The sequence below is a fragment of the Cytobacillus sp. IB215316 genome, assembly GCF_033963865.1.
GTDB lineage: Bacteria > Bacillota > Bacilli > Bacillales > SM2101 > Nanhaiella > Nanhaiella sioensis.
On sequence record NZ_JAXBMC010000002.1, the window covers coordinates 1 to 57,671 of the forward strand.

49 protein-coding genes (1 of these 49 running past the window's edge) are annotated in these 57,671 nt (G+C 32.8%); 15 read left to right on the plus strand and 34 right to left on the minus strand.

All coding sequences use genetic code 11. The features are described from left to right. The 3 genes from SLH48_RS04385 to SLH48_RS04395 all read left to right on the plus strand — a co-directional run. Positions 1–154: CAP domain-containing protein (locus tag SLH48_RS04385; protein WP_320257570.1), on the plus strand; the 154-nt coding region annotated here is incomplete at its 5' end. A 393-nt stretch (positions 155–547) separates the two neighbouring features. After that, on the plus strand, positions 548–1,621 hold the full coding sequence (locus tag SLH48_RS04390; RefSeq protein WP_320257571.1) for a nitric oxide synthase oxygenase: 1,074 nt from the start codon (positions 548–550) through the stop codon (positions 1,619–1,621). Between the two features lie 465 nt (positions 1,622–2,086). Then, positions 2,087–2,809, plus strand: a complete 723-nt coding sequence (locus SLH48_RS04395; protein WP_320257162.1) for a CAP domain-containing protein — start codon at positions 2,087–2,089, stop codon at positions 2,807–2,809. 650 nt (positions 2,810–3,459) lie between these two features. Here the strand turns inward: SLH48_RS04395 and SLH48_RS04400 are convergent. Further along, entirely contained in the window at positions 3,460–4,527 is a 1,068-nt protein-coding gene (locus SLH48_RS04400) for a GerAB/ArcD/ProY family transporter (RefSeq protein ID WP_320257163.1), read from the minus strand. A gap of 349 nt (positions 4,528–4,876) precedes the next feature. On the opposite strand from SLH48_RS04400, the gene SLH48_RS04405 reads away from it, so the two are divergent. After that, on the plus strand, positions 4,877–5,251 hold the full coding sequence (locus SLH48_RS04405) for a hypothetical protein (protein WP_320257164.1): 375 nt from the start codon (positions 4,877–4,879) through the stop codon (positions 5,249–5,251). Between the two features lie 425 nt (positions 5,252–5,676). On the opposite strand, the gene SLH48_RS04410 is transcribed toward SLH48_RS04405, so the two are convergent. Further along, entirely contained in the window at positions 5,677–6,108 is a 432-nt protein-coding gene (locus tag SLH48_RS04410; protein WP_320257165.1) for a GNAT family N-acetyltransferase, read from the minus strand. 312 nt (positions 6,109–6,420) lie between these two features. Here SLH48_RS04410 and SLH48_RS04415 point away from each other — a divergent pair, with 312 nt between their 5' ends. Next, positions 6,421–6,840, plus strand: coding sequence for a hypothetical protein (locus SLH48_RS04415; protein WP_214481798.1), 420 nt, complete (start codon positions 6,421–6,423; stop codon positions 6,838–6,840). A gap of 566 nt (positions 6,841–7,406) precedes the next feature. On the opposite strand, the gene SLH48_RS04420 is transcribed toward SLH48_RS04415, so the two are convergent. The 5 genes from SLH48_RS04420 to SLH48_RS04440 form a co-directional block, all read right to left on the minus strand. Continuing rightward, on the minus strand, positions 7,407–8,327 hold the full coding sequence (locus SLH48_RS04420) for an NAD-dependent epimerase/dehydratase family protein (protein ID WP_320257166.1): 921 nt from the start codon (positions 8,325–8,327) through the stop codon (positions 7,407–7,409). 249 nt (positions 8,328–8,576) lie between these two features. Continuing rightward, positions 8,577–9,350: a tyrosine-protein phosphatase gene (locus SLH48_RS04425; protein ID WP_320257167.1), complete on the minus strand. Its 774-nt coding sequence runs from the start codon at positions 9,348–9,350 to the stop codon at positions 8,577–8,579. Positions 9,351–10,001: 651 nt separating this feature from the next. Then, positions 10,002–10,778 carry an ABC transporter permease gene (locus SLH48_RS04430; RefSeq protein ID WP_214481801.1) on the minus strand — a complete coding sequence of 259 codons (777 nt, stop codon included), beginning with the start codon at positions 10,776–10,778 and terminating at the stop codon, positions 10,002–10,004. A 90-nt stretch (positions 10,779–10,868) separates the two neighbouring features. Continuing rightward, positions 10,869–11,501, minus strand: a complete 633-nt coding sequence (locus SLH48_RS04435) for an ATP-binding cassette domain-containing protein (RefSeq protein ID WP_320257572.1) — start codon at positions 11,499–11,501, stop codon at positions 10,869–10,871. Positions 11,502–11,594: 93 nt separating this feature from the next. Continuing rightward, complete coding sequence (locus tag SLH48_RS04440; protein WP_320257168.1) at positions 11,595–12,782, minus strand: D-alanyl-D-alanine carboxypeptidase family protein; 1,188 nt, start codon at positions 12,780–12,782, stop codon at positions 11,595–11,597. Positions 12,783–13,373: 591 nt separating this feature from the next. Between SLH48_RS04440 and SLH48_RS04445 the strand changes: the two genes are divergently transcribed. After that, positions 13,374–13,499, plus strand: coding sequence for a YjcZ family sporulation protein (locus tag SLH48_RS04445; RefSeq protein WP_320257169.1), 126 nt, complete (start codon positions 13,374–13,376; stop codon positions 13,497–13,499). Between the two features lie 183 nt (positions 13,500–13,682). Here SLH48_RS04445 and SLH48_RS04450 read toward each other — a convergent pair whose 3' ends face one another. Beyond that, complete coding sequence (locus SLH48_RS04450) at positions 13,683–14,246, minus strand: DNA-3-methyladenine glycosylase I (protein ID WP_214481803.1); 564 nt, start codon at positions 14,244–14,246, stop codon at positions 13,683–13,685. 516 nt (positions 14,247–14,762) lie between these two features. On the opposite strand from SLH48_RS04450, the gene yjcZ reads away from it, so the two are divergent. Next, positions 14,763–14,867 carry a sporulation protein YjcZ gene (gene yjcZ / locus SLH48_RS04455; RefSeq protein WP_214481804.1) on the plus strand — a complete coding sequence of 35 codons (105 nt, stop codon included), beginning with the start codon at positions 14,763–14,765 and terminating at the stop codon, positions 14,865–14,867. A gap of 207 nt (positions 14,868–15,074) precedes the next feature. Here the strand turns inward: yjcZ and SLH48_RS04460 are convergent, their stop codons facing one another. Together SLH48_RS04460 and cspD are read right to left on the minus strand one after the other, a co-directional pair. Beyond that, the gene (locus SLH48_RS04460; RefSeq protein WP_214481805.1) at positions 15,075–15,383 is read right to left on the minus strand and encodes a hypothetical protein; all 309 of its coding nucleotides are present in this window, start codon (positions 15,381–15,383) and stop codon (positions 15,075–15,077) included. Between the two features lie 430 nt (positions 15,384–15,813). Further along, positions 15,814–16,014, minus strand: a complete 201-nt coding sequence (gene cspD / locus SLH48_RS04465; RefSeq protein WP_214481806.1) for a cold-shock protein CspD — start codon at positions 16,012–16,014, stop codon at positions 15,814–15,816. Positions 16,015–16,499: 485 nt separating this feature from the next. On the opposite strand from cspD, the gene SLH48_RS04470 reads away from it, so the two are divergent. The 3 genes from SLH48_RS04470 (at position 16,500) to SLH48_RS04480 (ending at position 19,882) form a co-directional block, all read left to right on the plus strand. Then, positions 16,500–16,700 carry a hypothetical protein gene (locus tag SLH48_RS04470; RefSeq protein WP_214481807.1) on the plus strand — a complete coding sequence of 67 codons (201 nt, stop codon included), beginning with the start codon at positions 16,500–16,502 and terminating at the stop codon, positions 16,698–16,700. A 743-nt stretch (positions 16,701–17,443) separates the two neighbouring features. Then, on the plus strand, positions 17,444–18,541 hold the full coding sequence (gene proB / locus SLH48_RS04475) for a glutamate 5-kinase (RefSeq protein ID WP_320257170.1): 1,098 nt from the start codon (positions 17,444–17,446) through the stop codon (positions 18,539–18,541). A 93-nt stretch (positions 18,542–18,634) separates the two neighbouring features. Further along, positions 18,635–19,882 (plus strand): glutamate-5-semialdehyde dehydrogenase, encoded by a 1,248-nt coding sequence (locus tag SLH48_RS04480; RefSeq protein WP_320257171.1) that lies wholly within the window; start codon positions 18,635–18,637, stop codon positions 19,880–19,882. Between the two features lie 137 nt (positions 19,883–20,019). Here the strand turns inward: SLH48_RS04480 and SLH48_RS04485 are convergent, their stop codons facing one another. The 5 genes from SLH48_RS04485 to SLH48_RS04505 all read right to left on the minus strand — a co-directional run bounded on the left by SLH48_RS04485 (position 20,020) and on the right by SLH48_RS04505 (position 29,381). Continuing rightward, positions 20,020–21,228 (minus strand): hypothetical protein, encoded by a 1,209-nt coding sequence (locus SLH48_RS04485; RefSeq protein ID WP_320257172.1) that lies wholly within the window; start codon positions 21,226–21,228, stop codon positions 20,020–20,022. A gap of 377 nt (positions 21,229–21,605) precedes the next feature. Beyond that, complete coding sequence (locus SLH48_RS04490; RefSeq protein WP_413785391.1) at positions 21,606–22,994, minus strand: lyase family protein; 1,389 nt, start codon at positions 22,992–22,994, stop codon at positions 21,606–21,608. A gap of 201 nt (positions 22,995–23,195) precedes the next feature. Then, complete coding sequence (locus SLH48_RS04495; protein WP_320257173.1) at positions 23,196–25,217, minus strand: sigma-54 interaction domain-containing protein; 2,022 nt, start codon at positions 25,215–25,217, stop codon at positions 23,196–23,198. A 590-nt stretch (positions 25,218–25,807) separates the two neighbouring features. Further along, positions 25,808–28,927: an MMPL family transporter gene (locus SLH48_RS04500; RefSeq protein ID WP_320257174.1), complete on the minus strand. Its 3,120-nt coding sequence runs from the start codon at positions 28,925–28,927 to the stop codon at positions 25,808–25,810. Between the two features lie 16 nt (positions 28,928–28,943). Then, a complete protein-coding gene (locus SLH48_RS04505; RefSeq protein ID WP_320257175.1) occupies positions 28,944–29,381 on the minus strand; it encodes a MarR family transcriptional regulator in 438 nt (145 codons plus the stop codon). A 1,063-nt stretch (positions 29,382–30,444) separates the two neighbouring features. Here SLH48_RS04505 and SLH48_RS04510 point away from each other — a divergent pair. Next, positions 30,445–31,248, plus strand: coding sequence for a S16 family serine protease (locus tag SLH48_RS04510; RefSeq protein ID WP_320257176.1), 804 nt, complete (start codon positions 30,445–30,447; stop codon positions 31,246–31,248). An 805-nt stretch (positions 31,249–32,053) separates the two neighbouring features. Here SLH48_RS04510 and SLH48_RS04515 read toward each other — a convergent pair. From SLH48_RS04515 to SLH48_RS04540, 6 genes are all read right to left on the minus strand, one after another. After that, the gene (locus SLH48_RS04515; protein ID WP_320257177.1) at positions 32,054–33,700 is read right to left on the minus strand and encodes a glycosyl hydrolase family 18 protein; all 1,647 of its coding nucleotides are present in this window, start codon (positions 33,698–33,700) and stop codon (positions 32,054–32,056) included. Between the two features lie 178 nt (positions 33,701–33,878). Next, complete coding sequence (locus tag SLH48_RS04520) at positions 33,879–34,271, minus strand: VOC family protein (protein ID WP_320257178.1); 393 nt, start codon at positions 34,269–34,271, stop codon at positions 33,879–33,881. Positions 34,272–34,365: 94 nt separating this feature from the next. Next, positions 34,366–34,773 carry a VOC family protein gene (locus SLH48_RS04525; protein WP_214481819.1) on the minus strand — a complete coding sequence of 136 codons (408 nt, stop codon included), beginning with the start codon at positions 34,771–34,773 and terminating at the stop codon, positions 34,366–34,368. Positions 34,774–35,483: 710 nt separating this feature from the next. Then, a complete protein-coding gene (locus tag SLH48_RS04530; RefSeq protein ID WP_320257179.1) occupies positions 35,484–36,995 on the minus strand; it encodes a nitrous oxide reductase family maturation protein NosD in 1,512 nt (503 codons plus the stop codon). Between the two features lie 854 nt (positions 36,996–37,849). Next, entirely contained in the window at positions 37,850–38,242 is a 393-nt protein-coding gene (locus tag SLH48_RS04535; RefSeq protein WP_320257180.1) for a RidA family protein, read from the minus strand. Between the two features lie 58 nt (positions 38,243–38,300). Next, a complete protein-coding gene (locus tag SLH48_RS04540) occupies positions 38,301–38,846 on the minus strand; it encodes a GNAT family N-acetyltransferase (protein WP_320257181.1) in 546 nt (181 codons plus the stop codon). Between the two features lie 648 nt (positions 38,847–39,494). Between SLH48_RS04540 and SLH48_RS04545 the strand changes: the two genes are divergently transcribed. Continuing rightward, a complete protein-coding gene (locus SLH48_RS04545) occupies positions 39,495–39,800 on the plus strand; it encodes a hypothetical protein (RefSeq protein WP_320257182.1) in 306 nt (101 codons plus the stop codon). A gap of 313 nt (positions 39,801–40,113) precedes the next feature. Here the strand turns inward: SLH48_RS04545 and SLH48_RS04550 are convergent, their stop codons facing one another. From SLH48_RS04550 to SLH48_RS04570, 5 genes are all read right to left on the minus strand, one after another. Continuing rightward, a complete protein-coding gene (locus SLH48_RS04550; protein WP_320257183.1) occupies positions 40,114–43,137 on the minus strand; it encodes an efflux RND transporter permease subunit in 3,024 nt (1,007 codons plus the stop codon). A gap of 287 nt (positions 43,138–43,424) precedes the next feature. Continuing rightward, positions 43,425–43,997, minus strand: a complete 573-nt coding sequence (locus SLH48_RS04555) for a TetR/AcrR family transcriptional regulator (RefSeq protein WP_320257184.1) — start codon at positions 43,995–43,997, stop codon at positions 43,425–43,427. Positions 43,998–44,665: 668 nt separating this feature from the next. After that, the gene (locus SLH48_RS04560; protein WP_320257185.1) at positions 44,666–44,896 is read right to left on the minus strand and encodes an excisionase family DNA-binding protein; all 231 of its coding nucleotides are present in this window, start codon (positions 44,894–44,896) and stop codon (positions 44,666–44,668) included. 254 nt (positions 44,897–45,150) lie between these two features. Then, entirely contained in the window at positions 45,151–47,073 is a 1,923-nt protein-coding gene (locus SLH48_RS04565) for a cobaltochelatase CobT-related protein (protein WP_320257186.1), read from the minus strand. 10 nt (positions 47,074–47,083) lie between these two features. Then, positions 47,084–47,974, minus strand: coding sequence for a MoxR family ATPase (locus SLH48_RS04570; protein ID WP_320257187.1), 891 nt, complete (start codon positions 47,972–47,974; stop codon positions 47,084–47,086). A gap of 359 nt (positions 47,975–48,333) precedes the next feature. On the opposite strand from SLH48_RS04570, the gene SLH48_RS04575 reads away from it, so the two are divergent. Both SLH48_RS04575 and SLH48_RS04580 read left to right on the plus strand, forming a co-directional pair. Continuing rightward, positions 48,334–48,525, plus strand: a complete 192-nt coding sequence (locus tag SLH48_RS04575; protein WP_320257188.1) for a hypothetical protein — start codon at positions 48,334–48,336, stop codon at positions 48,523–48,525. A gap of 27 nt (positions 48,526–48,552) precedes the next feature. Continuing rightward, positions 48,553–48,852, plus strand: coding sequence for a hypothetical protein (locus tag SLH48_RS04580; protein ID WP_320257189.1), 300 nt, complete (start codon positions 48,553–48,555; stop codon positions 48,850–48,852). Between the two features lie 355 nt (positions 48,853–49,207). Here the strand turns inward: SLH48_RS04580 and SLH48_RS04585 are convergent, their stop codons facing one another. Next, positions 49,208–50,017, minus strand: a complete 810-nt coding sequence (locus SLH48_RS04585; protein WP_214481832.1) for an ABC transporter permease subunit — start codon at positions 50,015–50,017, stop codon at positions 49,208–49,210. Next, complete coding sequence (locus tag SLH48_RS04590) at positions 50,014–50,901, minus strand: ABC transporter ATP-binding protein (protein ID WP_214481833.1); 888 nt, start codon at positions 50,899–50,901, stop codon at positions 50,014–50,016. The genes SLH48_RS04585 and SLH48_RS04590 overlap by 4 nt, the downstream gene beginning before the upstream one ends. Positions 50,902–51,049: 148 nt before the next feature. Here SLH48_RS04590 and SLH48_RS04595 point away from each other — a divergent pair, with 148 nt between their 5' ends. Then, entirely contained in the window at positions 51,050–51,646 is a 597-nt protein-coding gene (locus SLH48_RS04595) for a TetR/AcrR family transcriptional regulator (protein ID WP_320257190.1), read from the plus strand. 37 nt (positions 51,647–51,683) lie between these two features. Here SLH48_RS04595 and SLH48_RS04600 read toward each other — a convergent pair whose 3' ends face one another. The 6 genes from SLH48_RS04600 to SLH48_RS04625 form a co-directional block, all read right to left on the minus strand. Then, positions 51,684–52,034, minus strand: a complete 351-nt coding sequence (locus SLH48_RS04600) for a hypothetical protein (protein WP_214481835.1) — start codon at positions 52,032–52,034, stop codon at positions 51,684–51,686. 539 nt (positions 52,035–52,573) lie between these two features. Then, positions 52,574–53,728, minus strand: coding sequence for a homogentisate 1,2-dioxygenase (locus tag SLH48_RS04605; protein WP_320257191.1), 1,155 nt, complete (start codon positions 53,726–53,728; stop codon positions 52,574–52,576). 12 nt (positions 53,729–53,740) lie between these two features. Continuing rightward, the gene (locus SLH48_RS04610) at positions 53,741–54,649 is read right to left on the minus strand and encodes a fumarylacetoacetate hydrolase family protein (protein ID WP_413785392.1); all 909 of its coding nucleotides are present in this window, start codon (positions 54,647–54,649) and stop codon (positions 53,741–53,743) included. 79 nt (positions 54,650–54,728) lie between these two features. Further along, a complete protein-coding gene (locus tag SLH48_RS04615) occupies positions 54,729–55,355 on the minus strand; it encodes a flavin reductase family protein (protein ID WP_320257192.1) in 627 nt (208 codons plus the stop codon). A gap of 196 nt (positions 55,356–55,551) precedes the next feature. Continuing rightward, positions 55,552–56,667: a 4-hydroxyphenylpyruvate dioxygenase gene (gene hppD, locus SLH48_RS04620; RefSeq protein WP_320257193.1), complete on the minus strand. Its 1,116-nt coding sequence runs from the start codon at positions 56,665–56,667 to the stop codon at positions 55,552–55,554. 210 nt (positions 56,668–56,877) lie between these two features. Further along, positions 56,878–57,671: the 3' portion of an SDR family NAD(P)-dependent oxidoreductase gene (locus SLH48_RS04625; protein WP_320257194.1), read on the minus strand. 19 nt of this gene lie beyond the right edge of the window; 794 of the gene's 813 nt are visible here — the last part of the coding sequence; its start codon lies off the right edge, out of view — the gene reads right to left on this strand; its stop codon occupies positions 56,878–56,880.

The window sequence follows — 57,671 nt, forward strand, 5'->3', positions numbered from 1 at the left end:
TGCTTACGGTCAAAAAACACCTCAAGAAGTTGTGAATGCTTGGATGAATAGTGAAGGTCATCGTAAAAACATTTTAAACTCTAGCTTCACTCATATTGGTGTTGGTTACGTTGAACAAGGTAACTATTGGACTCAAATGTTTATTAGTAAATAACTAGAATTATAACTTTAAAGTCACCAATCAAATGAACAGTTTGAAGATTGGTGGCTTTTTTATTCTTATGATACACTTTGTTGCTATTTATTTATTTTAGATGGCAAACAAGGTATTTATAATTGTTAAAGTTATAAGGTACAAGATGTTACAAGTTTTAATACAATCCGTAATTAAATTTTGGAAAGAATAACAATAATCAATGCGGAAATTAACTTTAAGTAAACCCCTACAATCGCATTCTTCAAACTTTCACCTTAACCAGAAAATACTCTTAACATTCTCATCCCCAACTCATTATCAGCTAATATGCATGTATAGCTTGAAGTTTAACTTAATTTCTATTACACTTTCGGTGAAGTAGAAAAACTGGAGGACTATTCATTGAACAACTTGTTACTTCAAGAAGCACAGAAATTTATTAAAGAATGTTACACGGAATTAAAAAAAACAGAACGAGAAGTGAATGATCGAATAACGTGCATAAAAGAAGAAATTACTGAACATGGCACTTACTCGCACACGTTTGATGAGTTAGAATATGGGGCTAAGGTAGCCTGGCGCAATAGTAATCGATGTATTGGCAGACTCTTTTGGGACAGCCTAAAAGTTTTTGATTTTCGTCACCTCACAACTGAAGAAGATATAAGTGATGCATTGTTTAAACATATTGATTATGCTTCAAACAACGGCAATATTAGATCCACCATAACCATTTTTAACCCAATGAAGAAAGACGAGCAAATAAGGATCTGGAACCATCAATTAATTCGTTACGCTGGCTATGAAACGGACAATGGTGTAATCGGAGACCCAAGCTCCATCCCCTTCACTAAACAATGCCAACAGCTTGGGTGGAAAGGTGAAGGTACACACTTTGATTTATTACCGATTGTCATACAAATAAATAATAACATACCTAAGTTTTTTCATATCCCTAAAGAAAAAGTCATTGAAGTACATTTAGAACATCCAGAATATCCTTGGTTTAAAGATTTAAATATTAAATGGTATGCTGTTCCAATTATCGCTGATATGAAATTAGAAATTGGAGGTATACAATACACAGCTGCTCCATTTAACGGGTGGTACATGGGAACAGAAATTGGAGCAAGAAACCTCGCAGATGAACTCAGATATAATTTACTTCCCAAGTTAGCATCTTTAATGGAACTTGATACGACAAAGCAAGCTAATCTTTGGAAGGACAGAGCACTTATTGAATTAAATACAGCTGTGTTACACTCTTATAAACGTGATGGCGTTAGTATTGTTGATCATCATACTGCAAGTCAACAATTTAAGATGTTTGAACAAAAAGAACGAGCTTGCGGGAGACAAGTTACTGGGGATTGGACATGGCTAATCCCACCTGTATCCCCTGCAACAACTCACATTTTTCACAAAGAATATAATAATGCACTTATAACGCCTAACTTCTTTAAACAGGAAAATCTTAATTTATAATTAGTATTTAAATCGTAACTCATTAACAGTACATCGAACATGTATATAGAGTTACGATTTTCTAATGTTCAACAAGAAGTTCAGCACCCCCTCACCTAACCTCTTTGTTAAATTTTACCTTAATCCTATTTATAATATTACAAACATATAACAGTGCTTGTTAACAATTTGTAATGAAATTGTCTTAAAAGTTAGTAATAGAAAATATGTCAACCGTCAATTAAATGTAATATTTATCTTTGATGGATTTTAATAGCAAGATAAATCTTGATGGATTTATTTGGAAATGTCTTATATTCACTTAAGTAATCATCGTTTTCATCGAATTAAAACGATTAGAACTTCCTTATATATGTCACTGGCATGTTCTCCCTTAATTATTACAAAAATTGCATGATATAGTTGATGTAAGAGAGAAATAAAACTAGATACAATTTTCTTAAACACCGAGGAGGAATAAACACTATGAAAAAAGGAATATTACTATCTACCGCAACTGCTATTACTCTATTATTTGCTTCACCAGGGATGAGTTCAGCAGAAAGTAATCAAACCACAATAAAACCAATTATAAAGTATGAAGTACATTCACAGATCCCACAAGAAACAATAAATGAAATGATTCAACAATTATTACAACAATTGAGCGAACAGTACAATATTAAGCTTGACATCCCAACTCAACCATCTACTGAAGAACAATCGAATAATACACCTATAGAAGAAGCTCCTGTTGTTCAACCACCGACAAGTGCACCAACACAGCCTGAAAAGCCACAGGAAGAACAACCACAACAGGAATCTTCAGCATTAAGTCAATTTGAGCTTCAAGTAGTTGAATTAACAAATGCAGAACGTGCTAAAAGCGGACTTACTGCATTAAAAATAGACGAGAGTCTAAGTAAAGTTGCTCGTACTAAGTCTGCTGATATGCAGTCTAACAAATATTTTGATCATAATAGTCCAACATATGGTTCTCCGTTTGATATGATGAAGAAATTCGGTATAACTTATAAGTCAGCTGGAGAAAACATTGCATACGGTCAAAAAACACCACAGGAAGTTGTAAATGCTTGGATGAACAGTGAAGGTCATCGTAAAAACATCCTTAACTCAAGTTTTACTCACATTGGTGTAGGATATGTTGAGCAAGGAAATTACTGGACTCAAATGTTTATCGGTAAATAAATAGCCATTCAATTTAATTATTACGTAGTGTAATTACGGTTAGTATTTCTATAGCTAGAATTTATAGAAATACTAACTTTTTTTATCTGCAACATTGTAAATAATGTTTATCATATTTCCTACTCACTTAATTAAACGAATTAGATTGAAAAAAGTTTTAAAAATATCGTACTTATATAAATAAAATAAATGGATAACATGTTAATTTATAGGATATTTATTCGTCAGTAAAATGTCACAAAATTGTCACACTTTCAGCACACTGCTGACATATTTATAGTTCATAATACTTACTAAGTGGTGAAACAATTTTTCTCTTTTTCATTTTAGTCCTTTCTCTCACAGGGTGAAGAGGACTATTTTTTTGGACTTAAATTATGATCATTGAATATTAGTCACTCTTTTTTAAAAATCAAGACACATCCATTACACTTTTTACTAAACAGCTCTACATGAGAGCTGTTTTTTCTTGGTAATAACCCATTGTAAACTATGTTGTAATTTTTATTAACAATGGATTTTTGATGATTTTTACAAAAGCTAAAGAGAAGAAGAAAAGATGCAACTGATGTTAGTTGTACGTGCTTATATCATTCATGAAAAGCAATAATTATTACGAAAACAACTAATAAATACTCGTACTCCTACATTCACTTGTTTCTATATAAATGGTGTACTCCTAGAAGAATTAACAAAAAAATGGGTAACAGCATTGCTATTAATAGTTCACCTGATCGGAGCCAGTATATCCATAGCTCTAATTCACTCCTTGTATTTATAAACGCTGTGATTAAAGAAGAAATGAATAATAAACATAGTATTGATAAGCGTGGTGAAATTTTTGGTAAAGCTTGCTGTAAAAATTGGTCTGCTCCCCAAAAAAATAAGACAATGGTAACTAGGACTTCAAACATGAATAAGTTAACAACAAAACCTTCAACTCTTTCGACAATTGGAAATTCAACATATTCAAGCAGTGTTATAACAGGGTATACATCATTTACTAATTGCTCAAAACTAAAAAATCCAAACGATATAAAACAAGTAGCTAGATAAATAAATGTGAGTAAGAGATGAGCAAATAATATAGGTCTCACAGCAGTACTCAGTTTCGAAATATAAGGTATAAAAAGTAAAGCAATCTCAACACCTAGAAAGTGTAAGCCTACTTGGTTCCCTTTCATTAATACTTCCTTTTCCCCTTCAAACAAAAATGGAGTTAATCTTGTGAACGAAAATTCTGGTATATGAAACCCTAATAGGAGCGCGATTAATATCGTTGAAAAAAATACAACTGTTGCTTTAGCGATATGATAAATTCCTCTACGAACAAGCCAATATGTTAATATAGCCATTAAGACAACAAATAAAATAGACATGTTCGGGTAATAAAGCATACTGAGTATTAATTGGAAATTTTTGGCGATCAATATTCCAAGGGCACCATAAAGCAATGCAACACAAATATAAAGTGGACATAAAAGGAACTTCGGTAGTACATCCATAATATTAAAAATTGTACGTCCCTTTCCAAAACTAAAGACTAAGCCGATAAGAAGTATATGTACAACAAAAAATACGGACACTAATCCAATTCCAAGCCACCCATTTGTTCCAAATGCTTCAGCTGTTATGCGGGGTAAACTAAATATACCTACACTGATTTGACACATATAAATAAGAGCAAATATTTGATGAGGTTGTAGTTTTTCTTGCATATGCTTCTCCTATTAGTAAGGTAATCCAATAATAGTAATATTAATATTTTTTACTAATTCCAGTATTTTATTATTATAAAAATACAATGACTTTTACGTAATAGAAGAATATTATTAATATGCTTTACACACAAACTTTCCTTCTTCCCATATTAAATGGTATACATTACATTGTCCCAAACCACTCCGTTCAACAATTGATTATAAAATGGAGCTTTTAGTAACCTCAATAATCATCATTAGCCTAATAATAAAATTTCGATCCCTAGACAATTATCAGTTTCACATCTAAGTAATCACTCATTAACTAGTTAGCAGATATTTTTTTAATTCAGAAAGGAGTGATGTAATGACAAATAGTCATTGCCAAGGGAAAGACAACAAAATATTCTGTAAGTGTGAAAATACTCCTTTCACATTGTTAGAGACTGGAACTCCCTTTATGCCTATCGTTTTAACTACAGATATGGTTCATGTCACAGATATAGATATGATTGCAAAAGTGGACACAATGGTAGACATACAAGCTTCTGTCGGGAGTGGTGAAGTAGTTAATGTAAATTATGTTGTAGAGCGAATTACAGGTCATACTACTACAACTTTATGTAGTTACAATCTTGTAGACGAAAGAGATCAACAATTATACACATTAACTCCAAACAATACAGTCTGTGATCAACCACCTCTCGGTTGTCACATGTATCGTCTGATCTATCTAAGATAATGGAGAAGGAGTCACTCGTCACTCTTAACTATAATTGCAGATGCATTAACGTATTACTTTTCATACAAGTAAATAATCACATAAATCGCCCTACTCTATTCAAGCGATAGGCCTATTTTCATAACATCATGTCATTGTAATATATTTTATTCTCTCTTCTCTTGATTTTTTATTACATATAATCGTGTATACACAAAAATATAGCCACTACTCAAGCTATTCTCTTAATGGTGTTCTAAATAAACCTCTTGTTAAAATTCTATGATTCTCCCTCTGCCCATTTCAGCTTGTGTTCTCCAGCTTGTTTAATTGAATGAAAACGATAGTAATATTTAGAAATGAGATTAATTACAGAACCTCCATTAGTATACTCCTCTTATGCAATATCTCTTACTTATTTTCATAAACGTATTGACCTTATTCAGTTATAATCTAAACAACAACACATTTTTATCGTATTCCTGTAAGCACCAGTTATATTTAGCAATAATCGTTTCATGAATTTCATCTTCTTGAAGATCAACTTTTTTAAATCCATATTTTTTATAAAAGTTTCCAAGATTTTCAAAGGGTATACAATAAACATTAGGAGCATCTGCTTTTCTTGCTTGTTGAACTAAAAAAGATACTAGCTTTTGTGCTAATTTATGCCCTCTGTAAGCTGGAAGAATATAAATACCTCCCATTTCCAGGTTATCCTTATCAATTTGAACTAAGCGTCCTACACCTGCTTTTTTTCCATTGTAAGTTACAATTGCAACTATTTCGTTTTTCAAATCACTTGGAACAAATCCTGCTAACTTATACTGGTTATTAATCCATTCTACATCCTTTTCTGTTGCTAATATAATTCCCATTTTCGTTCACACCTTTTAGATTTAATTATGTTTATTGTAAACGATATGGTTTTATTTGTAATTCAATGTTCACATATACAATCAAAATTTGGTAACACATTGGCATGTAAGATTACCTAATTTAAACGTGTCTTAGGATATTTAGTAGATTTAAATATGTGTTGGTATGATATGGGGAAGCAATGATTGATTGGTCTAACCAATGGGTTTAAAGGTAAGGGGTCAGTTAAAATAGAATTTTTTTAAAATTTAACAGGAACTTTTCTTTGTTTGTTGAATTGTACATTCAATGATAATGTAGGAGGTATGTATATGGATTACAAAGTTTATCAAATCTCTGGTCAATTAGAACGGGAAAACCTTGTTGAATTAGAGTCAATTTTATATGAAGAGGAGCAAGCTGGTTATAAGTTACACTCCATTATTCCCCAAACGAATGAGGGATATTGTGATAGTAATATTGTAGTATTAGAAAATGATGATAATGATCATATCGAAATACAAATTGTCGATATCGATTCAGGAGATCTAATTATCAGCTATTTAAGAAGGGATACTGCTGGTTTTCTTACATTATTAAAAAACAATCAAGATATTGAAATCAGAAGAAATGATACGTTGTTAAAAGGTACATTTAAATACTCTACATTCCAAATAATAGATGAAAATGAAGAACTAATTGAAGTATTAAAAATCTACATAAAATTATTAACCCCAGTTAACGCTAATTAAAACGCCACCTACATATTATAACTTCCAAAGTATACATTCTGTTATGATCATCATTCTTTCCCTGTATGCAAATTTGTTTTGTAACTCAAAGTGAATAATGATATATAAGTGCTACTAACTCTCTACAAATAAAAAGGATGTTTTCATAATCTATATTGTTAATTTTAATGATAAATCAGATTTAAATCAATGCAACAGTTTTACTAGGCTGTTTTATCATTGATTGTTGCTATACGTTCCAAGATAGTACTTTTCTATTTTTACAGTTATTAAGTTTATAGAACTCTTCATTTTGTCCATTTTTAAATAAAATACCATTAAGCCTACGAAAAGAGTGTTTTACTGTGATAAAATGCATAAGCATAGTCAGAAAAACAATAAATTTGAAGATCGATTATATAAAACGCGGTTTAAAAGACAAAAAACGAAGAGTTTACTTATCTAACAATTAATATTTATAACAATGTTAGTACCAAATAAAGTAACTTCAAATCACTAATCTGGATACGTATCCATTTGGTGTTATCTTTTTGACTTTCCATTTGTTTATCTATTTTACAAATCTATTATTCTCCTACCTTATTCAGGTATTTTAAAGTATTATTAATTCCTTGTTCCAGTTGGAAATTTGGGTACCAATTTAACATTTTTTGTGCTTTACTATTACTTAAATAGCTCTTATTAATATCACCTTCTCTTGCTGTCACATACACAGGTTTAATTACTCTATTCGTAGCCTTTGACAACAAATCTATTAGTTCGTTAATTGACGTTTGGCTCCCTGTACTAATATTCATTATTTGATTATCACCACCGCTTAGTGCAAGATAACTTGCGTTTGCGACATCTTTAACATGAATAAAGTCTCTCGTTTGATCACCATTACCAAAAACTTCAATCGACTCATTTTCAAGGACTTTGTTTAAGAAGATAGAAATAACGCCAGCTTCACCTTTCATTCCTTGCCTTGGCCCATAGACATTAGCATATCTTAAAATACAATATTTGAGGCCATACATACTTTCGTATAACTGAATGTACATTTCTGCAGATAACTTCGACACACCATAAAACGATTTTGGACTGAGCACGTGACTTTCATCCACAGGAATCGTATGAGGTTTACCATATACCGCAGCTGTTGACGCAAAAATGATTTTTTTTACATTAAATTTGATACAGCATTGCAGTAAATTAATTGTACCTTTTATGTTCATTTTGCTGTCGTCCAACGGATTTTCCATAGAATAAGGGACAGATGCTTGTGCCGCTTGATGAATAACGAATGTCGGTTTCTCTTCTGAAAATACATCTTCAAGATCAGAGCTTGTAATATCAACTTGATGAAGACATACATGTCCAAGAATATTCTCCCTTGCCCCATTTGACATATTATCTACTACAGTAACTTCATAATTCTCTCGCACAAGTCTTTCTACAATATGTGAACCAATAAATCCTGCTCCCCCGGTGACTAAAACTTTCAAAATCCTACCCCCTTTCATATAAATAGCTTGAATTGCTCTCCTTTAAATAACCTTTTTCATACTAAAAATAAAAATCCAGACGAAAACATCCTTTTTTAACCAATAATTTGATGAGTGTAAAAACTCAATTTTTGTAAAACATGCTACGAGCTCAATTTTTTACATATATATCTTTATTCGAATTCACAATGAATGCAAAAAGAGTCTTTAAACAACAATCCTATTTGTGTACGTTATGAGAAGCTGAATTTACCGTATTAAATTAAATAATAATTTCTTTCTTTTTTGTAATTTGACAGCCGTTATAATAGGTGTTCCTTTAATAATATGAAGAGCATTTTCCTTGAAGTAGTTCGAATAATGTATTGATAATTTTTTGTCAAGAAACGTGTATGCACATACTAAATCAAAAGATCGAGTATTTGTATTGTGTGCATCTGATGCTATGAAATGAACAAGGTTTTGCTTAATTAATGATAATGTTACTTTCTGTAATCTATGTCCCAATAAGCCAATTACACTAGCAGCTGTAACTTGCGCTAATGCACCTTGGTTAATTAAATGCAATAGTTTAGTTGGGTGTCTTCGAATTTCAGCATTCCTTTCAACATGAGCAATGATCGGTACGTATCCCATAAATTTTAATTTTTCAAATATTTCTTCAGTGTAACGAGGTATATATTCATTTGGTAATTCAATTAACAAGTATTTATGTGAATCATTCAAATAGATGAGCTTATTACTCTCTAGATCTTTAATGATATCTTCATATAAGCCAATTTCCATACCAGGGCATACCGTTAACGGCATATTTTCAGATTTTAATAGTCTATTAACTTCGTCTATTTTTTCATATATTTTTATTGGAGGATTATAGTATTTTTTTAAATCGTGATGAGGCGTAGCAACAACATGGCTTATTCCAAATTGAATAGCTTTCTTTGCCATATCAATTGTATCCTTTAATGTTGTAGCCCCATCGTCTAATCCATATAAAATGTGGTTATGGATATCGACAATCATCCCTTCCTCTCCCTCCATTTTTTATATTAATTGCTCTATTTCAACGTTATGGGAATATTGATTTAACAATATACGCACAACAATAGCTCATTATTACTACATTGCCATTTATTCTTAAGCCAATTTGCGTTTTTATCACTCTTTAAATATAAGATTCAAAACTCATTTTACACCTTTGCATATATGGCTTTATAAGACCTTAGGACATACTTCTGGACCTGTTTGTCCAAGCTTCATTCCTTCTACTAAAACAGTATCTATTTGTTTCGTAAAGAAACGCAATATTGGACTTTACGATTATATGCGATGAAAAATATTATATAGCCTTAATTTTTGATTTTTTACAAGCTCAATAAAAATCAAACCTATACTTTTTCCTTTTAGGATTTTCTCCAATATTAAAGTTGATTTTAATTCAGTAATTACCTCACTCATCACATTGACAAACACCAAGATTTTCTCGTGTATATATTGTTATGCTCATTTTTATGTAAGGTTCACAATTTTATCTAGAAGCCGAGATTACAATTCTTAAAAATCAAGTACTGTGAAATTAAAAACAAAACTTCGTATATGATTATAAACACAAATACATCATAAGTCCCCCATCACATGAACGTACTACTATGATGAGGGACCGTCTCTTTAATATTATTTTAATTGGGCTCGATTAGTAAAGAATGTTTTGTAGCCGAACTGGATAAATAAGAAAACTGATAATGATACACTTCCAGTAATGCCTAAAACGATAGCAATTTGGTATTTTATTGAAACTAAAGGATCAGCTCCTGATAGGATAACTCCTGTCATCATTCCTGGTAAAAAAACAATTCCCATACCAACCATACTATTTATCGTTGGTAGGATAGCTGCATCAAATGCTTGATTAACTATGGCTTTAGAAGCTTCTTTTGGCGTTGCCCCGAGCATAAGGGCAGATTCGACCAAATGTCGTTTACTTTTCATTCCTTCTATTAACGTATTCACTCCCAAGTTAATACCAGTCATTGCATTGCCAATGATCATGCCTGAAATAGGAATAAAATATCTAGGATCATACCAAGGCATAAAATTGATAACGACAAAGTCGAAATACAATATCGTGGCTATTGTTCCGATAAATAACGAGATCGTTATATACCATTTTAGCTCTGATGAAATAGTCTCTTTTGACCTTTTGAAAATATTATAAACAGCAAATAATTCCATAAGTAATATTATAATAATAGTTAACCAAGGGTTAGAGTGTTTAAATACATAAGTAAGTATGTACCCAACTAATATTAATTGGAAAGTCATGCGTATAGAAGCAATTAAGATTTCTCGTTCTCTACTTATGCCCTTCCGTTTTACGATAAATAATAAAATAATAATAAATATATATGCGCTTAATAGTTGAATTAGTGAAATATCTTCAATCGTATTCATGGCTTTCACATCCTATATCACTGTTGGTATTTGCTATATGTTTTGAGAAGATAAGAAAATTACTTTTTTGTCATATACTCATTAAATGTATCATTTATAAGCATTAACATCTTCCATGTTTATTATAAAATCTGAGTATGTCTCCGCGACTTTCATAGAATGTGTTACCATGACAACAGTTGTTTTCTCTGCTTTTGCACGAGAAATAAACCGATCCATAACCAAATCCTCTGTTTCTTCATCAAGAGAAGATGTGGGCTCATCTAATAGGTACACAGGCGCTTTCATAAGCGTTATTCGTGCAAAGGCAAGACGCTGCTGTTCTCCCCCTGACAATTTATTCGCATCTACACCCAACTTAGTTTGTAAGTTAAACATTGCTAACGTTCTTGATAAGACTTCATCATTCACTGTTGTATAATTCTTCTCTGATAACTTAAGTCCTAAAAGCAAATTGTCTTTAACAGTTCCTTCAAAAATGGCAGGATATTGTGTTAAAGTTACTACTTGACGTCTTAATTCAACTGGCTCTATCTCTTCTATAGATTTATCATTATAATAAATTACGCCACTATCACTTGATATCATATTGTTTAGCAACTTTAATAAAGTAGATTTTCCTGATCCACTTTTCCCTATAATACTTGTTACACTGCCAGCTTGAATTTGCAATAATTTTAGTTGTAATATGTTCTTATAAGTAACATTTTCTAATTGAAACATCACAATGTCCCTGCCTCCAAATAATATTAAAAAAGTTACAATACCTTCTTCGGCATTGTAACCTTCAGCATCCCTATATAAGGAATATAATAACTAGTTTACCTCTTTATAATAAGAAACATTCTTTTTCCTTTTTCTATAAACCGAAAACATGATAAAAAAAACAAACAATGGAATCACAAACATAGATGAAGTTATCAACAAACTACCTTCCTCGTTTTCAGCAGTCTCTGTTTGTTCTCCATCTTTCTTTTTCTCATTCATATCAACGCTTTCCAACTGATACGTATTTATTATTCTATTTTGTTCTCCTAAAATGCTTAGAACTCCTTGCTCATCGGTCGATAATGAAACATCTTCGTTACTTTTTTTAGTATAGGTCACATCTTCAGAAAGGATATATTCATTATTTTGCTCGTCAAGAAATTGTTTGTTTTTTGGAATCACATTCTTTATAAAATTCTCAAAGCCATAATCAAAAAGTGTAGTCGTATCATCATAGGCTAAATTTTTAGAAGATGCTTTTAAAACAACTGCTATTAAGTTTAAGTTTCCTTTAGTTGCAGAGGTAATTAATGTATGACCTGATTCATCAACATACCCTGTTTTGCCACCAGTAACGCCGTCATACCATCTTAATAGTTCGTTATGTGTATATAGAGTCGTTTCCCAGCCCGTGCCCTTCCAGTCTAATTCCACTGTACCAAATATTTCACGAAACGTATCATTTTGCATCGCGTATTTAGTAATTTCAGCCATATCTGAGGCTGTTGTATAGTGTTCAGGATCAAATAAACCGTGTGGGTTCTGGAACTGTGAATGTTGAACATTTATTTTTTCTTTACTAAATTTGTTCATTCGTTCAGCGAATTTTTCTTCGCTGCCATCAAAGTATTCAGCAATAGCTACACCAGCATCATTACCCGAATTAATTAATAAACCTTGAATTAATTTAAGTAAGGTAACTTGTTCACCTACCTCTAGATAAACTCGTGTACCATCAACATTCCTGGCATTTTCACTTACTGTAACTTGATCCTTTAAATTTCCTTCTTCTATAGCAATAATAGCCGTTAATATTTTGGTTAGACTTGCTGGATACATTAATTGATCGCCATTTTTACTATATAATACATCCCCAGTGCTTCCATCTAGTAAAAATGCCGCTTCACTATTAATGTTGAAGATCGATTCATCTGATGCATAAGCAATATAATTATTTATTTGAATGGAGCACATAAATGTAACTATTATACACAATTTCACTAGTTTCTTTATCATAGTTGCCTCCACATATGTTGTATCTAAACTAATAGACTCACTAAACTATGATAACATAAATTCTTTTACATTTCAGGGCGTTACAAAGCCCTATATCTAAGTGTTCATATCAATATAACCGGAAAACTGCTATAAAAATGTATTCTATTACCAATGTATTCGTACAAGCAAAGCAAGTACGAATTCATATATTATTACTACCACCAACCTTACCTTTCATCTATCTCTATTACCACGTTCTTACTTTTTTTATCTTAAACAAAGATTCTTTTCTTATACGTTGTTGCTATGTTTACTAAAACTTGGACAGTATGGTGCGTTTTGTGAAAGCTCAATAATTATATAAGAAAAAGAGTTGTTTACGTGCTTATATAACGAAAAGCAACAAACAATGGGAAAACTGTCTTAAACAATATTATTCACTTGATAGGAGGTTTTAAGAAATGAGTCATACTACTAGCTTCATTCCAATCTTAGTTATCGTATTATTCATCCTATTAATTATCGTCTTATGTAATTGTAATGTTGTGTACTAGACGGGTACAATTTTAAGTATTTATATATACAACTTGAAAGGAGGTAGAAAATATCATGTGTTACGGTGTGTCACCTAGTTATGGTTACGGTCCATCATCTAATAGTTCATTCGCTGTAATTGTTGTGTTGTTTATTCTATTAATTATCGTACTTTTTACTGTAGCAAGGGTCGTTTGTTAATTCATCTTCTTCGAATATAACAAAAGAGCATTAAATATAAAGCGTCCAATTATCTGCTTTTATTTCATGCTCTCTATTTGATATTCTTTAAAGCAATGCAATCTTGCCTTGGAAATCACTTACATACCAATGAACGAAAATTTGTAATTTGTTCCCATTACTTAATGGATGTTAGCTTTGAAATTATGACGATTGATTGCATACGCAATCTACTACGTGATCATTTACCATACCAACAGCTTGCATAAAAGCATAACAAATTGTTGTTCCAACAAATTTAAAACCTCGCTTTTTTAAATCCTTGCTAAGTGCATCGCTAATTGGAGTTGAAACCGGTACTTCTTCAATAGATTGAAAGTGATTTTGGATAGGCTTTCCATCAACGAATGACCAAATATAATTAGAGAAAGAGCCGACCTCTTCTACCACCCTTAAATAGCTTTGTGCATTTGTAACAGCAGCTCGTATTTTTAACTTATTCCGAACTATCCCTTTATTATTTAATAAGCTTTGAATCTTTTCTTCATCATACTTAGCTATTAACTCAGGATCAAACCCATCAAATGCTTTGCGATAGTTCTCTCTCTTTTTTAAAATGGTGTACCAACTTAATCCCGCTTGTGCTCCTTCCAACAAAATGTACTCAAACAAAAGACGGCCATCATAAACAGGTACACCCCACTCCTTATCATGGTAATGTATATATAAAGGGTCATCATTTACCCATTCGCAACGTTTAACAGTCATATAGCAAACTCCTCTCAATACATTTAAAAAACTACTATCGCTAGAACTATTATTGTAGTGCTATTATAGCTATGATTACTTGTATTTTTCATAGTTGTTTCAAGATATGTATATAGGAAAGTCGGAAAATAAACATAAGGAAATCCTCGATAACAACATACTTTTTTAACGGCTCATATTCAGAATCAGTATATATTTTAGGTACAACTATTCCATCATTTAAAAAAACTTAACTGATTAACTTATATTTACATGATAATCCCTATATGAATTGCATTTTCACCTAGGCTGTTGTTTTCATTATCAATTTTCTTAATAAACATTAACAGCAGTCAGTGTAACCCCTTCATTTAAAATTTGTACAACATTCCACCTAGAGACTTTAATTAAGTAATAATAATTACCTTATTTACGACAAGAGTTTCAGAAAATAGACGATTTAATTATGGACATTCGTACACGCAAATCACCCATTCTAACATAGGTTATAGTATATTCCGGAAAGGAGGAAAAGTTATGGTGGATGGTTATGGTTCTGGATTTGGCTCAATGTTTGCTTTTGTCATAGTCATTTTTGTTCTGTTAATTATTGTAGGTTGTGTATGTACAGGATTTTATTAAAAAATAAAGAGCTTCTATAAGAAAGAGAAAAAAGCTAAACTAACGTTACACAGCAAATAGTAGGATGCTAAAATTTCACTATCATAAAGATAATTGGTTGCGAATTCCTGTAATCGACAACCTATACACTCCTCAACATATTGGATTCCAATAAGAGTGGTGTTTTCACCACTCTTTGCATGCGTAAAAATAATGAGTTTAAACTATTTACTCATTAATGTTTACCTCAATACTACCCATAACTGTATATGAACCGGTAGCCTTGATATCTGCAACAACACTCTGTAACCCCTCTTGTTCTAATTTAGAGAATAATTCTTCCGGTTTGTCAATCTTAAACATTAACATTTGATCTTTATCTAAACCAGTAATTCTAATATCATCTAATAAATGATTGTAATCGGGATCAGCAAATACACCAATTGCAATTTCGTAACTAATTCGAGCTGTATCGGAACCATCTAGTTCTACCTCTTCAGATTTTAAGTACCAAAAATCAAAATAAATCTTCTCCATTCAATTCATCCTTTCTGTTTATTCATTTCATTTTGGTTTGGAATATCGAAATGAATCATTTGCCTCAAATAAATAAAAAATAATTATATTTTTGATTATGAAAAAACTATGTTATAATCAATTAAACCTTTTTACTTACCTGTTTTTATTTGAGGGTGACTTATGAATAAAGCTGGGAAACATTTCTATTGTGACATACTCTTTAATATTTACATATAGAAATTTCGAACAAGCCTCTTCTTAGTCACCCTTTTTATAATGAAGCAATTATCTAAAATGCAACTTTCGTTCGTGGGACCTTCGATCAGGTCATATCTTACAACACCTTGCTGTTATAATTTATATTAATGATAATAATAATAAGAAAGTATAAGAAAAGTGAATTGATAAAAAAAGAGACTCAAGATGAGTCTCTTTTCAAAAGTATGAATTAGAATTTTTGAACGTTTGTAGCTTGTGGTCCACGGCTACCTTCTTCAATTTCAAATGATACTTCTTGACCTTCTTCTAAAGTTTTGAATCCGTCACCTGAAATAGCTGAGTAATGTACGAATACATCGTCTCCACCTTCAACTTCGATAAATCCAAAACCTTTTTCTGAGTTAAACCATTTAACTTTACCTTGTACCATTATACTTCCTCCTGTGTGGATGTTTCCCACATTGTATTACTATTCTTGCTCTTAATGATATTCAGATGAAAAGTTTAACACTCGTTCTATCCTTACATACGAACAAAAATAATTCTAATTAATAGTACCAATAAGAAGCAAAAAATGCAAATACATTTAAAAAAATAATTCAAAATCATTTTATTAAAAACATTATATTAAAGCTACCTTTAGCAACTATGCTGGTTTAACCATTTTTCAAAGCTACCTCACTATAGCTACATATTGACTAACTTCAATATCTCTCTTTTATGAAAGATGATATTTTGAAATTATTGTGAAATTATATTATTAACCGTTTTTTTGTGTATAATCATTAACAGAAGTACGAGTTTATGTTATCTAATGTGAGATCAGGTTGAAACTCCTACTCATTGAATTCCCATCGATCAACAATACGAAAACATAGTTTAACATAACATAAAATTTAGAGGTAGGTGGTCATCATGAAAGCTGAAGAAACTAAAAAATCTCAATTAAGCTCTGGTAATATAAATGCCTTATTAGCCTTCGCTAGTCTCATGGGAGCTTTATTTTTCGCTAGCATGCAAAATCAAATTGCATATGTATTTGCCGTTGCTTTTATTTATTTTTTACTAATGTCAGTGTCTAAACTGAATTTTATTAAAAAGCGTATTAACAAATGATTCTTTTATGTCATAATCAGGTGGTTAGCATCCTCCACCTGATTAAATATGATCAACACCACTTACAACAAATTTACGCTCTTTTCGTACACATTGTTGCTATTTAACAATAACCAGTAAGATGGGATTCTGTCCAACCCTAAAAGATGCCACGAACGCTAGATGTATACGTGCTTATGTTTTTATACGAAAAGCAACAATCCGTGCGAATACAGCCATTTTCAATATGTACACTGGCTACGCATTCATTGTAACTCACATCATTTATCCTCTGTTTGTAAATTGTATTGTTATATTTACTCCATTTTACACAACAAAATTCACCCTTATGTAGAAGTCATCAATTGATAATAAAGTTTTATATGCGTTTATTGCCACATAATAATAATCAATAAGTAATAACAGCGTCTATTTACATCACAAAGCACCTTTACCAAATTACATATTTGATTTCAAGCTGTTTTAGGACTGCACTCATGTCTTCTATGCCACACCCTCACTTCGTTAAACCCCTCCATTAGTTATATTTATCTAGTTACTATGTAAAAAAACTAACAAAACCATGTAGAAAATAGACAATAATAAAATCTCTGAAAATATTAAATATTACTTTTATTTATATGCATATATGCTGTATAATAATTAAAATTAATTGCGAAATATAAGACTTATCAATGAATATATTGAATATCTATACCATTAAGCTTAATTAATATGTATATACTCATAAGGGTGTGAACGGAATGCAACAAAGAATTGTAGTTAAGATTGGTAGTAGCTCTCTTACAACAGCTGATGGAGAACTAAGCAAGCAAAAAATAGCGTATTTTGCTAATGAAATGTTCGAGCTTTATAAGTCTGGTTATAAAATAATATTAGTTACTTCCGGTGGAGTTGCTGCTGGGTTTAAACAAATCGGATATAAGAATCGACCAAAACAATTATTCGAAAAACAAGCTGCTGCTGCTGTAGGCCAAGCATTGTTAATGCAAGCATACAATGATGTATTTTCTAAACACAACTGTACCACAGCACAAATATTACTAACACGTGCGAACTTTACAAATCGTAAACAAATGCATAATGCATCGATGGCAATTGAGGAGCTTTTACGGCAAAAAACCATTCCAATAATCAATGAAAACGATACAGTTTCTGTAGAGGAATTAAATTTTGGTGATAATGATACTTTATCTGCTCTTGTTGCCAACTTAGTAAAAGCAAATCAGTTACTCATATTTACAGACACCGATGGATTATATACCGCAGATCCACGTAAGGATGGTAATGCAAAGAAAATTGATGTTGTTGAAGAAATTACTGAAGATATGTTTAATAATGCAGGTGACGCTGGTTCATCAGTTGGTACTGGAGGTATGCGTTCAAAAATTGAAGCTGCAAGAATCGCAATGCGCGGAGGAGTGTTGGTGTTTGTCGGAAGAGCCTGTGATTATTTAGATATGACGAAAGCTGTAAACGGTAATGGCAAGGGAACATATTTTCATACACACTTGAATAATCTTCCTATGAAAAAACAATGGGTTGGCTTTCACTCCATGTCACATGGCACTATTACTGTTGATAATGGAGCAGAACATGCGCTATCTTCTTGTGGTAAAAGTCTTCTGCCAGCTGGAGTGACTACAGTCGAAGGTGATTTCGATCCCGGGCATGTTGTAGAAGTAATAAATGAAAATGAACATGTCATCGGACGTGGGGTTGTAAACTATGCATCTTGGCAGTTGAAAGCGGTAGTCGGACTTTCAACAGAAGAAGTAAAGAATAGAATAGACGTACAACGTATAGAGGTCATACATCGGGATGAATGGGTTACGCTGTAAAACCCCTACTAGCGCAGACCCTATACCCTTACTTTGTTTGTTCTTCTTTCCCAATATAAACAAAAACAAATAAATGACGAGGTGGTCTAAATTATGAGTGAAGTGAAAAAGAAAGCTTATCTTGCAAAAGAAGCTTCTCATCAACTGGCTAGCATCACAACTGAACAGAAAAACAAGGCATTAACTGCGATAGCAGATGCACTTGTCCACAATGAGAAGTCTATTATTGAAGCAAATAAAATAGATCTAATGAACGGTAAACAAAACGGTTTAAGTAAGTCTCTACAAGATAGGTTAGCATTAAGCACTGATCGAATTACAGCGATAGCAGACGGCTTAAGACAAATCGTGGATCTTAAAGACCCTATAGGAAAAACAATAGATGAATTTCAACCAACTAATGGTCTATGTATAAATAAAGTCACAGTCCCAATAGGTTTAATTGGCATGATTTATGAGGCACGCCCTAATGTTACAGTAGATGCAGCTGGTCTATGTTTAAAAAGTGGAAATGCAGTCATATTACGAGGCGGGACATCGGCCCTATCTTCTAACATACGTATCGTAGAAATCATGCATGATGTACTTGATAAAACGGATATACCGAAGGATGTTATCCAACTAATATCAAATCCAGACCGATCTTCTGTTAATGAAATGTTAATATTAAATGGCTTAGTAGATGTCGTGATTCCTAGAGGAGGTGCTTCTCTTATTCAAAACGTAATACAAAATGCCACTGTACCAGTTATTGAAACAGGTGCGGGGATTTGTCATACGTATATTGATAAAGAAGCCAATCCTACTATGGCAACAAACATTGCCTTAAACGCAAAAGTTCAACGTCCATCAGTATGTAACGCTATGGAAACACTTTTACTTCATAAACAATTTGCAGAAACTCATTTTCCTTCGCTTGCAAACTTATATCGTGAAGAAAAAGTTCATTTAAAAGGTTGTGCAAAAGCAAAACAAATCGTCCCATGGATTAATGACGCAACAGAAGATGATTACAACACAGAATACAATGATTACACACTAAATATAAAAATTGTTGAGCATATTGAAGAAGCATTAATCCATATCAAAACATATGGAACACATCATTCTGAATGTATAGTAACAGAAAATAGTCAACATGCTGAGTTGTTCTTACATGCTGTAGATGCTGCAGCTGTTTATCATAATGCATCTACTAGATTTACAGACGGTTTTGAATTTGGTTTTGGAGCAGAAATTGGGATTAGCACACAAAAATTGCACGTTCGAGGACCTATGGGATTAGAAGCATTAACATCAACTAAATATCGAATTTATGGTAATGGTCAAACAAAAAAATAAAGCTATTAATCATGTCCCCCTCTTTTTCTTAATTTGATAGGTTTATACAATAATAGCTAAAATTATTAACACCCAAACTAAAAACTCATTTGACAAATAATAGTGTCAAGTGAGTTTTTTTACTAATTTTAAATTTACTAATTACATACTTGTAAGTAACCTACACCTTTTTCTTCAACAAACTCACCTTTTATCTCTCCGACACCTTCTATCGTTATTGAGTTCTTATTAGTAATCGGTTTCGAGGATAGCACAAAATGTATTTTAGTAATATTGCTTATATCACCTTCAAAATAACGAAGAACTGGTTGTTTAATAACATAGTCATTATTGTTAATGATTATCCGTAAAAAATTTTTATCTAATATCATATTGTCGATATGGATAATATTCATTGGATCCATATTACTAATCATAATATTACCTTCTATGTAAAGATGGTAACCTTCCTTATGAATTATTGCATTGAACTCACTTTTCTTTTGTTCCGATACAGCATTAGTAATTTTTCTCGTTTCTTGACTAATTGTTACTTCCTCAACATGAGCAGCTATCTCTTTATGTTCGACATATTGCAAAAGGTACTCATATAAAGATTTATTCGTTTCAAAAAAGTTTTCCTTCCACGACATTGTGATTTGATCTAATAGCAAGCATATAAACAATCCCGAACTATAGCAGCTCCTTCTAATATTCATCATAGAGTCTTTATTATCTAAAAGCTGTTCACCAAATTTCTTTAATACATCATCATTTGATAGAGGGCTTTTATCCATATATGCCTTTAATTCCACGTACCATGCTGGACCCTCTACTGATTCAATAAGTGCTTCATACACAAGAAACTCATCTATTAAGTCTTCTCGTTTTTTCCTGAAACGTAAAAACATATTAATATTTTGTTTCTGTTCTCTCAAGGTGTCTGCCATTACTGCATGATACAAATATTTCCTCTCTTGACTTCGCAACTCCACATTTTCATTACATATAGGATAAGTTATTCCTACAAACTCATTTGGAAATCTCTTCTCATCTTTTAGAAATTGATATCCATGAAATAATTCGTGAACTAATAAAGAAAATATACTTACATAGTCATGATGTTGTTCTAAATTGACTATAGCAGTTGGGCGTTCCTCATATATTATTAATGCGTCTGCAACAAATTGATCGCTTCGCTCTAATTGACAAAATGCTGAGTTTTGAGGCATAAACTTTGGGTGATTGCAGAGATACACATTTTTTTCATCATATAATGCAAAAGCAACCTTTTTAAAATTGGGCCAATATTTTGTAAAATCTAATGCTATAATTTCCTGACATATCTTTTCAATGTTATGTACCACGTTTCCCCTCCTACAAACATCAACCCTTAATTTTCTTAGGTCCACTGTATACTATTGTATTAATCTAAAAACCGTAAGAAAAATTCACTTACAATTGTCATAGTCTTCTATAGATGATTTTTGTATATATAATTTATAAGTTATGAGTAAACTATGAATCATATGACACACAGCACATCTGATTGTTAATACCATTGTATCACAAAGCAATATTATACAATTGAAAAATAACGGTATTATCATTCAGCGAATAATAATGTGTCCGTCTTAAGAATCATTTTTTGATTTAGTATACTAAATCGGACCTGCTAATTGAAAGTCTCACCTGTAGGTTAATTGGTTGTAACTCTTTTACAGCCCCCCCTTACCCATTAAATTTAAACAACTCCTGGATTTTTCAGTTTCATAGGATCAAGAATATGATCCAATTGTTCTTCTGTTAATACATCTAACTTTAAACAAACAGCTCTCACACATTTGCCAGTTAAAATAGCCTGCCTAGCAATTTGTGATGTTTTTTCATGACCTAAATATGGTGTTAGTGCAGTTAGGCTTGGAACATTCCTTTCGATATTCTTCATTATTTTCATTTCATCAGCTTCAACTCTTTTTAAACAATAATTTGTAAAAACATTAAATCCATTCCTCATCATATTGATTGATTGAATCAAATTAAAAACTAATACAGGCTCCATCACATGCAAACCATATTTTCCTGTTTCAGTTGACATTCCAATATTCAGATCATTGCCAACAACATGGTTAGTAATATGATTGATTATTTCGCTTATAACGGGGTTGATTTGTCCTGACATTTCAGATGTAGCAGACAAAGATTTTCTATATAGGCCAGCGTTTGATCCAACCGACATTAACCTTAGGTCGTTACATATTTTAGATATATTTATCATGTTATTTTTTAAAGCTTCAATCACATCAGAATATACAACTGTATGTTCATTCGCATCAAGGATCTGTTCGGTCTTTTTCAGTTGAAATCCACTAATTTGTGATATATTGTCAACAACTAGATCGCTAAAAATACTTACTTCTTTTAGCCTTGTTCCTATGGATTTTGTCCCGATATGAATCTTAAATAATTGATCTTTTGAGTTAGTAATTCTTATAATATCGTGCTGGATCATGTTTTGGTAGTTCTCAAATTCTAGTCCTAAACGTATGGGGAAAACATCATGTAGGTGTGTGTCACTAAAGTGAAATAATTGTTCAAATTTATTTACAATTTGTATTATAACTTGCTCCATATTTCTCATCGTTGTTATTAGTTGATCTATCATATCAAGTGTAGCTAATCGAAACGAAGTAGGAAACACATCACCCGTTGATTGAGACATGTTTACATGGGTATTTGGGCTAATAAATGAATAATCACCTTTTTCTCTTCCGATAATTTCAAGCGCTCGATTAGCAATGACTTCATTAGCGTTCATATTAAGTGAAGCACAAGCACCAGGTTGTATTGGGTCTACGATGAATTGATCATGCAACTTACCAATAATAATCTCATCTGTAGCTTGAACTATAGCTTGTCCTATCTGTTTATCTAATACGCCAATTTTAACATTAGCTAGAGCTGTAGCTTTTTTAACTATAGCGATTCCTTTTATTAATGAAGTATGTACCCGATATCCTGTGATCGGAAACATCTCTATTGCCCTCAACGTCTGTAATCCGTAATATGCAGCTTCTGGAATACCCTTCGTACCTAGAAAATCTGTTTCGCTCCTTTGGCCTATTGCCATCATAATTATTTCCCCCTTCATTACGGTTACAACTTTCTCTTTTTCTATAAATTTAATCAATTATACTATTTGCAAAAAATATGCCAATTAAAAAAGCTGAAAAACCCCGATTTTTCAGCTTTTTTATTGTCGAAAAATAATAACGGGACAAAAAAACGTCCCGTTATCAATCCCATTATCCATTTTTGTTTTATTTTTCGTGTTTTATAGTTTTAAGCTAGACAATGTAGCTACACCTTTTTCTGTAACGACAGTCCCTTTCATCCCCGTATAACTATGAATTAACTCCAAATTATACATCTTTTTCAGTAATCTACGAATCTTGCTTTCACCTAGATCAATTCCTTCACTTTTCGCTAAATCAGTAAGAGCTCTTCTGCCAATACCATTACGCTCATTAATTTTATTTAGCAGCCATAACATGTCTTCATCGATAAAACGATCGTTCTCTGTACATAAATCGTCAAATCTTTCAGACAAAACATACCCTGGTAAGTCTGTAACTTGTATTCTTATAGATGGATTTTTAATGTTTACTAAATATTCAATAACATTAACTAATTCTCTGACATTCCCTGGCCAATGATAACCTACTAAATAGCTAATCGTTTCATCGTCAAAAAAACAATCTAGTGGAATATTTTTCCCATTTGAAAAACGTTTTAAATAATGCGCTAATAAGAGAGGAATATCTTCTCTACGCTCTCTTAAACTTGGAGAGTACAACGGTAATACATTTATTCGGTAAAATAAATCTTGTCGGAACTTTCCCTTTGCTACTTCTTCTTTTAAGTCTTTGTTTGTTGCTGCGATTACTCTAACATCAATTGGAATCCGCTTTGAACCACCTACTCTTCGAACGTCTTTCTCCTGTAACACTCTTAATAATCTAGATTGTAACTCTAGCGGAGTATCTCCAATCTCATCAAGAAAGATCGTTCCACCGTGAGCAAGCTCAAAAAGTCCAACCTTTCCACCTTTTACAGCACCAGTAAAAGCCCCTTCTTCATACCCAAACAATTCACTTTCTAACAAATTTACAGGTAATGCTGCAAAATTCACTGCGACAAAAGGGCCTTTTTTACGCTTTGAGAAATTATGTATAGATTGGGCAAAAAATTCCTTTCCAGTTCCACTTTCTCCTTGTATCAACACAGTTGAGCTACTTAATGACAATCTTTTTGCTAAATTAATATTCTTTACGATCATATCACTATTTCCAATAATATCTTCAAATATATATGTTGCATTATGATCTGTTTTTCTCATACGTCGTCTAAGCTCATATTCTATGTTTTTGATCTCCATTACATCTTCAAAAGTGATTAAATACCCAACTATATAAGCATTCTTTTTGACAGGCACTTTTTTTACTACAACTTCTCTTTCGCTTATTTTCATGATTTCTCTATCAACTTCTTCAACTTGCCATATATGTAGACTCGGCAATACCTCCTCAATTCTTTTTCCTAAGATGATATCCTTTTCTTCTCCTAAAATTGATTGCATTAATTCATTTACTACAGATATTTCTCCCTTTGAATTTAAGTAAATAATCCCATCGTTCGTATTATCTATTATCGTTTGAAACATATTTTTAATCTGCTCTGATTCTTCAGAAATTTTTGTTAATTTTTTTGATAATTTTATTATTTCACTTACATAATCAGATGATAACACTTCACTACTTTCTGACAGTAAATTTAATTCTTGGAGTATTTCTATAATTGTTGTTATGTCTAATTTTCTTATTCCAATATCAATCACTTTGTTAACGCAATCAGGAATCCATTTTGTTTCACCTGGTGTAATAGCTAGTGTTAGTTGTTTATATTGTTTGATTCCTGGATAATAAGGATGGTAATTAATGTGATCGATACCATAATTTTTTAATTGTTTAATAACGTGTAAACTTGAGTCCTTATGATCATTCACTAGTAATACATCAGTACCAGCTGGTATATCTATTAATTCTTTTAAAAATTGATGATTGATAACTCGCTTTGCATAAATATGCTTTACATGCTGTGGTATTTTAATCAATCTTAAATTTTCTATTTGTAAATCTACCGAATTTACAACTATACAATTTGAGAAATCCTCATCTACCGTATCGCCTATACAATACCCTTTTACTTCAATACGATGGCCAGTTATTTCTCGTACTTGTCTACAAATATATTTATTTGTTTCTCTACCTAGGCTCATGACTATTACTTTCTCCACTTTTGCACATCCTATCGTAAATCCTTTGTTTTTATATTATGCTAATAATTATTATACCACCAGATTTGTTGGATGAAGCTTCCAAAAGACCTATTTATTTTGAATACTAACAAAACAAACGTTTCCTAGAATAAAAGGATATAGACTTGTAATTATCCTTATAGGACATTCTGGTTGCATTCGTTCTAAAATATAAACACGTATATGCCTAACAGTTATAACACCTTTTTTACATATACAATTATTTGGTTTGCCTGCATATAACTCACCCTAATGTCCATTATTAGTAATAAGTTCAACAAAGTTTACGAGAAAAACTTGTTAAAAATGAATATAGCCGTAAAAGGCAAAATAATTGATGAAGGGATATGCTTGTGCAAGCTGATACTGATTTTACATATATTAATGAACTAAAAAAACATAACCTGAGTTCAACTCTAATTGAACTCAGGCTCAATATGTCAAAATACTTCTGTTTATTAATAAGGATGTTCATTATTTGTTTGAGATGTAAAATAAACTGTCTGGAATATTTACAAGTACCTTTAATAAATTGTGCAATGCGTTAATTATCATTAAAACTGCCCCATCTAGAAACTATTATCCTTTTTAAATGGCCACCAGTTCGCAGTCCCAAACGTGTTTACCATCACTGGAATGAATAATGGTAATATGACACATGCGTATAATAATAAGCCGACTAACAATATCGTTGCAATTTGTATGAGTGAAAGAACCCCTGAAGGTATCATAGCTGCAAAAGTTCCTCCTAATATAAGTGCAGCTGAAATAATTACTGTCCCCATATTTTTCATTGCATACTGCATAGCTTCTTTTACTGATAAAGATTTATTTTCATTAAATCTATCCATTAAGAAAATGCTATAATCTACACCTAAAGCAACTAACATAACGAAGGCAAAAAATGGTACAGCCCAACTTACTCCTGCATAGCCTAATATATCCACAAATAAAATTTCTGCAAAGGCTACCGAAGTAAAATATGTTAAAATTAATGATAAAATGATATAGATTGGCATAATTAATGATCTTAATAAAATCGTTAGCATGATAAAGATGCCAATGATCATAATAAAGACAGTACGCAAAAAGTCTTCTGATGACATTTTTTTCAAATCTGCATTAATACCTGTTTCTCCACCTATGCCAAACGTTGCATTTTCTAATTTACTACCATTTATACCCCGATATATTGCTTCCTCAATATATTCAATTTGGCTTAGCGCAGCCTCTGAGTATGGGTGTTCATTAAAAATCACATCAATAGTAACGGTCTTTTGATCAGCCGACATGTAGGTTTCAAATACACGACTAAAATCATTATCTTCTAATACATCATTTGGTAAATACCAACCTGTTAAAGCTTCATCAGGAGCAGCAGACAATTCAGCTAGGTAGTCCGTTGCCGTCTCCAATCCCGTATAAACTTCATTTAAGCCAGTAACACTTTGGTCTAAACCATCTGTCAGCTGAGTGATTTGACCACCTAGATCCTGAAAACCGTCCCTTAATTCCTGCTGACCAACAACAATTTGTTCGATTCCACTACTAACACCTGGAAGAGAAACGATTATGCTCTCTTGCCCCGCTGCAAGCCCAGATATACCCGAAGCTAATTGTCCGATATTGTCAATGAAGCCTGCAAACCCATCAGCCAATGCTTCTTGACCTTTAATCGCTTCATCAAATCCTATATTTGCTAGTTCAACACTTTCAACAACATTTATAAATTCGATATTTAATTGTTGTAAACCTGTACCAAGCTCTGTTAAACCACCATATACTTCATTAATTGTACTAGTGATTGCTATAAATTGTGGGTCTTCCGCTAGATCAGGATATTTTTCTGTTATATCTGAGAATTGGCTGCTCACATTTGCTAAAGCTAACTGAAGGTTTTCTAGATTAACTTCAATTTCTTCATAACCTGCTGAAAAACTAGTTAGTCCATTTGCAATCTCATTGTATCCATTGAGTAGTTCAGATTGTGAGTTTGCTAATATTTGAGCATTATGCTGTAACTCCATAAGCCCACCCTTTAATTGGCTTGCCCCGTATGAACTATCCCACATTCCTTGTTCAATTGATTTTAAGCCCTCTGCAAGCCCTGCTACACCACTTTTCAGTTCATTTGTGCCGTTAATCAAATCACTAATACCGTCAGTAGCTTCACTCAACTTAGGTGTATTTTGTGACATTAAGGTGCTAGCTTCTTGTAAACCTTCACTAATCAGCTGAATTCCGTCATTGCCTTCCGCCAATCCACCATTTAGTTCCGCTAGTTGATTTTGAACGAATAACTCTTCAAGTGGCTCTCCAATTGGTCTAGTAATACTTCTAACTGAAGCTACTCCATTTACTGAAGCTACTTCTCTACTAATTTTTTCAATAATGGAAATTGACTCTAAATCGCCCATTGGCTCATCATTTTTAATGACGATAGTTGTCGGTAAAGATTCTCCAGGTCCAAAGCTATCTGAAATAATTTGAAAGGCTTTCACTGAATTGAAATCGTCACCTAATTCATCTAAGTTGTTAAAGGAAAGTTTGTTTTCATAAAAAATGAGAAATGGAGTGACAATGACCAGTACTGTAACTAAAGCGATAATAGGTCGTTTGAAGGTAAACTGTCCAGCTTTATCCCAAAGTTTGCTTTCGCGATGTTCAATTGATTTTTTCACTGGCCAAAATAGTTTTTCACCTAATAGACTCATAAAGAATGGAACAACAGTAAATAATGCAACAAGCAATACCGCGATGCCAACTGCAACCGCTGAAGCAGATTGATATAGCTTAAATGTTGAAAATCCAATAGAAGCAAAACCAATCATTACAGCTATCCCACTGAAAATAACAGTCTTACCAGCAGTGCGATACGTTTCAACTATGGCATCTGAGACATCTTCATGCTTTGATATTTCCTCTTTAAATCTACTTAACAATAAAATACAGTAATCCGTTCCGATCCCGAACAGAATTGCAACGAGGAAAATTTGCGTAAACGTTGAAACTGGGAAGTTAAAACCATCAATTAAGAATGCGACGATTGACTGAGATGCTAAATATGTAAGCCCTACTGTGACGAGTGGAATAAATGGCGCAATGAGTGATCTAAAAACAAAGATTAGCACCAACAAAATAAATCCGACTGTAATGAACTCTGTTTTTTTCAGTCCTTCCTCAGAGTTTACAATCACGTCCTCGTTTATGATCATGGAGCCTGTATAAAAATGATCTACCTTAATATGGTTGATGACGTCATATAAATCATTTGTAATTTCTATAGGCTGACGATTCATACTGTCAACCGTTAATGTTACTAATATTGTTTTACCATCTTCTGATACAAATTGATCTTTTAACTCTTGCTCGTGAAAATGGGAGAGCATTTCAGTGATGCCGAGTTGTTCCTTCTTTGTATCCAATATTTTTACTGCATCTTCCGCTTCTGCTATATCAGCCGTTGAAAGAGTGTTTTCGTCATAAAATACGAGGACGATTTGTTCACCAGATACACCTTGCTCTTCGAGAATTTTATTTGCCAAGCCTGAAGAGTATTGTTCAGGCATAGTTAGTTCGCCTTTTTCTCGAACTAGATCAACGAAGCTGGGTGCCAATAGCATAAGTGACGTTACAAGCACTACCCAGGCTAGTATAACTATCCACTTTCCTTTTAAAACATACTTCATATTTCTCCCCCCTAGTTTATTTATTTACTAAATACATTAATTTTTCATAAGTATTTAGAAAGGAATGAATTTCTTCATCATCAAAATTACTTAAATAAGCACCAACTATTTTATTCACTTTCTGTTCTGTATATTTATAAATCTTCTCTCCTTCCTCAGTGGTAGACAAATATATGACACGACGGTCATGATCATCCCGTGACCTTTTAATATACCCCTTTTCAACTAGTCGATTGATTATAGCTGTTATAGCACTTTTTTGAACATTAAAAATTTCAGATAATTCTGTAGAGATACAAGGTCCAAATTTATGAATGTAACGAAGAATTAAATGTTGATCACTCGTAATGACATCTTGAATTTGCTCTTTGATTTCAGCACCAATCTTTTTCGACACGGTAAATGATGCAATTTCAAAGCGTTCTATCGTTTTCTTTAACTTTTCTTGGTTCATCTATTGCCACATCCCTTTATAGTTCAATTGTTTAACTATTCAACAATTAAACTATAATTTGTGAAGCCAGTTTTGTCAATTTTTTCGTAAATCATATATAAGGTTAATCTAATGAGGTGAACTAAAGGAGGTGAGTTTATTTCTTAAGCTGGCTAAACATTTCGTACTAAAATCAATAGTCACTTATTTTCCAATTTATTATGAAGCGACCATGCAGGGATTTCTCTTGGTTTTATATAATCGAGGTTCTTTATATCTTTTAATTTTGTTAACATCTTTTTATATATAACTTCCATTACACTTTTAAATTTTCAATAGTATTTATCAAAAATCTCCATTCAGTGCTGGATATTAATTGTTCGTTCAGTGTTCAACCATAGAAATACATTTATTATGAGTTATATTTCAACCTGGTTTTAAATCGACAATCATTTTAACATCTCATAAAGTTGTGATTTAACTCAACAGTCATTACTATGTCGTCTTTCTCGCAGTTAGTAATGGCTCGTAAACGATAAAATTGTACCTCATCATATCGACTCCGAATACAAAGTTGTTATGAGTTATAAATTCGACACAAAGGAGCATTTTGACTGTAATATTAAAGACCATAGCATTAAAGCTACAGTCTTTTAGTGTAAACTCATGGGATAAATTAATTCCAACCTTCCAGTATTATCTACCTAGTTCCCATTCCAAGCAATATTTGACCATCACAGCCACCGAAATACATCCCTGCCCCAACCACCATTTGTATCTTTCAATGGATGACTTGAATCCCCAGCATAAGCCGACGCCACTGCTACCACAAGGTAATATTTTTTCAAATCGTTTGAACATTAATAAATTTTTCTAATACATATTTCATTATAAAAAAGGGGATTGCTATTTAGGACATTAATTCTTTACCTATAATATTTTTTTGAATTTTTAATCTTTAAGTTAAGTTTAAATTCCTTCAACACTCTTGTTTCTTAATTAAGTTTCATTGATTTTTCATATGTATAATTCTATAATTGTATATAATAGCATTTAAGAACATATGTTTTTGGAGATGGTTGTTTTGATAGAATTTTTTGAAGCATTACCTTTATTATTATATTTGTTTGGCGCCTATTTGCTTTTAAGTGGAATTAAAAGCATTTTTGAAGAGAGAACATATAAAAAATATAAAATATTAACGAGGATTTTGTTAGGTAATCTAGTGCTATATTGGTCGTTTTCTTCACCCTTTTATTATTATATATATACTGAAGGTCAAGCAACTAGCCTAGAGAGTAAAATAAGACAAGAATATAGAATGAAAGACTCGCATTTTAGTAAATTAACTATTTTTACATATCCAGGGGTAAAGCAGAAAGATTTGACAATAATTAAACAAATAACAAAGGAAACTAATACAGATATTAACATAATATTACCTCTTACAAAGTCCATTGTTTCATCTGCAATTGACAAAAGTAAAGAAAGCAAAGTAAATGGATATAAAGAGGGAATGGATTTTGCGAGCTCATTCTTAAATCGTGAAATTCCTGAAGATATTATAATAATGAAGGATGGTGAAACTGGTGGTTCTGACGGTATGATAATGACTCTAGAATTGATACACCAACTTGGAGATAAAGACTTAATCAAAGGGCGAAAAATCGCAGGAACAGGAACTATAAACAACAAAGGTGAGGTTGGTAGTATAGATGGGTTAGAAATTAAAATAGAGGCAGCAGCAAAATCCGGTTATGAATTTTGTATAATTCCAAAATCGATGGAGAGAAAAGGGAAGAAAATAGTTGAAGAAAATAATTACAGCATCCAATTAATCTCAGTTAAAACGATTGAAGAGGCATATGATTATTTGACGAGTAAATAATTAATTAAGAAATAATATATATTTGGTTGGGTTCGGTCAACCTATACATCAAAAGGTCTTTGCTTTTAATGAGTAGGGACTTTTTAGTTATTAAAAAGTGGTCGAATCCTAAAAATCATCGTTTTGTGATAGTTTTTTAGTTAATAAAATAGATGTGAATTTAAGAGATAAATTGCACTATAAACACTATTTTTCACTATATGCAAATAAATACCAAATTATTCAAAACCATTTAGTTAGTAAACAGGACCACATCCTGCAACATACTTTATTTGGCTTGAGGAAGATAAATAAAGTTATTTTTGAGAGTTTCAACAAACTATAACCTGTTTTTGTTGAACAACAATCCAGGTTGAACATTAGTCTATAAAACTTATAGACTCATTCATCATTATGTTGCCTTCCTCCATAGTTAACCCTCTTAATACTAGTTGCTTCTGAGATATATTCGTCGACCTCCAATAGCAGGGTCAAACAAACTTTGTTTCATGTTTACATTATTATTTGTTTATATAGATCTTAAACTCTAGTTATAATTGTGCATATTCTTAGCAGTGAATAGGTTAATATATATGATGGTATTTTGGAAATAAGCCTCTTATCGTAATCTTTGTTGTTTTTATTCACTTTAATTTGAGAAACTGCGGTTGATTCATTTGACTATTATCCCCTTTATAGAAGGTAAAGATGGCCTTAGCATTCGTTATAATGGTAATTAGTTCTATTAAGCTATAATTAATTCGGTTAAAAATGAAAAAGCCGGCTGCAAATAGAAGCAACACGGCTTTGAGTTGTTGTTTAAGAATTATTGTTCAATTAAATTTGCAATTCGATGTAACAAAGCAGCAGTGTGTGCTCTAGTCGTTTTGCCTAATGGATCGAACGAGCCGTCTTCACGACCTTGAAAAATGTCTCTTTCTTTCATAATCGCTATTGCATCATGCGACCACCTTGATGAATTTACGTCTGAAAAAGGATTTTGTAGTACTTCTGAGACATCCCCGTTACCAAGTATTCGGTACAGTACTGTAGCAAATTGTTCCCTAGTTATGTCGTCATTTGGGTTAAAATTGCCGTTACTGCCTTTAAATATATTATGTTGGGCAATAATTGCAATGTCATTATAAGCCCAGTGCTCAGTAGAAACATCATTGAATGTTTGACTAACTTCTTTTGTTGGCTGTAAATCCAATGCTCTTACTAAGATGGCAGCAGCTTGAGCGCGAGTTAGATGGTCATTAGGTGCGAATATTGATGATGATTTCCCATTTATCCAACCTTTTTCTTTTACAAAAATGATATCAGCAAGCGCCCAAAAGTCAGCTGGTACATCTGAGAAATATCCGGTTTCTTTTTTCGGATTGTCGCTTGTCTCATTGCCTTGATGCCATTCACCATAATAAGTCCAAAATGACGGATCTTCTTGGCCAAGACTCCAGCTCCCTGTACCCTTCAAGTTATACTTATCTACAAGCTTTAGTTTCTCATTATATGATTGTTCGTTTTCGAACCATAATTCATATTTGCCTGGCTCAAGGGGGTCTTTCCAAGATGCTAATTGAAATTCAGCGTCTCCTTCTTTTATTTCAAAGGTAGCTTTAGGAGTTTCATATTCATCCGAATAACTTATCGTTATATCATATGTTTCAAATAACTTGTTCGTTTTAGTGAGTGATACCCCATCTCCGATGATTTTATCACTTTTAGTTTTTTCTTCATCATCCAAATCTTCTAATTTCCAAATACGTCCGTAAAATGGTAGACCCAACACGATTTTATTTGCTGGAACATTGAAATTAAGTGCAGATTCGATTGACTTTTCTACAAATGAAATGCTTGCAACAGGACCCGGGTTACTTCCCCTATATGATTGATCGTAGGTCATTATCATTAAATAATCTGCATAGTTTGCTAGTTTTTCATAATCGTATTGTCCTGCCCAACCAACTGTTGACCCATTTGGATTAGATGCTACTGCTACTGCAATTTCCTTATCTGACGGAAGCTTTGAACGTAAGAGTTTCACAAAATCTGTCATCATATCTCTAACAGTTTCATTTAGACCTTCTAAATCAATATTAATTCCATCTAGATTATAAGTTTCAATTGCTTTAGCAATGTCAGTAGATAATTGTTCTCGATTCTTTAAAGCATTTTCGCCTTGAGTAAAGTCCCAATGATTACTTAAAAAAGGAACAATTTTAAGATTCTGATCATGAATCTGATTAACAAAGTTTGGATCAATGTTTTCTAGTGCTAGATCACCATCATCTGTTAAGTTAAAGTAGTTAGGGCTGACGACATCTAATAGTTCATTTGTATTCTCTATCGATTCTAGATAACTATCATTTGAACCACCATACAAATATGACATATTAAATCGCCCTTCTGCTTGTACGACACCAGTAAGTAAAAAGACAGATACAAGCAGCATTAAGCCTATTTTTTTCATTTCCGCACACCTTTCTCATAGAAGTATTCTGCCCGTAAAATAAAAAAGCCTTCATTTTTATAATCTATTATCTAGGAATGAAGGACAGTTTTCTTTATATTCTACTATACTACAAAAAAGGACATTTTAAATGGATTGTTGCAGAAATGTAACTAAAATGAAACTTTCATTCTTTAAATTATTTCCAAACTTTCATTCTATCAGCTAATGTCGAAGTATGTAGCTCTAGCTGTGTTCCATCAGGGTCAAGAAAGTTAATCGCCAACCCAGTTCCTCTTTTTATTGGACCTCTCACAATTATTACTTCGTTATCATTTAATATGTTAACAGCAGCATCAAAATGATCTTCTGAAATTGAAAATGCAACATGATCTACACTCAGTTGTTCAACTAGTTTGTTTGGATACTGCTCCCGTTCCTGTAAGCATATCCACGCACTTCCCCATTCTAAATAGGCATCTTTCTTCCCTTGGTGAACTAGTTCCATTCCTAAAACTTCAACATAAAACTTAAGAGAGTTAGTGAGGTTACTAATATTTATTGTTACATGATTAAAGCCTTGCACGTGCATTCCTTTTATTTCTCCTTCTATTAAACCGTTGTGATAGACTAATGCTTACTGCTTTAACATGCAACAGTATTCCTTACGTCTACCATCTTATAAGTTATGATAATTGACAATTTAAATCCCAACAAACACCAAACATATCTACCACTTTACCATACTTTGCTCCCCAAAACATGTCTTGAAGAGGCATAATTATTTCTCCTCGTTCTGCTAATTTACTATATACAGTTTCAACTTGATCAACTTTTGAAAACTCGATCGTTAATGTCACTTGGTTTCCTTTCTCGATAGATTGGGTATCTAGGCCATCTGAAAAATAAACTGTTTGCTCTCCCATCTGGAAACGTGCATGCAACACTTTGTTTTTGTTTTCTTCGGTAACTGGCATATCAGGTGCTTCATGAAAACGTTGCAAAGATATAATTTCACCTTCAAAAACATCTTTATAATAGTTTAAAGCTTGTTCACAATTCCCTGCAAAATATAAATATGGTATTATCTTCATTTTACCATCCTCCCTCATAATAATCTTACGAATATTTATTTCTATCTGGAGGATGAAAAACCTCTTTAAAACTTGAAACTTTTGTATGAATCATTCCATTAATATATTCGTACTTCACAACTTCTGATAAAAAAGGATAATAGTTGTTTATGAGGTGACTAGATTCCTTTCTCAAAACATTACCAACATAAATGCATAAGTATTTTCAATGTATGTATTAAAGTAATAACTAAATAAAACAGTTAAATTTTTATTTACATAATATTCTTATGGTAAATTTATAATTATTACTAATACTTCACAAGAACAATGTTGTAGACTAAAGTTGTAACAATATCTGCTTTCTCATTATGTTTATGATTACGTAAAAAAAAGACATTTTAAAAACAACTGTAAAAGTCATACAATTTAATCGCTTACTTAATATCCTTTAAATAGTTTAGCAAATTTACATAGTCTCAATAGTCGTTGTATAACGATTTTTTTATAAAATAAAAAGGATAATTTCTCATTTATTTGAATTTATCCTTTTATTTATATAAATGCGTTTGTTAAAGATCAATATAGTATTGTTATTAATTTTTTAAACATATTTGTTTGTATACTTCTAAATGGCATTTGACTAAATAGAATTGCCCTAGATACCAGACTGTTCTTACACTTAGCTTTCATTGTCATGAGCAGGTATATCATTTTAATTGAGAACTAGGTTAACAGCCACCCATACATTGTCCAGCGGGGTCGCTCGTATTACAAACATTGTTTGCGACAGTGTTCGTATTTGGATCAACGATAAGGTCTATATTTTCATTTTCGAGGGTTGTATTTTTAATCACAATATTTTGTTTACTAGTTGATGCTACTTCAATTCCGTTAACCTTATTTTTTAAAATCGTATTTGATTCAAGCGTGTTATTGTCCGAAACTTCTAATTCTATACCATCAGATCCATTATTTTGAACAAGATTTTTTTCAAGGGAATTATCGTGAGAAACTTCTAACTCTATCCCATCAAACTCATTATTTTGAATGGTATTTTTTTTAAGCGTATTGTCGTGGGAAACTTCTACCTCAATCCCATCAAAGCCATTATTTTGAGCGGTATTTTTTTCAAGCATATTGTAATCAGACCCTACTATTTCTATACCATCAAAAGCATTATTTTGAACCGTATTTTTTTCAAGGGAATTGTTGTCGGAACCTTCTAATTCTATACCATCAAAAAAATTGTTCTGAACCGTATTTTTCTCAAGCGCATTGTTATTAGAACCTGCTAATTGTATTCCGTCAAAAACATTATTTTGAACGGTATTTTTTTCAAGTGTATTGTAGTCGGAACCTTCTAATTCTATCCCGTCAAAAATATTGTTTTGAACGGTGTTCTTTTCGAGCATATTGTAGTCAGAACGTTCTAACCCTACTCCGTCAGAACCATTATTTTGAACGGTATTCTTTTCAAGTGTATTGTTGTTACCAACCAATACATTTATGCCATTAAGAAAATTATTCTGAACGGTATTTTTTTCAAGTGTATTGTTGTTACTAGTCATTAAAGTTATACCGTTAAGATTATTATTTTCAATGATATTTTTTTCAAGCATGTTGTTGTTACTAGACGCTATAGTTACACCACTAACACTATTCCTCTGAGCGGTATTTTTTTCAAGCGTGTTGTCATTACTGGAGGCTAAAGTTATGCCATGAATACTATTTTTTTGAGCGATATTTTTTTCAAGGGTGTTATTGTTACTAGAAGATAACCATATACCCTGAACACTATTATTTTGAACAGTATTCTTTTCAATGATGTTGTTGTTACTGAACGCTAAATTTATTCCATCTACATTATTATTATCAATAATATTCTTTCCAATAGTATTGAAATCACTAGCCAATAAGCTTACACCACTAACACTATTATCTTGAACATTATTTTTTATAATAGTGTTATTGTTGCTTGACATTAAATTTATACCATGAACACTATTTTGGACAGTAAAACCCTCAATTAAGACATCCGAAACAGTGTTAAGTAGAAATCCATTAACGGAACCTTCTATTACAGGATTACCTTCACCTTTGAGGGAAAGATTACTCGTTGAAATCATCGCGCCAGCGTAGGGTCCACCCGCTCCAAGTACCTTGATGATATCACCTTGCTTTGCTGCGTCAACCGCTTCTTGAATCGTACTAAAATCTGTTGGAACGATAAGTGTGTTCATGTTTTCATATCCTTTCATTATTTCATTGCTTTAAGCAAGCAGGTTAAGATAATTCAAATTATATATATATTTCTGAGATTCTATCACTTAACCATCTTATGCGAGGATAGAAAAAACGTATAGACGAGTGTTTTAGCTTTTGCAAAAAGGCGTGTAACAGACAAGGAATATCTGTTACTATAGGTAAAATCCAAGTCGATACACTTAATTAAAATGCTGAACATAAGAAAAAATACAATTGAATGGATCATAATAACTTTTACAAACATATTCATACAATCCATCCTAATAATTTTGTACTGCATACGATAAATTCTGATAATTAACAACAATAAATATATGTCCAACGTCTTATCCCATTAATTTGAATATAGTTCTCCTATCATTCCGTCATAGTAACTACACGATATAAAGCGAAGTATGTTTTTCAACTAGGAGGGAGATTTTGATTTTTTTATGGAGAAAGATTTATGATAGTACATTTTTAAAGAATTAAACTGTTGTTGCAAATCATATATCTAGACAACTTACTACGGTGGTAAGTCATTGTAATAATAAAGGAACCAGAGGACTTTGAGGGGACGAGGAAAGTTCTAATAATAGAACAGCATTTAAATTATAAGATTAAGTAGGATCTTTTAAAATACTCATGTGTTAACAAAAATAGATACTATAAACCTAATAATATACGTATTAAATTAACAACATAAGTGACTCCATCAAGTTAACTTTAATATTGAAAAATCAGGTGGAGACTCTACTCCACTTGATTAAAAATACCACCAATGAAAACTACACATTGTTAAATGCAACAGTTGGGTAAATATCAACGTATTATTAATCAATACGCTGAATTATTCATTACGTACGATCGCTTCAGCTTCTATTTCAACTAATAACCTTGGATCTATTAGTGCGTTGACCTCAACCATCGTAGCAACAGGTTGTATATCTTTGAAAATCTCTCCATGAGCTTTTCCTATTTCTTCCCATTTAGATATATCAGTTACAAACATTCTTGTTCTAACAACATCATTTATGGTTGAACCAAGATTTTGGAGTGTCTCTTCTATTATTTTCAAAATACAAACTGTCTGTTGATAAGCATCTCCCTCACCTATAACTAGACCATTTTTCATTGAAGTCGTTCCTGCTATTTCTATTTGATCACCCACACGAATCCCTCTTGAATAACCCACTGTTGATTCCCAAGGTGACCCAGTCAAGACCTTTTTTCTCTCACTCATTCACACTCTACCTCCCAATTTTACAATAGTATCATATGATAGATAACTATGGTGTTAATCAAATTTTAAACCTTCCCATAACAATAGTATTGTAGTACTTACCATCTGATAGCATTTTATCATTTTTTAATACACCCTCAACTTCAAAACCGAGCTTTTTATATAGATAAACTGCTTTCTCGTTATATTCTAAGACATTCAATGTCATTTTTTTAATGCTATTTGCATCAGCCCACTTAATTGATTCTTTTAATAGATTTTTTCCTATACTATGTCCCCAGAAATCTTTTAATACACCGACACCGAACTCTACTTTATGAGCGAACCTCCTTAAATAAACACCTTCACATCTTGCAAATCCTACAATCTGATTACGAGTTTCAGCAACTAAAAATAGATTTCTTTCTTTTTCACTATCAGTTTTTATGATCCCTTCAAATCCTGAGGAATCAATAAATGCCTCACCTTTTTCCCTATCCAAATTCTCTGTTTCTCCATCAATCTGTAGTCTTAATTCGGACAACTCTTGTGCATCTTGAACGACTGCTGATCTAATCGTATAGTGTAGGCCATTTTCACAAAATTCTTGGTTACTAATAATCATGGTATACTCCCTTGTATGTTTTAAATCTTCTTCCCTCTTATGCTGAAACTAAATTATGAATATTAGCCATCTAGTTTTCTACATATTTTGCTACTATCCATTGACTTAGTGAAAATTAGAAAAATTATATATAGTTAAAGTAACATTTTAGCAAAAATTTCATCTAATAAACGAAAATTTTAAAAATGAGTGATGAATCATTAATAAAGGAGTGAAATGGGTTGATTATATACACCTCAGCTATAATAATCATTATAGGAAGTTGGTATTTCTTTGTAAAAAATATTTAAAATAATAATTCAAACTTAAAATTATGTTTGATTACGCTAGTTATTCCTTTTCTATACTTCTTTATAGGTTTGCAACTGGCCATGCTTCTACATAATGAAGGACTTGGTTATGTTGTTGCTGCTTTATTATACTTATTACTTTTTAATAGCTTGATTTTGCTTGTTGCTCATTTTGTTCACTTTTTCGTTAGCGTTCTATTGAATTTTCTTTCTCCATCTTACATTTTTCCAATCTTTATTTTCCATAGCTTGTGTAAAGGACTAGCCTTATTTTCCGTCAATGAAAAATCAGTCTTTTAAAAATATTGATTATCGTTTATAGTTATTACATTACACACTGCGAAGAGATGTGAAAGCAATGAAAAAATATATGCTAATTTTAATTCTATTACTAAACAGTCTTCTTTTCGGTTTAAATATACAAGATGATAATCATATTATTGCAATTGAAGAGACATCTAATATTGGGACCTACTTAGAACCATTCATGCCATTAGATAATAATAATCAATTGGATATGTGGGTACCACCGTTAATAGTAGTCTACTTCATCATATTAAACATATTAATATTACATTCTCATTATATTAACTTAATAAAACGCCTATCCTCAATGATTGCCGTCTTTTTTCAGTCAAATTATGTGGATAAAGCCCTCCTTTAAAATAATATTTTGATAACAAGGGGGAGCATGAAGATGACATGGATTAAATTAATTATGATGGGATTTTTCTCTGCTACTGCAATCACGCTATTTTCTTATCAGGGCTTCGAAATTTATCATGCTATAGTAGATTATTTTAATCAAAAATAGTATAAAAGAGGCTGGGACAAAACCCAATTAAAATGAAGAAACCGCACGAAATCATATTTATAAACCTTGATTTCGTGCGGTTTTATTTTTGCTTAATGTATAAAAACCAGTTAGTTTTCCACTTATGTCCCAGCCTCTTTGTCATGTTAAAAATATATATTTTTTATCTTTCCTTTTTCACTTGGCTGATAAAAAAGAGTTCATAGACTACAGGAATAATGATTAATGTTAACAGCGTAGACGAAGTAAGTCCCCCAATTACTGTAATTGCCAAGCCCTTAGAAATCAGTGTCCCAGATGATGTTGTAAATGCTAAAGGCAACAGCGCAGCGATTGTCGCAAATGCGGTCATTAATATCGGGCGTAGCCTTGTTTTACCGGCTTCAACTATTGACTGTCGTATAGTAAACCCTTTTTCTTCACGATTTTGGCCAATTCTGTCAACAAGAACAATCGCATTTGTCGTGACGATACCAATTAACATTAAAAATCCAATCATCACACTTACAGATAGTGGTTCACGTGCAATTGACAATCCAACAAATGATCCGATCGGTACAAATATAAGTGAGGATAGGATGATAAATGGAATTCGAGCTTTACCGAAAGTGATCAGCATGGTGATGTAAACGAGTCCAATTGCAAAAATCATAGCCATCCCTAGTTGTTGGAATGTCTCAACAGTCTCATCACTACCTCCGCCACCTTCAAAAGACACATCTTCCGGAAGAACTACATCTCTTTCAACTCCTGCGATAACCTCCTGTGTAATCTGTTGAATATTTTCTGAATCAATTTGAGCTGAGATACGTGCAAATACTTTTCCATCTAATTTTTGAATCGACGTAAACGTTTCAATTTCTTTAACCTCTGCAAGCTCTTTTATAGCAATAGGTCCTTGTGCAGTAAAAATTTGTGTATTCTTTAATTGCTCGAGCGAGGTGATGTCATCGTTATATGATAACTGAACACGATGATTTTTCTCGTCAAAAAAATCAAGATTACCGAGGGAAACTGGCTTTGTTTGATCAACAACCGTCCCTAGAATTTGAAAACCTGATACATCGTATTGCTGTGCTTTATCCGAATATATATTTACAACAACTTGCTTTTGCTTATCTTCAAAGTTGTTCGTTACATATTTCAAAGAGGGGTGATTTAGCAAATAGTCTTCCACTAATTTAGATGCTTCTTGAAGTTTTTCTAAATTATTTGAATACAAATCGATATTGACATTATTATTCGTAGGTGGTCCTCCCGTTTCAAGCTCTTGAATACCGATCTTTGTTCCAGGAGCATTATCATTAACAATTTGTTCCATTTTTCTTTCTAATTTTTTTACTAATGAAGCAGTGTTTACATCTTCATTTAACGTAAGAAAATAACTAGCCTGATTTTGTTTTTTTAATCCGGTACGAAAATCGCGGCTACCTACACCAGCTGTAACCTCATTGATTTCTGATTGATCTATATACATTTTTTCAATATGCAAAGATACATCATTTGCTTTATCTAATGATGTAGAGGATGGGAGCTCGACACTCGCAACTAGTGTCTTTTCTTCTTCATTAGGGATAAATGTAAATCCTAAGGATTGAACTAAGAATCCCGAACCAACAAGTAAGAGGAGCGAAACTACTAACACAAGCGCTTTATGATTCAATGACCAAGAGATTGTTTTACCATAAAACCTCTGTAAGACACCCTCTTTTTCTTCTTCGGGTATTTTTTTGAAAGAAAATTTTGCTAATATCGGTACAATAGTAATAGCTACAAGCAACGATGTTAATAATGAAAACACAATTGTTAAAGCAAACGGTAGAAAAAATTCTCCTGTTATCCCCCCAACAAAGCCGAGGGGTAAAAACACTACAACAGTCGTTAGCGTAGAAGATGTGATGGCTTTTAATATTTCTTTCGTTGAATCTTGAATAATGTCGTCTGTTATACTCGACTTTGATTTCCTTACTCTTCTAAATATATTTTCTATAACTACGATACTATCATCTACTACTCTTCCTACTGCTACCGCCATTCCTCCAAGCGTCATAACATTTAACGTAATATCCATTTGAGCTAGAAATATTGAAGACACAAGTAGTGATAATGGTATGGAGATAATTGCAATAATCGTTGCTCTTACATTTCGAAGAAACAGCAATACTGCTACTGATGCAAACAGTGCTCCTAATAAACCTTCTCGTACTAACGTTTCAACTGATTTCTCAATACCTTCAGCAGAGTCTAAGCCTATCGCATAATCTAGTTCATTTGAATATTTATCCAACACAGTTAACACTTCTTCAGCTACTTCAACAGTATTTGCATCTTGTTTTTTAATAACCGCTAAGGAAAGTGAATCATTTAAGTTATATCTTGTTAATTCTGATTGTTCTATAACCGAATCTATTGTCGCTATATCTTTCAAATAGAGAGGTTTACCGTCTTGTGCGAATGGCGATGAAACAATAAGATTCTCTAATTCTTGAACTGATTGTAAGCCCTCTTTAATACGTATGGGGATCTGTATATCATCTGCTTTAATATTACCAGCAGGAAACGACAAGTATTTTCCGTTTATTTGCTCCTTTATTTGTGCAAGACTTAAACCCGCACGCTGGGCTTCTTCTCGATCTACTGTAATTTGTACAAGTTCTTCTTGCAAACCGCCAACGCTAACACTATTTATGCCTGGAATTTTATTAAGTTCTTGTAAAATTTCTGCCTCTAATAATTCCTGCAAGTCATTATTGTTTTTAGCAAATAGTGAAATGTTGTAAATAGGTAATGAACCAAATGAAAAACGGTTCACACTCGTAATGGCTTCTTCAGGGAGTATAGTTTCCTTCATATAGTTATTAACTTGTGCTTCAATATCGTCCATCTCTGCATTAAATGGAAATTCTAAATTTAAAATGGCTACACTTTCAAATGACGAGCTTTGGACTCTTTTCACACCTTCGATCGTTTTAAATTTATCTTCCAGTTTACTTGTCACTAACTCATCCATATCCTCAGGCGAAGCACCAGGATATATTACTTCAACAGATATTTGTGGAAATTCAATATCAGGCAACAAATCAAGCTTTAACGTAGTAAAAGAATATGCACCTGCAAATAATAAAAGAAAAGATATAATAAAAACAGCAACGGCATTTTTCAAGCTAAATTTTGTTAAAAAAGTCATCGTCATTTCCTTTCTGTTCGTTTAATATTATATTTTTTAACACTCTTTTTTCCATAAGCAGTAAGCATGCATAATGTAATGTCAGAAGTTATGTCACGGTTTGCATCGGTTATAAGTTTTCAAACTGTTTGAATAAAAAATTATTAATCTCTTAAATCATAGCTTAGTTATATAGCAAAAATAACTTTTAAGTCCATCACTCCCCTTTTTTCGACACATGTGTCGAATACGTCCAAAAAAACTCCTTAATCAGAGTTATTATCACATATTCCCGACAGAAGTGTCAACTATTTAGCCTTAATGCCATCAAAAAATAAAGTAAATAATGTTTCACTCCATTGGTCAATATCCATATTTAAAGTATTTGGGATCAAAATAGAACTAAAAAAGACACTGGCTATGCTATGCGCTTGCAAATCATTGCGGATAACAAACCCTCGTTGCCCACATTTTATCACATCAACTAATATCTCAAAAAAACGCTCATTTTCTTTTTCAAGTACATCCATTTTTTCACCATGATGATTTGATGACGCCTTCATATGTTTATATACTTGGATCATTTCGTGAATCGTTTCCCCGTGCTTAAGAAAAATAGTAAGCAATTCTTGAAGCTGTACTAAAGGATCAGTATGCTCTAACATCTTTTTACATTCACCATAAATTTTATCTGAAACGTGCTTTATGTAATGAAAAATAAGCTCATCTTTATTAGCATAGTATTCATAAATGGTACTTCTACCTACACTAAGTTGTTCAGCAAGTGCTTTAAAATGAAAACCTTCGTACCCTTTTTCAATAAGTAATTTACGAGTTGATTCAAAAAGATCTTTTTTTTCTATTCTTTTCTTTCTTCCCATGAAGTTCACCTTCATTCCGTAGAGCTACAGTTTAAGTACAAATTGTTATTCCTTTTATTAAGGCTCTTTTCATAAACTTTGTTGTTGTTGTGTTACCAAACCTATATTTTTGTATGTGCTTATTTTTTAATACGCAAAACAACTATCAATGCGAAAACACCTTTATTTAGCTAATATATAAGTCTTAACTGTTATTTTTTGCATTTATCGTATCTTATTTTTGAGTAGAAAACAATTCCTCTTAAACAATTTACATAAATGAGGATGTAAATTGTTTGATCTCGTTCAAAGAATTTTAGTTGAGGTCAGCGCCACTTGCGCGGAGAATTGAAACCTTACAATAACTAAATTAACCATGTTAATGGCGTAGCTCAATGGTAAGGAATAAGTGAATTCGGTTTAACGATAGCAAAAATATGTAATAAAATCCTTATGACTCATTCTCCGGCAACTTATTATATAGAGTTGAGCGCACAAACCTATGCGAAAGCCAATATTCCCTTCTACTTGTAAAATAATTACCATACAGATTAAATTCCCTTTACTTGACATCTACATGAGGTTCGACGGTACGTACCACTTAGGGGGATACAAGGTTGGCTCGATCGTGGAACTTAAAGGCTCCATCTCAAGCGTTAGCTAAGCAGTGAGAAGTACCGCATAGTCAATCAATCTTCATCCTTCACATCTATATCCTCTGGGATAGGTTCTTGAAGTATCTCATCTATTAGTTTCTTATATTTTTCTAATTGTTCCATATGTGTCGTAAACTGATCTTTATTAACTAAATACTGCTCACCATCAAATACAGCTCGAATTTTTTTATGTAGTATTAAATCTTCAATAGATGCTTTAGGTATGGATAAATAATCCGCAAGTTCTTTTATTGTGAGATACATTGTTATCAATTCCTTTTAATTGGCTGTTATCGCATTGTTCGCTGTTTGTTGTAACTAGATTTCTACTTTCATAAATTTTGTAACAGCGTCAACACCTCTAATATCCTATTCTAAATAGTAACAAAGCTTACGAAAAACCCTTTATTTTTTCACATTCACTTTACATTGACTAAACATACTACTAACCTACGTAAATCTACACATGATTTAGGTGGAAAGAACCAGGTAAGTTTATCTTACCTGATTCCATATAATTAATCAGTATGAATCGTTTTTAGTAATAGCTTCTTTAATAATGGGAATAGTACATCAGATAACTCTTCAAGATTTTCTACAACGATACTGAACTTCCCATATATATTCTCGAAGGTACTCCTTTGACCTTCACTAATTTCTCCATTTGCCAGAAAAATGTTAATCACTTCTATATTGTTTTTTCTTGCGTATAGAACAGCTTCATGCGTGTCAACTATACCATTTTGATCGTAGCCAAAGGCCGCTGGCTCACCATCTGAAAAAACAAGTAAAAACTTTTGATTTTCTATTCTTTGTAGTAGCTGCTTAGTAAGATACCGTATGGCAAAGCCGTCACGATTGTCTTCTTGCGCTTGAAGCTGCATTATTTCAAAACCACTCGTTTTTCTTAAAGAAGATTGAAAGTCGATGACTGTTTGAAAATAGTTCGGCTGATTAGTTTCTGTAGCGTCCGCTGTGTCTTCCCAAAAACCTACAATTTGGTGTGGAATGAAAAGAGTCTTCAACGTTTCATGAAACAATGTTATCCCACTCTTTGTGTGATCCATCTTATCAAACATTGATGCGGAACAATCAACTAATAATGAAAAAACAGCGTCCAATTGTGTAGAAGGATTCGTTTTTTTATAAAACATACGTGGACGATCATCAGTTAATAGCTTAGTTAGTTTTCGATTCAAGCGGCCAAAATGCAAATCATTTTTTGGCAAAATCTTTTTTGCTTCAACAGTTTTTTTAATTGTTTGTGTTAGCTTTTTTTGGTAGGGTGTTACTAAAGTTTTATAGTCTCTATATAAAGCTATATCATTTGCTGAAGGACTCAGAATATCCACTTGATGAGCGACAGCATACCTATTTTCTTTACCATACGGGGAATCCCCTCCAACGTTTTTCTCCTCGTGATCCCCTTCCATTAATTCCATTTGCGAAAAATCACTTTGAGAGCTTTGCTGCGAGCTTCCTTGCACGATACCCATCGCTTGGTCTCCACTTTCACCTTTCCTTACACCTTGTCCGATAAGATCTGTCTTTGTTCCTTGCTCTAGATCAAATTGCAAAAAGCTCTTTGTTGTCGTTTCTGTTTCTCGATGCCATGTCGGGAGTGCATCTTCATGCTTGTCTTCATCATCGTGATTTTTTGTCAACATGTCGTCATTCTTCAATTTATCTTTACGTTTTAAGTCACTGAATGTTTGCCCATTATCAATTTCTAGCAACACCGTTTCTGGCAACAAGAAGTAAATGTTTAACATATCAGCTGTTAATACTTCATCCAAAACTTCTATGATTGTCCAACATATTTTTGTAGTATCTTCAGTATTTGATGCTTCATATATATTTGGAAGCTCTCTTTGAAGAAACGGAATGATTAAATCAACGCTCTGATTAATAGTTGGAATTTCTTCTAACGGTGACTCGGATGTAATGAGTAAATAAATTGCATTAAATAGTGCATCTGTATATACGCTTTTTACTATATTGACTTTAAGTTGATCTTCAAAATACTTTCTATAAACTTCTCTTCGTTTAACAAATGCCTTTTTCGTACCTGGTCTTTGTCGGATACAAATTCCTTCTAAACGAATATCCTCAAGAAGCATAAACAATTGCTTTGCAAAGCTTGTAAGATTTGCAGATTTTATCTTCCTGACAAAAGCTTTATATTCCAGCATATTAGTATGGTTTATATTACCAATGCAACGTAAATATACTTCACTCTTTAAACCAGCTATCATTTCCTGACGCTCTCGAAGATCCCAAAAATGACTAACATATGCTTTTTGTTGAATGACATCGTAATAAGAACGAAAGCCAAACTCTACCTCGACTTCTTCGTTTTTTGTGAGTGCTTTAGCAAGGTCAGATAACTCCATAAATAAGAAAGAATCAATCTTTTTATCGTTAAATTGTATCGGCTTCATTAATAGTTCCTCATTCAAATAGAGTTTCGACTATATTTTTTACCGCAGACTTTTCTCTTTCATCTTCGAGCTTATCAATAATACCTCGTTGAACAGCCCTTTCAGGAGGTAAGTGAACTGCTAAGTCACATGTATCAATAAGTGCACGTATTGAAGCAGCCTCTTCAGATATGTTCCCTTGTTTCACATGTGTAATTAAATCAGCAGATAGAGTGACAAACGATTTAATTAGCTTTTCATCTGATAACATTGATTGCTCTTTGAGAACATTCTCTAAACTATTACCTTGAATATACGGTACTTCAATAACAATAAACCTATTTTTTAACGCCTCATTTAAAGGAACTGTCCCTACATAGCCTTCATTAATGGCAGCAATGACTCCAAACCCTTCTTCAGCTTGAACTACTTCACTAGTAAATGGATTTGTAATCATCTTTCTATAATCTAAGACACCATTTAAAATAGGTAATGTTTCTGGCTTTGCCATGTTAATTTCATCTATATATAAGAGGTGCCCTTTTTGCATCGCGTTTATTACTGGACCCGGAATAAAATCGATTGTCGGTCTATCATTGACGTCACTAATCGTTTTATATCCAAGTAAAGCTTCGGCATCTAAATCAACCGAACAGTTAACGCTATGCATCGGCTGCTGAAACAAGCTAGATAAGGTGTCAGCTAGTTTCGTTTTACCTGATCCTGTTGGTCCTTTAAGCAACACATTTTTTCCTAAAGATAGTGCAACGATGGCATCAAATAAAATATTTGTATTGTCGCTCGTATAACCACCTTTTCCAATTAGGAAACTGTCCTCTTGTTGATACTTATTATTGGTTCTACTTTTCAGTATATTACTTATTTGATTAGGCAATTGTATCGTATTTATGTTAGCTGTCATGCTGTAGTTACAAACCCTTCTATAATTTTTATGGCTCTTTTCGATAACTTTGTTGCTAATGGAATGAAAAATAGCAAGGTAAAGTTTATAGAGGAAGAGATTCTTCGAAATTCTATTTGTGCGTTAAATTGAAAAGTATATGCTCATTCAGCCTACTTTTAAAAAAATATTACTTAATGTATTGTATAAAGAATAATAGTAAGTTGGCAAGATGTGTGCTCATTGATAAATAATTATCTGCAAGTATATAAGGAAGATACTGAGGAATCTAGGTTATATTGACGAATTTACTTATTTAACTACAATTATTATACATTATTGTTACTTATATTTGTGTTAGGTAAAAGTGCTTTGCATGCATGATGTTAGTACTAGATACTATTTTATTAATATTACTTATTGGCTTAACCATATTTCATTATAATAAAACAAAAAAACTGATCCAAATCTCTGATACATTAGTATATCCTACGCCAAAAGACCTTCAACAACACGGCATGTTAGTCGACGGCATGATCATTACAAATCACTCCTTTGCATCCAAACAATAGAAAATAATCAAATGAACTACTTTTAGCATGACACTAATACTAACTACTGTTTTGGTTTTGGGTTATATAAACAATAAAAGTATTATTGAGACTTTCCCGAACCTCTTTTTATTAACTATTCTCGTTACTTGGACGGGTGACAGAAGTATATTTGCAGTATTGCAAGAAGGAATGCTAGTAAAAGGCAAAGTGTATAAATGGGAGCAATTTAACTACTTCAATGTTCCAAGAATGAGTAGGTGGCATGAATACGCTGGAATCCATGACAGGAAAGCTTCACATCATCCATCCTTCCAAAAAAATAAGAACAGTCAGTATAGTAATTGACAATGTTAATTTTTGTTTACTAAATGCTGGTTTGAAGGAAACAGATGATACTAATTCATGTAAATCTCAGTGGTTGCAAAGGTTAACTACGTTATTAATAATATATAAAAAAAAATCAAACAATCATTTTTTCCTTATACTAATTAAAGCTAGCCTTTGGGATAGGCTAGCTTAATTTTTTCTTATTGCTGTTTTCACATTGGTCTTTTTTTCGAATTAAGAAATAAACACATTCGCAACTAGAGTTGGGGACATCTATTTGACATCTATTCTTCTGTAATCAATGATACATATAACTAATTTGTTAACAAGAACAAAATTTTAGACAGGCCCTCCTAGATATAACATTCAATGACTATAAAGGTAAATTTCGACGTTTAAAAACGAATACTGCTAAAATAAACATGATTACGCCAATACTCAATAGAATAAGAGATGAAGAGAATACATCTCCTTCACCAATAGCAATCTGACTCGGTTCATACAGCGAGAACAAAGTGATATTTCTCAACCAGTCTAAGTCAGTGCTTATTTTCCCTGCCATATCTAACCCATAAAAGAGAAAAGTCAATCCACCGGCAAGACCAAATGCTAGTTTCTCATCGTTCAGCAGGGCAGAAATAAGGAAAGAGTAGCCTCCAACGGCGAAAAACAATAATAATCCAACTATATTGATCTTAAAAAATACGTTGGTTCCAATTGCATATTGGTCATCAATAAGCCATTCTCCTCCAATAACACCACCGATGAATGTTAAAAAAACAATGATTATTAATCCACTAACTAATACTGCTATTTGTGTAATTACGACTGAACTACGTGTGACTTTGGTTGAAAGTAAATACGCCATTGAGCCTCTGTCAACTAGTTTTGCAATCAGTTGCACAGCTGTCATCACACTAAATACTCCTAAAATAATAGGAAAAAACAAACCAAAATACTCTACAGAAATAAATTCGCTATAAGTCCCGAAAGACTCAAGTCCAAATGCTTGTTTTAGAGCATCTGGATATATTTCTAACATATCATTTATTTGCTCAGCGTTGTCAGCAATAAATGGATATAAGGAAGTCATTAGAATAACATAGAGAGCTGACCCTACTCCGAAGCTTAAAAACCCCTTAACATTCGATTTGATCATTTGTTTATATAGTGGTGCATTCACTTTATCCCCTCCTTTGAATCATAGTAATTCATAAAAATTTCCTCAAGGCTTTGGTTGCTTACACTCATATTGGTAATATCGTAATTACCTAATTCTTTAATTAAATCATTATAATTCCCTTGAATGACAACCCGAGCTACTCCATTTTTTATTACTTCTACCGTAAGCCCGGAAGCTGTTAATCTTTCAATATCATTTTCATTTGCAAAAGTAATTTCAAAGATTTTTCTTTGCATAGATTGGAGTTGATGTATATCTTTTACTGTAATGATTCGACCATCCTTAATGATTGCTGCTCGATCACAAGTCCTTTCGATTTCTGCAAAGCTATGTGAAGACATTAAAAACGTTTTCCCCTTTGCCTTTTCTTCTAGCACAATATCAATAAATATTTTTTGCATTAAAGGGTCTAAACCTGATGTCGGTTCATCTAGAATTAAGATTTCTGGATCATGCATAAATGTGACAACAATACCTATCTTTTGTTTCATTCCTTTTGACATTTTTCTAATAGGTGTTTTAGGATCAAATTGTAGTCGCTCAATTAACTCATCACGCTTTCTAAAGTCTTTAATTTCTTGCATGCCCGCCATCATATTAATAAATTCCATCCCACTCATACCTTCTAAAAATGAAATTTCTCCAGGTAAATAACCTACGTAGCTACGTGCCTTGCCTTGATCTTCCCAGCAATTTACGCCATTTATTGAGGAAAAGCCTCGTTGTGGTTTCATAAACCCCATTAAATGCCGTATAGTAGTAGATTTACCAGCACCATTCGGGCCTAAGAAACCGAAAACCTCTCCTTTATGGACTTCAAATGATACATCAAATATCCCTTTGTCATTGGAAAATTGTTGAGTCAGGCCGTTGACTTGAATCACTTTGCACTCCTCCTTAAATTTTATGAAATATATGATATGTTTCATTACATTAATTTTAAATTTTTAAAATGTTAAAGTCAATGGTATAATGAAATATATTAATTGAAATATTTCATAATATTACGTGAGATAAAAAGGTGATAGTTTAATGAATGGGTTTGAAAAACGAGCACAACGAATCAAAGACAGTATTAAGAATGCCACTTTGGAATTATTGAGTAGTATGGAGCCAAGAGCTATTCGGATTACTGATATAGCTAATAAAGCCGACGTATCACAAGTCTCAATTTATAATCATTTTGGCAGTAAAGAGGAGCTAATCAGAGATGCGCTAAAATCGTTCTACTTTCAACATCTAGAGGAATACGAAAAACTAATTTCAGAAGGATCGAAGTCATTTAAGGAAACAATAAGTTTCATTCTATTTCAAAAAAGAGGGACCATACAAAAATTCTCTGCAAAAAAATTAAATGAATTATTGCTGCAAGACCCTGAAATGAATAAGTTTGTAAAAGAAATTTATTCAACTAAAGTGTTTCCCCTTTTCTTAGAAATGATTGAAAAGGCGAAAAGAAACGGTGAAATAGCTAATGATATTGCACCATCTTTAGTAATTTTTTATTTGAACATGTTTAGTGAAAAGAGTGAGGAAATGCTCCAGTTGTCAACTTCATATTCAAGTGAAGAGCAATTTATCGAAGATCTTACTAATTTATTTTTCTATGGCATAGCAGGAAGACGATGATCATTGACCACCTTATTCAAGGTGGTCAATACTTTAGTCATTTCGTTTTTGCCGGCTGTGTAGTATTTTGATGTTGTTTGTTGTTTACTTTGTTATTAGGGTTGTTAGGTGCAAGCTCCTCTGCAAATTCGAAATTTGGCAATGGTGACTTAACATTTGCATTATTAGTCATTCTTTCAGCCATGCGTTTCATCTCATCACCTAGCTGTGTCATCGTCTTGTTATTTCTCATCCTTACCATTCCGAGTAAAGCAGGAACGGATAATGCTACTACCGATGCACTCATTGCAACCCAATTATTCCTTCTTCGCTTTCTAAAGCGATTCACCAGTCGTCCAGACCTTTTACCTACGTTAAACATCGTTGACATCCAACGCATATTGTTCATAACAGTTATCCCCCTTCTCTTCAAAATTAACTTTTTCCGGATTGTTCTAACCAACAGCATTAACGAAAAAAGCCTTATTAATTTGAAGAAGAGCATGTACACTCATCGTACACATATATTATTTTTTCTTATTGTATGACACAATATTTGTGTTAACATTTTACACAAAGATTTGAATCGTCAGAGGAACAACTAACTTAAATTGTTTCAACACAGGATGATGCTTAATATGTATATATAGCGATATTTTTTCTACTTGAATGAATAAAGTCACATCTTCTCACCATTTTATTCAATAACCTTTACGAATAGAGCCACCCGATGCCATTTCCGTTATTAGTAAAAAAAAACTTACACCAAAGAATTGATGTAAATAAACAAGTCCATCTACAAATGAAAGGGCAAAACACTAGTTCAGCCTAATTAACATACAAAACGACTATATGCAAAAAAGCATAAGCAATATACTTATGCAAACATCATAAATTTAGGCTAATTTCTCCCTATTTTTAGAGGGCTGGATGAATAGTTCACAATTATTATTTATTCCAACTAGACATATATGCACGATCTTCTATTTCTAGAGCATTGTCGACAACCTTTAGTGGTTTAAATGTATCAATCATAACTGCGAGCTCCGCTGTTTCCTTTTTACCTATACTTGCTTCTGTTTTTCCAGGGTGTGGACCGTGAGGAATACCACTTGGATGAAGCGTAATTGAACCTTCTTCAATCCCTTTTCTACTCATAAAATTTCCATCAACATAATATATTACTTCATCGCTGTTAACATTGCTATGATAGTATGGTGCTGGAATCGCTTCTGGATGATAATCATATAATCTTGGCACAAAAGAACAGATGACAAAGTTATGTCCTTCAAACGTTTGATGGACTGGTGGCGGTTGATGGATACGACCCGTAATTGGTTCAAAATCATGTATACTAAACTTCCACGGATATAAATACCCGTCCCAACCAATAACATCTAGCGGATGATGTTGGAAAATATGCTCAGTCATACTTCCTCTAGCTTTAGTTAATACTGAAAAAGCACCTGTTTGATCATACGTTTCTAATTGAGCTGGTCCATGGATATCCCGTTCACAAAATGGACTATGTTCAAGAAGTTGGCCGTATTCGTTACGATATCTACGTGGAGATGTAATTTGACTATTCGTTTCAACGAAGAGAAATGTTTGCATCACTTCTGTATTCGGTACAATCCGGTAAATGGTACCAATTGGAAGAACTATATAATCTCCTTCTTCATAATAAATACTACCGAATATTGTTTCAATTTTCCCTGAACCATAATGAATGTAAAACAGTTCATCACCATCTCCATTACGGTAATAATGCTTCATTGCTATTTTTGGCTTTACGACTCCGATAAGCAAGTCTTCATTACCTAACAAATATTCGCGACCGAATAAAGCATCACTTGTCGCAGTACATTTTTCAGTTCTTAAATGCCGATGCATTAATGACGAATTTTCTTCAAATTTTATTTCAGGATTTGAAAAATGTTTCGTTTCTAAAACTTTCGTTGGCATGTTGTGATGATATAATATTGATTGTGTTCCAGAAAACCCTTTTGTGCCCATTACTTGTTCACGATATAATGTACCATCTTCTTTTTTAAATTGTATATGCCGTTTCTTTGGAATTGAGCCCATTTGCCTGTAGTACACAAAGATCCCCCTTTACTCTACAATTGTATTTTTTAAGATCCCTAAGCCAGTGATCTCTAGTTCAACTAAATCACCAGGCTCCAACCATCGTTGTTTTTCAGGTCCAAGCTCTAAAATACAACCAGTTCCTACCGTGCCTGATCCTATAATATCACCAGGATATAGTGTTACATCCTTCGATGCTCTTTCTATCATTTGTGCGAATGAATAATAAATAGTATTAAAATTGCCAACAGATGTCGTGCTGCCATTAACCTTAGCCACCATCTGTAAATCATAAAGATCTCCTATTTTATATTTTTCAAGTTCATCTTTCGTAACAATATAAGGGCCTATTGATGTAGCAAAGTCCTTTCCTTTTGCAGGACCTAAACCTACCTTCATTTCTTTCGCTTGTATATCCCGAGCACTCCAATCATTCATTATTGTGTACCCGAAAATATAATCTTCCGCTTCTATTCGCGAGATATTCGTTCCTTGCTTACCGATAACACATGCAATTTCAAGTTCATAATCAAGACGATTACAATTCTTTGGTTTTTTAATAAGCTCATCAGGTCCAGTGATCGCTTGATGGTTTGAAAAGTAAAAAACTGGCATCTCATACCATTCAGGAATAACTTGAAGCCCCCTCCTACTTCTTGCTGTCTTCACGTGATCTTCAAAGGCATAAAAATCTCGAACACTTGGTGGCTTTGGTAGTGGAGCACAAATATTAACTTCTTCTAGTGCGTAAATAGCATCATTACACAGATGTACATTATTCAGTAGATTGATATATGAATCATAGTTTTCAATAAAATGTAATAAGTTATGTGGAAGCTTGCCACCGCTAATAGCATGCATGTCGACTATTTTTTCTTCATGTAACCATCCGGCTCTCTCAATACCTGCTTCCGTCTTGAAGGTGACATATTTCACTTTTGTCCCTCCTTAGTCATTAAGTTATATTAGCTTTTTATTATTACTGTTAATAACGAATTTCCACTATTAATCAAGACTATTTCTCTTTACTTATATTGTTTCTTGTTAAAATAAATGTGTCGCTATTTGCACGAGTGTACGCATGCCCTGCTAATCTACCGACTGGATTTAACTTACTAGTATTAATTTTTCCATCCTCGTACAAATTGTCTGCAACAGAAACTAATACAACTTTTCCAACAACTAAGCTGCCTGACCCTGGGTGAGAACCGTAATGATGTAATTCATGCAGTTTACATTCCAAATGTATCTTACACTCTTGAACTCTTGGTATTTGTACTTTTTGACCAGCTTCTTTGCCAAGTCCCGCTATTGTAAACTCATCAACCCCAGGTGAATACTCTGTTGCACATTCATTAACTTGTGAAATAATGTCCTCGCTTACAATATTAATGATAAACTCCTTAGTCTTTTCAATATTCCTCAAGGTGTCCTTTTTCCCACCGTCACTTCCTCTAACCATAGGAGCAAAACATATAAGCATAGGATTAGCACTAATACATGTAAAAAAACTGAAGGGGGCAAGATTTGCCCGTCCCTCTTCATCAACTGTAGAAACAAATGCAATTGGACGTGGCAAAACAGACCCAACTAACAACTTATAAGCGTCCTGCCATGAAATATCGCTTGGCTCGATCTGCAAATGCACTCAACTCCTCAAGTTACTATTAGTATAATAAGACTCGAAATTTTATGTTTTTCTATATTAAATACATATGTTAGATAAGACTTATGGGATTTCACCGTTTTTATAAAGTAAAGTGATCACGTTTACTAGCTGAATATACGGTAATTTTCTGGTACAAAAAACAACAATGCATCATTGTGAAAATTGTTCCTTACAAATTCCCGCGTCTTGCTTGTTCGCGTTCAATTGACTCAAACAACGCCTTGAAATTGCCTTCACCAAAGCCCTTGGCACCTTTTCTTTGAATAATTTCAATAAATAATGTTGGACGATCGACTATTGGTTTTGTGAAGATTTGTAATAAATAACCTTCATCATCACGATCTACTAAGATTTTTAACTGTTTCAGCTTCTCAATTTCTTCATCAATTTCCCCAACACGTTCAGATAACATTTCATAATACGAATCTGGTGTCTCAAGAAACTCAATTCCATTTGCTTTTAACGATGAAACAGTTTTTATAATATCTTCCGTTAATAAAGCGATATGCTGCACACCCGCTCCGTTATTAAACTCTAGATATTCTTGAATTTGAGATTTACGCTTCCCTTCTGCAGGCTCATTTATCGGGAATTTAATTCTACCACCATTGGTCATCACTTTTGACATTAGCGCGGAGTATTCTGTGCTTATATCATCATCATCAAAATGAATTAATTGCTTAAAGCCCATTACTTCTTCGTAATAAGTAACCCATTGCTCCATCTCTTCAACGTTTCCTACAACATGATCAACTGCAATTAAACCAGCATCATCATATGGTATATTCATATTAATTTTTTCGAAACCTGGTAAAAAAGTTCCGTTATAATTTGTACGTTCGATTAAACTATGAATTGTGTCACCGTATGTACCGATGACCGCCTTTTTAACTGATCCGTTTTTATCCGATAATATAGTTGGCGGTAAAAGTTCAATGGCTCCACGACTTACTGCTTCACTGTATGCTTTATCTACATCGTCTACAACTAATGCTACATCCCGTACACCATCGCCATGTTTTTTAACAAAAGAAGATACTCGACTTTCCGATTCTAATGTACCTGTTAAAATATATCGAATATTATTCTGTTGAATAACGTACGAGATAGTTTCTCTATTCCCTGTTTCTAAACCAGAATAAGCTATTGGTTTAAAGCCAAATGTTCTACAAAAATAGTGACATGCCTGCTTCGCATTCCCAACATAAAACTCAATATAGTCTACATCTCTTACTGGAAAAAATTCCTCTTGCTTCTCTACAGTTTCTAACAATTGTTCTTTCATTCACATAAACCTCCTATTTTTCATAAAATAATTAATTTTCTTAATTTTATAATAGTAAAAAAATGGCGTATGACTCAAGAGTATACTGTGAAGCCAAAACGCTTTAGTTGAATACAGAAAAGCTAGTAACTCAATTAAGAGATAACTAGCTTTTTAGTCTTATATACATATATTATTTTATCTAAGAAAACTTAATAATTGAGAATATTGTTAAGAATAAAAGCCACCGTTCACATTTAACACCTGACCATTTACATAATTAGATAATGGCGATGCTAGATAGAAGATACTTTGTGCAGCTTCTAAAGCTGTTCCTGCTCTTTGTTGAGGAATAGACATTTGAATCATCTGCCTCATATTTTCTGGAATGCCAATTGCAACACCATTTACAGATTCACCCTTTTCTTTTGGTTGTGTTAGCCTCGTTTCAACCATACCAAATGCGACTGCATTACAATTCACATGATAAGGTGCCCATTCTCGAGCAACTGTTTTCGTTAAGCCGATTAAGCCAGCTTTGGCAGATGAATAATTCGCTTGCCCCACATTGCCCATCACTCCAGCTACTGATGTGACATTTACTATCTTCCGATAATGATCAACACCTTTTGCCACGTCATCTTTATGAGCATTTCTTAAATATGGTGTTGCTTCACGGATAAGTCGAAATGGAGCAAATAAATGAATATCGACCATGGCTTGGAATTGCTCATCTGTCATTTTATGGATCATCCCATCCCATGTGTAGCCAGCATTGTTCACCAAAATATCCAGCTTGCCATAAGCTTGAATCGTTTCATCCATAATCTGTTTTGGAAACTCTGAAGAAGTGACATCTCCATTAACTGAAATAGCATCTCCACCTTTTTCTTTAATTGCACTAACGACTTCTTCGGCAGGTTCTTGATCTTTATCTGACACAACAACACGAGCCCCATGTTCAGCCAGCAATTCAGCAACTTGCCTTCCAACTCCTCGTCCAGATCCTGTAATAATTGCAACTT

Coding starts and splice junctions, on each gene's coding strand:
- SLH48_RS04395 (WP_320257162.1), top strand. CDS start 2,087: ATGAAAAAAGGAATATTACTATCTACCGCAACTGCTATTACTCTATTA.
- SLH48_RS04400 (WP_320257163.1), bottom strand. CDS start 4,527: ATGCAAGAAAAACTACAACCTCATCAAATATTTGCTCTTATTTATATG.
- SLH48_RS04405 (WP_320257164.1), top strand. CDS start 4,877: ATGACAAATAGTCATTGCCAAGGGAAAGACAACAAAATATTCTGTAAG.
- SLH48_RS04410 (WP_320257165.1), bottom strand. CDS start 6,108: ATGGGAATTATATTAGCAACAGAAAAGGATGTAGAATGGATTAATAAC.
- SLH48_RS04415 (WP_214481798.1), top strand. CDS start 6,421: ATGGATTACAAAGTTTATCAAATCTCTGGTCAATTAGAACGGGAAAAC.
- SLH48_RS04425 (WP_320257167.1), bottom strand. CDS start 9,350: ATGATTGTCGATATCCATAACCACATTTTATATGGATTAGACGATGGG.
- SLH48_RS04430 (WP_214481801.1), bottom strand. CDS start 10,778: ATGAATACGATTGAAGATATTTCACTAATTCAACTATTAAGCGCATAT.
- SLH48_RS04435 (WP_320257572.1), bottom strand. CDS start 11,501: ATGTTTCAATTAGAAAATGTTACTTATAAGAACATATTACAACTAAAA.
- SLH48_RS04440 (WP_320257168.1), bottom strand. CDS start 12,782: ATGATAAAGAAACTAGTGAAATTGTGTATAATAGTTACATTTATGTGC.
- SLH48_RS04445 (WP_320257169.1), top strand. CDS start 13,374: ATGTGTTACGGTGTGTCACCTAGTTATGGTTACGGTCCATCATCTAAT.
- SLH48_RS04450 (WP_214481803.1), bottom strand. CDS start 14,246: ATGACTGTTAAACGTTGCGAATGGGTAAATGATGACCCTTTATATATA.
- yjcZ (WP_214481804.1), top strand. CDS start 14,763: ATGGTGGATGGTTATGGTTCTGGATTTGGCTCAATGTTTGCTTTTGTC.
- SLH48_RS04460 (WP_214481805.1), bottom strand. CDS start 15,383: ATGGAGAAGATTTATTTTGATTTTTGGTACTTAAAATCTGAAGAGGTA.
- cspD (WP_214481806.1), bottom strand. CDS start 16,014: ATGGTACAAGGTAAAGTTAAATGGTTTAACTCAGAAAAAGGTTTTGGA.
- SLH48_RS04470 (WP_214481807.1), top strand. CDS start 16,500: ATGAAAGCTGAAGAAACTAAAAAATCTCAATTAAGCTCTGGTAATATA.
- proB (WP_320257170.1), top strand. CDS start 17,444: ATGCAACAAAGAATTGTAGTTAAGATTGGTAGTAGCTCTCTTACAACA.
- SLH48_RS04480 (WP_320257171.1), top strand. CDS start 18,635: ATGAGTGAAGTGAAAAAGAAAGCTTATCTTGCAAAAGAAGCTTCTCAT.
- SLH48_RS04490 (WP_413785391.1), bottom strand. CDS start 22,994: ATGATGGCAATAGGCCAAAGGAGCGAAACAGATTTTCTAGGTACGAAG.
- SLH48_RS04500 (WP_320257174.1), bottom strand. CDS start 28,927: ATGAAGTATGTTTTAAAAGGAAAGTGGATAGTTATACTAGCCTGGGTA.
- SLH48_RS04505 (WP_320257175.1), bottom strand. CDS start 29,381: ATGAACCAAGAAAAGTTAAAGAAAACGATAGAACGCTTTGAAATTGCA.
- SLH48_RS04515 (WP_320257177.1), bottom strand. CDS start 33,700: ATGAAAAAAATAGGCTTAATGCTGCTTGTATCTGTCTTTTTACTTACT.
- SLH48_RS04520 (WP_320257178.1), bottom strand. CDS start 34,271: ATGCACGTGCAAGGCTTTAATCATGTAACAATAAATATTAGTAACCTC.
- SLH48_RS04525 (WP_214481819.1), bottom strand. CDS start 34,773: ATGAAGATAATACCATATTTATATTTTGCAGGGAATTGTGAACAAGCT.
- SLH48_RS04530 (WP_320257179.1), bottom strand. CDS start 36,995: ATGAACACACTTATCGTTCCAACAGATTTTAGTACGATTCAAGAAGCG.
- SLH48_RS04535 (WP_320257180.1), bottom strand. CDS start 38,242: ATGAGTGAGAGAAAAAAGGTCTTGACTGGGTCACCTTGGGAATCAACA.
- SLH48_RS04540 (WP_320257181.1), bottom strand. CDS start 38,846: ATGATTATTAGTAACCAAGAATTTTGTGAAAATGGCCTACACTATACG.
- SLH48_RS04545 (WP_320257182.1), top strand. CDS start 39,495: ATGAAAAAATATATGCTAATTTTAATTCTATTACTAAACAGTCTTCTT.
- SLH48_RS04550 (WP_320257183.1), bottom strand. CDS start 43,137: ATGACTTTTTTAACAAAATTTAGCTTGAAAAATGCCGTTGCTGTTTTT.
- SLH48_RS04555 (WP_320257184.1), bottom strand. CDS start 43,997: ATGGGAAGAAAGAAAAGAATAGAAAAAAAAGATCTTTTTGAATCAACT.
- SLH48_RS04560 (WP_320257185.1), bottom strand. CDS start 44,896: ATGTATCTCACAATAAAAGAACTTGCGGATTATTTATCCATACCTAAA.
- SLH48_RS04565 (WP_320257186.1), bottom strand. CDS start 47,073: ATGAAGCCGATACAATTTAACGATAAAAAGATTGATTCTTTCTTATTT.
- SLH48_RS04570 (WP_320257187.1), bottom strand. CDS start 47,974: ATGACAGCTAACATAAATACGATACAATTGCCTAATCAAATAAGTAAT.
- SLH48_RS04575 (WP_320257188.1), top strand. CDS start 48,334: ATGATGTTAGTACTAGATACTATTTTATTAATATTACTTATTGGCTTA.
- SLH48_RS04580 (WP_320257189.1), top strand. CDS start 48,553: ATGACACTAATACTAACTACTGTTTTGGTTTTGGGTTATATAAACAAT.
- SLH48_RS04595 (WP_320257190.1), top strand. CDS start 51,050: ATGAATGGGTTTGAAAAACGAGCACAACGAATCAAAGACAGTATTAAG.
- SLH48_RS04600 (WP_214481835.1), bottom strand. CDS start 52,034: ATGAACAATATGCGTTGGATGTCAACGATGTTTAACGTAGGTAAAAGG.
- hppD (WP_320257193.1), bottom strand. CDS start 56,667: ATGAAAGAACAATTGTTAGAAACTGTAGAGAAGCAAGAGGAATTTTTT.